Here is a 52,330-nt window from a genome sequence, read left to right on the forward strand (position 1 = left end):
GACGTAGGACGGTACGGCCGGAGGGGGCGGGCGCCGCGGCGCCCGCCCCCTCCGGCCGTACGCGCGTGCCCGGTGCCTGCCGGCCCTCCTGCGGGCCGCCGGGGGCCCGGGACGGGCGGAAAACGTGCGGGGGGCCCGGCCGGTGGCCGGGCCCCCGCACGTGGGTGACGCTGGTGGGTGACGTCAGCTCAGATCTCGCCGCGCAGCTTGGCGAGCGCCTCGGCGAGGATCGCCTCGCCGTCGGCGTCGGTCCGCCGCTCGCGGACGTACGCGAGGTGGGTCTTGTACGGCTCGTTGCGCGACGGGGCCGGCGGGTTGTGCTCGTCCTGGCCGGCCGGGAAGCCGCAGCGCGGGCAGTCCCAGGTGTCCGGGATGACGGCCTCGGCGGCGAAGCTCGGGCGCGTCTCGTGCTTGTTGGCGCACCAGAAGGAGATCCGGTTGCGGGGCGCGGACTCGCCGCGCTCCGCCTCGCCCATCGGGCCGGCGCCGACTCTGCTGCCACGGATGGCGTTGCCACTTGCCACGGTCTGACTCCCTGCGTGCTGATGCGATGCGATCTCAGCCGACACCCTGGGACAGGGAGACCCTGGCCCCTCGCGGGGTGCGGGTCGCGGCCAGTATCCACTGCCGGCCGGCTGCGGCCTGCGGGCGGTGGCGAAGTTGTCCCAGTGTAAGCAGCCGATAAGGATCTGTCCGCACCGCCTCCGGGAATGCGCCCTCGACGGGCACTCCCTCAGGATAGGCGGGCGGACGACGCCCCGTCAGATATGCGGCAAAAAGGCTGTTCGCGCAGAAAACATCAGCTCTTGTACTTGAGCACCAGGCCGAGAACCATGATGCAGGCGAACCAGCCGACCCCGACGATGATCGTGATGCGGTCGAGGTTGCGCTCGGCCACGGCCGAACCGCCGCCGGCGGACATCGCGCCGCCACCGAACATGTCGGACAGGCCGCCGCCCTTGCCCTTGTGCAGCAGTACCAGCAGCACCATCAGCAGGCTGAAGATGATCAGGGCGATGGAGAACCCGAGAACCAACACAGCGGACCAACTCTCTCGTTCATCGGCAAGGGGCCGGGCCGCTCCGAGCGGCCCGGCCCCAAAGCCTACGTTGCTGCAGTGGCGTTAGCCTACTGCCTGCTCACGGTAACGCACGATCCTGACGAACTCGTCGGCGTCCAGGGAGGCACCGCCGATCAGGGCGCCGTCCACGTCGGGCTTGGCCATCAGGCCGGCCGCACTGGAGGCCTTCACCGAACCGCCGTAGAGCACCCGGACCTTCGCGGCCAGCTCGCCGTCGTACAGCTCGGCCAGCCGGACGCGGATCGCCGCGCAGACCTCCTGGGCGTCCTCGGGGGTCGCCACCTCGCCGGTGCCGATGGCCCACACCGGCTCGTACGCCACGACGATGCTCTCGGCGTCCGAGGCGGGCACGCCGTCCAGGGCGCCGTCCAGCTGGGCCAGCGTGTGGGCGACGTGGGTGCCCGCCTTGCGGACCTCCAGCGGCTCGCCGACGCACAGGATCGGCGTGATGCCGCTGCGGTAGGCCGCCTTCACCTTGGCGTTGACGATCTCCTCGTTCTCGCCGTGGTACTGGCGGCGCTCCGAGTGGCCGATGGCCGCGTAGGTGCACTTCAGCTTGGCGAGCATCGGGCCGGAGACCTCGCCGGTGTAGGCACCGGAGTCGTGGGCCGAGATGTCCTGCGAGCCGTACTTGATCTTCAGCTTGTCGCCGTCGACCAGGGTCTGGACCGAGCGCAGGTCGGTGAACGGCGTGAGCACCGCGACCTCGACCGCCTCGTAGTCCTTGTCGGCCAGCGCGAAGGCCAGCTTCTGGGTGTGCTGGATGGCCTCAAGGTGGTTGAGGTTCATCTTCCAGTTGCCCGCCATCAGCGGGAGACGCTCGGTCATTGATCAGCCTTCCAGGGCGGCGAGACCGGGAAGGGTCTTGCCCTCCAGGTATTCGAGGCTCGCGCCCCCGCCGGTCGAGATGTGCCCGAACTTCGTCTCGTCGAAGCCCAGGATGCGGACGGCGGCGGCGGAGTCCCCGCCACCGACGACGGTGAACGCGTCACTGTCGAGCAGTGCCTGCGCGACGGCCTTGGTGCCCTCGGCGAAGGCCGGGTGCTCGAAGACGCCGACCGGGCCGTTCCAGAACACCGTCCTGGCGTCGGCCAGCTTGGCGGCGAACAGCTCGCGCGACTTCGGGCCGATGTCCAGGCCCTCCTTGTCGGCGGGGATCTTGTCCGCGTCGACGACGTCGAAGTCGGCGACCGGGGCCAGCGTCTTCAGGTCGGGGAAGCTCCCCGAGACCGCGACGTCCACCGGCAGCACGAACTCGACGCCGTTCGCCTTGCCCCGCTCCAGGTACTCCAGGACGGTGGGGATCTGGTCCTTCTGCAGCAGCGAGATGCCCACCTCGTGGCCCAGGGCCGCGAGGAAGGTGTACGCCATGCCGCCGCCGATCAGGATCCGGTCGGCCTTGCCCAGCAGGTTGTCGATCACGCCGACCTTGTCGGAGACCTTGGAGCCGCCGAGCACGACGACGTACGGGCGCTCGACCTCCTCGGTGAGGCGCTTGAGCACGCCGACCTCGGTGGCGATCAGGTCGCCGACGGCGTGCGGCAGGCGGGCCGGCAGGTCGTAGACCGAGGCGTGCTTGCGGTGCACGGCACCGAAGCCGTCGCCGACGTAGAGGTCGGCGAGGCCGGCCAGGGCGTCCGCGAAGGCACCGCGCTCGGCGTCGTCCTTGGCGGTCTCCCCGGCGTTGAAGCGCAGGTTCTCGAGCAGCGTGACCTCGCCGTCGGCCAGGGCGGCGACGGTGGCCTTCGCGCTCTCGCCCACGGTGTCGGTCGCGAACGAGACCGGCGCGGCGAGGATCTCGCCGAGGCGCACGGCCACCGGGGCGAGGGAGAACTGCGGGTCGGGCTCGCCCTTGGGGCGGCCCAGGTGGGACGCGACGATCACCTTGGCGCCGGCCTGCAGCAGCTTGGCGATGGTCGGCGCGACGGCACGGATCCGGCCGTCGTCGGTGATGCTCCCGTTCGAGAGCGGGACGTTGAGGTCGGCGCGGACGAACACGCGCTTGCCGGCGACGTCGAGGTCTTCGATGGTCTTCACGGTCTTCGAGTCTCCTGGGGAGAGATGGAGCGAGGCGACGGCACGACGCCGGGCCGCCGGATCCGAGAAGCGAGGGTGCCGGGTGGGGCGGGCGCGCGCAGCACGCCAAGGAACAAGGCCCGGACGGCCACGCACGGCCGTCCGGGCCCTGATCCTCACCTCACGTCAGCTCCCGCTGCGTCAGAGCTGGCCGCCGACGAGGGTGGTCAGGTTGACGAGGCGGTTGGAGTAGCCCCACTCGTTGTCGTACCAGCCGAAGATCTTGACCTGGTTGCCCTGGGCCATGGTCATCAGCGAGTCGAAGATCGTGGAGAACGGCGAGTTCACGATGTCGGAGGAGACGATCGGGTCCTCGGTGTACTGCAGGATGCCCTTGAGGGAGCCCTCGGACGCCTTCTGGAAGGCGGCGTTGACCTCCTCGACGGTGACCTCGCGCTCCAGGGTCACGACCAGGTCGGTGATCGAGCCGGTCGGGACCGGGACGCGCAGCGAGGTGCCGTCCAGCTTGCCCTTGAGCTCCGGCAGGACCAGCGCGGTGGCCTTGGCGGCACCGGTCGAGGTCGGGATGATGTTGATGGAGGCGGCGCGGGCGCGACGCAGGTCCTTGTGCGGGAAGTCCAGCGTGACCTGGTCGTTGGTGAACGCGTGCACCGTGGTCATCAGACCCTTGACGATGCCGAAGTTCTCCTGGAGGACCTTGGCCATCGGCGCCACGCAGTTCGTGGTGCAGGAGGCGTTGGAGATGACGGTGTGGTTCGCCGCGTCGTACTTGTCGTCGTTGACGCCCATCACGATGGTGACGTCTTCGTCGGTGGCGGGCGCCGAGATGATGACCTTCTTGGCGCCGGCGGTGACGTGCTTCTTCGCAGCGTCGGCCTTGGTGAAGATGCCGGTCGACTCGATCACGATGTCCACGCCCAGCTCGCCCCAGGGCAGGTTGGCCGGGTCGCGCTCGGCGATGACCTTGAAGGTCTTGCCGTCGACGGTGATGCTGTCGGCGGTGTGGCTGACCTCGGCCTGGAGGGTGCCCAGGATCGAGTCGTACTTCAGCAGGTGCGCCAGGGTCTTGGTGTCGGTCAGGTCGTTGACACCGACGATCTCGATGTCCGCGGCCTGGGCCCGAACCGCGCGGAAGAAGTTGCGGCCAATGCGGCCGAATCCGTTGATGCCTACCCGGATCGTCACGAACCGATCTCCTTGTTAGGTACGCCGGAACTATGCCGACGGGGTGGAAATGGGATGTCCCCGACCACCCATGACCCTACCTCTCCGAGACCGGCGAGGGCACATCGCCCTGGGCCGACACCCTTGGCGTGGCGCGTCAAGGGCGTCCGAGCAGGGCATGTGTCACAGGCCTGCGCGGAGCCGGTCGCCGGACACCGAAAGGCACTTGGGGCGGAGCGGCCGGACAGTTCGGACGCGAAACGGCTGGTGTCCACGATGTGGGACACCAGCCGTTCAGCAACTGAGACCGGATCGCCGGGTCAGCTGAGCGCCATCTCGTCGGTCAGGTTCGCCTCGGTGCTCGGCAGCCCCAGCTCGGAGGCCCGCTTGTCGGCCATCGCCAGCAGCCGGCGGATCCGACCGGCCACCGCGTCCTTGGTCAGCGGCGGGTCGGCGAGCGCGCCCAGCTCCTCCAGCGAGGCCTGCTTGTGCTGCATCCGCAGCTGGCCGGCGGCCGCCAGGTGCTCGGGCACCTCGTCGCCGAGGATCTCCAGCGCGCGCTGCACCCGGGCGCCCGCGGCGACCGCCGCGCGCGCCGAGCGGCGCAGGTTGGCGTCGTCGAAGTTGGCCAGCCGGTTGGCGGTGGCCCGCACCTCACGGCGCATCCGGCGCTCCTCCCAGGCCAGCACCGACTCGTGCGCGCCCAGCCTGGTCAGCAGCGCGCCGATCGCGTCGCCGTCCCGGATGACCACCCGGTCCACCCCGCGCACCTCACGGGCCTTGGCCGGGATGCCGAGCCGCCGGGCCGCGCCGACCAGGGCCAGCGCCGCCTCCGAGCCCGGGCAGGTGATCTCCAGCGAGGAGGACCTCCCCGGCTCGGTCAGCGAGCCGTGCGCCAGGAAGGCCCCGCGCCAGGCCGCCTCCGCGTCGCAGGTCGCGCCGGAGACCACCGCCGGGGGCAGGCCCCTGATCGGGCGCCCCCTGCCGTCCACCAGCCCGGTCTGCCGCGCGAGCAGCTCACCGTCCTTGACCACCCGCACCACGTACCGGCTGCCGCGTCGCAGGCCGCCGGGGGCCATCACCACCAGATCGGAGGAGTGTCCGAAGATCTCCAGCAGATCCTTGCGCAGTCGCCGCGCCGCCACGCCGGTGTCCAGCTCAGCCTCGATCACGATCCGGCCGCTCACAATGTGCAAGCCGCCGGCGAACCTGAGGATCGCCGAAACCTCCGCCTTGCGGCAGCAGGCCCGGGTGACGGGGAGCCGGCTGATTTCGTCCTTCACCGCTGCCGTCATCGCCATGGGCCGATCCTTCCATGTGTCCGGAAAATCCGGTCGTACGCCGCGGCCAGAAGCTCCCGGTCGTGTCGCGGCGTACCGTCCGCCGCGGCCACCCGGTCGAGCACCAGCGCCGCTCCCATCCGCTCCGCCGCCTTCTCCAGGCCGGCCAGGTCGGCGACCCCGAAGGCGCCGCCGGTGACCGCCCGCTCGTCCACCAGGATCGCATCCACGGCGAGGTCCGGGGCGTGGTCGGCTATCACCTCCAGGTGGCGCTGCGGGGTGAAGCCCTCGGTCTCGCCGGGCTGGGGGGCCAGGTTCAGGGTGAGGAGGCGCCTGGCCCGGGTCCCGGTGAGCGCCTCGGCGAGGTCCGGGACGAGCAGGTGCGGCAGCACGCTGGTGAACCAGGAGCCGGGCCCCAGCACCACCCAGTCGGCCTCCCGGACGGCCGCGACGGCCTCCGGGACGGCCGGCGGCGCGTCCGGCAGCAGCCGGATGGACTGCACCGTGCCGGGGGTGACCGCGACGTTCGCCTGGCCGCGCACGGCGGACAGCTCACCGGGCCGGGCCGGGTCGTGGCCCCGGACGACCGCCTCGATGTCCAGCGGGACGGCGGACATCGGCAGCACCCGACCCTGCACGTTGAGCAGCCGGCCGACCCAGTCCAGCGCGGCCACCGGGTCGCCGAGCTTCTCCCAGAGCGCAACGATCAGCAGGTTGCCGACCGCGTGCCCGCCCAGTTCGCCGGTGCCGCTGAAGCGCTGCTGGATCACCTCGGACCAGGTCCGGCCCCAGTCGTCGTCGCCGCAGAGCGCCGCCAGCGCCTTGCGCAGGTCGCCCGGCGGCAGGACCCCGAGCTCGGTGCGCAGCCGGCCGCTGGAGCCGCCGTCGTCCGCCACGGTCACCACCGCGGTGAGGTTGGTGGTCAGCCGGCGCAGCGCCGACAGCGAGGCCGACAGGCCCTGCCCGCCGCCCAGCGCCGCGATTCTCGGAGCGTTGGCGCGGGGTTTGCCCGTCATCCAGCGCAAGGGGAGCGCCGACCGGTCGGCGGCCTTGTTCTGGAGCTGCCGCCCGGGCACGTATCCCGCCACAACCACCTCGCGTTCCTCTGCCTGCCGCCGCCGGCTGCCTGGCGGCAGGGCGTCGCGGCTACTCCCGTCCCATGTCCCGGTGGACGAGCACCGTCTCCACCCCGTCGGCGATGAGACGCTTCGTCAGCCGCTCGGACATGGCCACGCTGCGGTGCTTGCCACCGGTGCAGCCTACGGCAAGCGTCATGTACCGCTTTCCTTCCCGGCGGTACCCCTCGGTGACGATACGCAGCAGGTCCGTGTAGCCGTCAAGGAATTCGTTCGCCCCGGGCTGCTGGAACACGTAGTCGGCGACGTCACTGTCGGTGCCGGTGCGGGCACGCAGCTCCGGGACCCAGTGCGGATTGGGCAGGAACCGGCAGTCCACCACGAGGTCCGCGTCGACCGGCAGGCCGTACTTGAACCCGAAGGACATCACCGTCGCGCGCAGCTCGGGCTCGTCGTGGTCGGCGAACTGGGCGTCGAGCTTGGCCCGCAGCTGGTGGACGTTGAGGTTGGAGGTGTCGATCACCAGGTCGGCCTCGCCGCGCAGCTCGCGCAGCAGGTCCCGCTCCTGGGCGATGCCGTCCACGATCCGGCCATCGGCCTGCAGCGGGTGCGGGCGGCGGACGCTCTCGAACCGGCGGACCAGTGCGTCGTCGGAGGACTCCAGGAAGACCACGCGCAGCCGCACGCCGCGCTTCTCCAGCTCGTCCAGCGAGGTCAGCAGGTCGTCGAAGAACTTCCGGCCGCGGACGTCCACCACGACGCCGATCCGGGCGACGGCACCCTGGGAGCGCGCGCCGAGGTCGACCATGGTGGGGATGAGCGCCGGCGGCAGGTTGTCCACGACGAACCAGCCCAGGTCCTCCAGGCACTTGGCCGCCGTGGAGCGGCCGGCCCCGGACATGCCGGAGATGATCACCAGCTCCGGGGTGGTCTCCGCCCCGGGCTGCGGCCGGGCGGTACCCCCATCGTCTGTCACGGTCACTTCGCTTCCCCGCTCTCGGTGGTTCTGCTGAGGAGAACGCCCGGGGCGGCGCCGCGCTTCCCCAGGTCACCCTGGGGAGTGAACGCGGGCCGCGCGGACTGACGGGCGGCGCCGGCCGTCATGGCGTCTCCGGTTGCGTTGCGGTCGGTGGCACTGCGGCCGGCGGCATCGGCGCCGCCGGCCCTGCGGGCGGCGCTGCCCCGGCGGGCACCGCGGCGCCGCCGTCGGCGGCGCCCCCGGTCACGGCGCCCTCGTCGGCGCCGTCGTCAAGGATCTCTCCGGTGGCGGTGTTCACCGCGAATGCCGCGGGTGTACGGGAGGCCAACGCTGCCGCAACAGTCTCGGCGGTGCGCCGGCCGATCCCCGGGACCGCGCAGAGCTCGTCCACGGTGGCCGCCCTGAGCTTCTTCAGCGAACCGAAGTGCTTGAGCAGTGCCTGGCGGCGAGTCTCGCCCAGGCCGGGTACGGAGTCCAGCTCCCCGGCGGTGAGTCGCTTGGAACGCTTGCTGCGCTGGTAGGAGATCGCGAAGCGGTGGGCCTCGTCGCGGACCCGCTGCAGCAGGTACAGGCCCTCGCTGCTGCGCGGCAGCACCACCGGGTCGTCCTCGCCGGGCAGCCAGACCTCCTCCAGGCGCTTGGCCAGGCCGCAGAGGGCGACGTCGTCGATGCCCAGCTCGTCCAGCGCCCGGCGGGCGGCGGCGACCTGCGGCTGGCCGCCGTCGACCACCAGCAGCTGCGGCGGGTAGGCGAACCGGCGCGGCCGGCCGGTCTCGGGGTCGATCGGCCCGGCCGGCGGCCCTGCCGCGCCGTCGGTGGCGGGTTCGGCCGGCTGCTGCCCCGGGTCGTCGGCCTCCGGCACGGCCCATTCGCCGGTCTGCTCGCGCTCCTGGAGGTAGCGGCGGAACCGCCGGCTGATCACCTCGTGCATCGAGCGGACGTCGTCCTGGCCCTCGAAGCCCTTGATCTGGAACCGCCGGTACTCGCTCTTGCGGGCCAGCCCGTCCTCGAAGACCACCATCGACGCGACCACGTCCTCGCCCTGGAGGTGCGAGATGTCGAAGCACTCGATGCGCAGCGGCACCGAGTCCAGTTCCAGCGCGTCGGCGATCTCCTGGAGGGCCCGGCTGCGGGTGGTGAGGTCGGAGGCGCGCTTGGTCTTGTGCAGGGCCAGCGACTGCTGGGCGTTGCGCTCGACGGTGGCCATCAGGTCCTTCTTGTCGCCGCGCTGCGGCACCCGCAGGTCGACCTGGGAGCCGCGCAGGCCGCTCAGCCACTCCCGTACCGGCCCGGCCGGCTCGGGCAGCGCGGGCACCAGCACCTCGCGCGGGACGCTCTCCGCGCCGCCGCCGTACAGCTGTTGGAGGGCGTGCTCGACCAGCGCCGCGGTGTCCACGTCCTCGACCTTGTCGGTGACCCAGCCGCGCTGCCCGCGCACCCGGCCGCCACGGACGTGGAAGATCTGGACGGCGGCCTCCAGTTCGTCCTCGGCGAGGGCCAGCAGGTCGGCGTCGGTACCGTCGGCGAGGACGACCGCGTTCTTCTCCATCGCCCGCTTGAGGGCGCCGATGTCGTCCCGCAGCCGGGCCGCCTTCTCGTACTCCATGTCGGCGGCGGCGTCCCGCATCTGCTCTTCCAGCCGGCGCAGGTAGTTGCCGGTCCGTCCGGCCATGAAGTCGCAGAACTCCTCGGCCAGCTCGACGTGTTCGGCCTGCGAGATCTTGCCGACGCAGGGCGCGGCGCACTTGCCGATGTACCCGAGCAGGCAGGGCCGGCCGACCTGGGCGGCCCGCTTGAAGACGCCGTTGGAGCAGGTGCGGACGGGGAAGACCCGCAGCAGCAGGTCGACCGTCTCGCGGATCGCCCAGGCGTGCCCGTACGGACCGAAGTAGCGCACGCCCTTCTTGTGCGCCCCGCGCATCACCTGGACCCTCGGGAACTCCTCGTTGAGGGTCACCGCGAGCTCCGGATAGCTCTTGTCGTCCCGGTACTTGACGTTGAACCGGGGATCGAACTCCTTGATCCAGGAGTACTCCAGCTGCAGGGCCTCGACCTCGGTGCCGACCACCGTCCACTCGACCGAGGCGGCCGTGGTGACCATCGTCGCGGTGCGGGGGTGCAGGCCGGCGATGTCCTGGAAGTAGGAGGACAGCCGGGGGCGCAGGCTCTTGGCCTTGCCGACGTAGATGACCCGCCCGTGAGCGTCGCGGAACCGGTAGACACCGGGTGAGGTCGGGATCGCGCCCGGGGCGGGGCGGTAGGTGGACGGGTCAGCCATGGGTCTACCGTACCGAGTCGGCCGGACATCCCGGGGCCCGGTTCACCGTTCGGGCGGCGGGTCCGGCCGCCGCTCCGCCGGCCGGTCCGTCCGCAGGTCATGCGGCGGGTCGGGGGCCGGGTCGAGGAGCGGGCCGGCCGGGGTGCCGGACGCCTGGCCGGGCGCCGGCGCGGGCCGGGCGTTCAGCGGCCGCCGCCGAGGTCGAGCAGGTCCGCGCCGAGCGGGGTGAGCGAGTGGAGCACCGCGCCGCCGCGCCGGCGGGTGGTGATCAGGTTGGCCTCCCGCAGGACCCCCGCGTGCTGGCTGGCCGCCGCCGGGGAGACGCCGAGCCGGCGGGCCAGCTCACCGGTGCTGCAGCCGCCGGCGACGGCGTCCAGCGCCGCGGCCCGGGTACGGCCCAGCAGGGCGCCCAACGGATTCCGTCCCGGCTCGCGGTCGTCCCAGAAGGCGGCCGCCACCAGCGGATCGCGCAACGCCGGGACGCCCAGCACCGGTGGCGCCGCCTCGTCCCGGAGATCGGTCAGCAGCTCCGCCCGCCCGGCCAGGAACACCGACGGCGCCAGGACGAGTCCGCGGCCGTTCAGCCGGATCTCGGCGTCCCGGGGGAAGCGCACCTCCAGCACCGGGCTGCGCCAGCGCACCAGGGCCGGACAGAGCGTCTCCAGCAGCCGTTCGACGCCGCCGTCCAGGACAGTGCGGGCGTAGTCGGCGCGGACGGCGTCGAGGTGCCCGCGGATCCGGTGCCAGTGCGGCTCGACCAGCGTCCGGTAGCAGGCGTCCAAGGAGCCGGCCAGCTGCCTCCGGGCCTCCTGGTCGCCGTCGGTCAGCGCCCGCAGCCAGCCCGGTTCGGCCCTGGGCAGCGGGAGGTGCTCCAGCTCCAGCCGCACCACCGTGTCCGGGACGCTCAGCAGGTGCTCGACGCCCGCCTCGATGGCCGGCGCGGACCCGGCCAGCGCCCTCAGGTCGAGCCCCCCGCCCGAGCCGGGCACCAGGGACATCATCGGCCGCAGCGGCTCGCGGGGCCCGCCGCCGCGACCGGGCCGCCCGGCGGTTCCGAGCCTGCCGAGCAGCTCCCGGCGCCACGGCCGGAAACCCACCGGGACGTCCCGGCAGAGCAGTTGGTCGAGGGCGTGGCCGGTCTCGGCGGCCGCGCCCACGGTGCCGCTCACCCTCGTCCTGGCCAGGTCGTCCGCCGTGAAGTGGATCCGCAGCATCGGTCGCCCCTCCCCCTGGAGGCCCCCGCCCCCACACCGCCTGCAGTCTCGCGGGTCGGACGCACGCCGTCCAGCAGGGCCTTTAAGGCTCCGCCGAAAGGCCTGCCGGCCTTCGACTCCCGGGCCGCAAGCTGGAGTTGTCCGGCCGCGCGGGGAGGCCGGCCGGCGCCCCCGACGGGGGTGGGGGCGCCGGCCGGGCGACCGTCCCCCGCGTCCAGGGGCGATCACCGTTCACCTCGAAGAAGGAGCCCACCTCATGAGCAAGATCTCCACCGTCGTCGCCGGCACGGCCGTGGCCGCGCTCGCCGCCCTGCTGCCGTCCACCGCGCAGGCCGCGCCGTCGCAGCTCTCGGCGGACGGCAACCTGCACGCCTACCTGGGCGCCTACCGGACCTCGCAGTGCGCCCAGTGGGAGGGCAACTCCTCGGACTGGGGGTCCTGCGCCAACGTGACCCACTCGCTCTGGAACAACGGCGTGGACGACGGCATGGGTGATGTCCTGGTCTACTGGGGCACCGGCTGGACCGGCGCCTACCGCTGCATCAACACCGGCACGGTGATCGACGACCTGTCCACGGTGACCTTCAACCGCGGGAGCGGCGGCGGGCGCGGCCAGACCCTGGAGAACAACATCGCCTCCCACCGGTGGGTCCCGTCCGGCACCTGCTGAGGCCACGGTCGCCGCGGACAGGCCCCAGGGACCGGCCGCGTCGGCCCCTGCCGCTCAGGGAGCGGCAGGGGCCGGTCGGGCGCGTGCGGGGCGGCCGTCACCCCGGCCCGGTCAGGCCTGCGTCACCTTGAGGGTGCCGCCCTCCACCGCCACCTGGTACGAGGGCAGCGGGCTGGGCGCCGGGCCGGTGCCCTGCACCGAACCGTCGGTGATGCTGAACCGGCTGCCGTGGCAGGGGCAGAGGATCTCGTTGTTCTTGACCTGGTCGACGATGCAGCCGGCGTGCGTGCACTTGGCGCTGAACGCCTTGTACTGGCCCTCGGTCGGCTGGGTGACGACGATCTTCTTCTCGCGGAACACCTTGCCGCCGCCCACCGGCACCTCGCTCGCCGGGCCGACCTCGACCGGGCCGGCCGCGGCCTCGGCGGAGCCGCCCGAGCCGGTGGAACCGCAGCCGGAGACGGCGAGCGCGCCGCCGCCGGCGAGCACGGCGGCCGCCCCGCAGAGCAGGGTGCGGCGGGTGGTGGCGGGGATCGGCTGGGCCTCGGACATCGGTGGCGGCTCCTGCTCGTGCGGTCGGATCTGCTGCGGACGGCCGGGCGGTCCCGGTGCCACCGGCGTGCCGGTGCCGGCCCGCCGGACTCCTGCCCGGTGCCGGGCCCGCCGGTCGCGTCCGCACCTGGCGGTCGCGTCCGGCGTCGGCGTCCGCCGGTTTCGGTGGCGTCCGCCCGAATTGTATGGCGCGAGACCGTGCCGCCCGCCCCGGGTGGGCCGGGGGCGGACGGCACGGGGCCTGGGGCTACTTCTTGGCGGCGGCGCGCTTGCGGGGCGCCTTGGCCGGTGCGGGCGCGTCACTGACGTCGGGCAGGATGTCGCGCAGGAACTTGCCGGTGTGGCTGGCGGGCACCGCCGCGACCTCCTCCGGAGTGCCTTCGGCGACGATGGTGCCACCGCCGGAGCCGCCCTCGGGGCCCATGTCGACCACCCAGTCCGCGGTCTTGATCACATCGAGGTTGTGCTCGATGACGACGACCGTGTTGCCCTTCTCCACCAGCCCGTCGAGCACCTTGATCAGCTTGCTGATGTCCTCGAAGTGCAGGCCGGTGGTGGGCTCGTCCAGCACGTAGACCGTCCGGCCGGTGGAACGCTTCTGCAGCTCGGAGGCGAGCTTGACGCGCTGCGCCTCGCCGCCGGAGAGGGTCGGCGCGGACTGGCCCAGCCGGACGTAGCCGAGGCCCACGTCGTTGAGGGTGCGCAGGTGCCGGGCGATGGCCGGGACGGCCTCGAAGAAGGCCAGGCCCTCCTCGATCGGCATGTCCAGGACCTCGGAGATGGACTTGCCCTTGTAGTGGACCTCCAGCGTCTCCCGGTTGTAGCGGGCGCCGTGGCAGACCTCGCACGGGACGTAGACGTCCGGCAGGAAGTTCATCTCGATCTTGATGGTGCCGTCGCCCGAGCAGTTCTCGCAGCGGCCGCCCTTGACGTTGAAGGAGAAGCGGCCCGGCAGGTAGCCGCGCACCTTCGCCTCCTGGGTCTCCGCGAACAGCCGCCGGACGTGGTCGAAGACGCCGGTGTAGGTGGCCGGGTTGGACCGCGGGGTGCGGCCGATCGGCGACTGGTCGACGTGCACGACCTTGTCCACCAGGTCGGTGCCGGTGACCCGGGTGTGCCGGCCGGGCACGCTGCGGGCGCCGTTCAGCTCCCGGGCGAGGTGGGTGTAGAGGATGTCGTTGACCAGGGTGGACTTGCCGGAGCCGGAGACGCCCGTGATCGCCGTGAACGTCCCGAGCGGGAAGGCCACGGTGACGTCCTTGAGGTTGTGCTCACGGGCGCCGTGCACCACCAGCTGGCGCTTCTTGTCGCGCGGCCGCCGGGCGGCCGGGATCGGGATGGACCGCTTGCCGGAGAGGTACTGCCCGGTCAGCGACTCCTTGTTGGTCAGCAGTTGCTTCAGCGCACCGGAGTGCACCACCCTGCCGCCGTGCTCGCCGGCGCCGGGGCCGATGTCGACCACCCAGTCGGCCATCTTGATGGTGTCCTCGTCGTGCTCCACGACGATCAGGGTGTTGCCGATGTCCCGCAGCCGGACCAGCGTCTCGATCAGGCGGTGGTTGTCGCGCTGGTGCAGGCCGATGGACGGCTCGTCCAGCACGTAGAGCACGCCGACCAGGCCGGAGCCGATCTGGGTGGCGAGGCGGATCCGCTGGGCCTCGCCGCCGGACAGGGTGCCGGCCGCCCGGTTGAGCGAGAGGTAGTCCAGGCCGACGTCGACCAGGAACCGCAGCCGCTCGTTGACCTCCTTCAGCACCCGCTCGGCGATCTGCTTGTCGCGGGCGTCGAGCTTCATCGCACCGAGGAAGTCGGAGCAGTCGCTGATCGACATCGCCGAGACGTCCGCGATCGACCGGCCCTGCACGGTGACCGCCAGCACCACCGGCTTGAGCCGGGTGCCCTCGCAGGTCGGGCAGGGCACCTCGCGCATGTAGCCCTCGAAGCGCTCGCGGCTGCTGTCGCTCTCCGCCTCGGTGTGCCGGCGCTGGATGAACGGCACCGCGCCCTCGAAGCCGGTGGTGTAGGAGCGGTCGCGCCCGTAGCGGTTGCGGTAGCGGACCTCGACCTGGTGCTTGTGGCCGTACAGCAGCGCCTTCTTGGCGCGGGCGGGCAGCCCGGCCCAGGGGATGTCGGTGCGGAAGCCCAGCTCGCCCGAGAGCGCGTCGATCAGGCGCTGGAAGTACTCCTTGGTGTGGCCGCCGGACCACGGGTGGATCGCGCCCTCGTCGAGGGACTTCTCCTCGTCCGGGATGACCAGCTCGGGGTCGACCTCCATCCGGTTGCCGAGGCCCGAGCAGTCCGGGCAGGCGCCGAACGGGGAGTTGAAGGAGAAGGAGCGCGGCTCCAGCTCCTCGAAGGACACGTCGTCGTACGGGCAGTAGAGGTGCTCGGAGAACATCCGCTCACGCTCGGGGTCGTCGTCCGGCAGGTCGACGAAGTCGAGCACCACCATGCCGCCGGCCAGCTTGAGTGCCGTCTCGACCGAGTCGGTCAGCCGGCGCTTGGCGCTGTCCTTGACGGTGAGGCGGTCGATGACCACCTCGACGGTGTGCTTCTCCTGCTTCTTGAGCTTGGGCGGCTCTGCCAGCTGGATGGTCTCGCCGTCCACCCGGGCACGGGCGTAGCCCTTGGACTGGAGGTCGGCGAACAGGTCGACGAACTCGCCCTTGCGCTCCCGGACGACCGGGCTGAGCACCTGGAAGCGGGTGCCCTCGGCCAGCTCCAGCACGCGGTCGACGATGGCCTGCGGGGACTGCTTGGCGATCGGCCGCGCGCAGTGCGGACAGTGCGGCTTGCCGATCCGGGCGAACAGCAGCCGGAGGTAGTCGTACACCTCGGTGATGGTGCCGACGGTCGAGCGGGGGTTGCGGTTGGTGGACTTCTGGTCGATGGAGACGGCCGGGGAGAGGCCCTCGATGAAGTCGACGTCGGGCTTGTCCATCTGCCCGAGGAACTGCCGGGCGTACGAGGACAGCGACTCGACGTAGCGCCGCTGGCCCTCCGCGAAGATCGTGTCGAAGGCCAGCGAGGACTTGCCCGAGCCGGAGAGGCCGGTGAAGACGATCAGCGAGTCGCGCGGGAGGTCGAGGGAGACGTTCTTGAGGTTGTGCTCGCGAGCACCGCGGACGATGAGGCGGTCGGCCACTGCTTCTGGCGCCTTTCTCCGGTGGGCTTCTCACTCAGGGGTTTGGCTGAGGACTCTCACCCAGATGCCAACGAGCTCGGAGGGCCCGTTCTTCCGGTGTTCCAGTCTCGCAGCTTGGGACGGCCAGCCTACTAGCTCAGGCGTTCGATTATCGAGCCTGTCCAGTGGAGACCACCCGAACGGGTGACGGCGGCCCGGTGCGGCTCCGCCCCGCGGGGCCCCGCAACCCGGACAACCCCCCAGGTGAACCGGCCAATCCCGGCCTTCCCGCCGGATATCCGCCCCACCGCAAGGCGGATCGGCGATAGCGTCGTACCTCTCAACGAGCGGCCGCCCCGGCGGGCACGCGACGGGGGGCGGCACCCAGCGATCCACGCGTCACCGGACAGCGCACGACAGACCCGGGCGGGTTCGGACCGGCCGGGCGACACCTTCGGAGGGGTACACCATGACCGACACCGACAGCCCGGCACCCGGCGCGCCCGAGGTCGCGGCCCGGGCCGCGGCGACCAGCCTGGCCCTGCTCGCCGCCGGCACCGACCGGCTGCTGCGGACCGTCGCCGCACTCGACCCGGAGGCCCTGGCCGGCCCCTCGGCCCTGCCCGGCTGGACCCGCGGCCACGTCCTCGCGCACATCGCCCGCAACGCCGACTCGCTGGTCAACCTGCTCGACGGCGCCCGCACCGGCACCGACATCCCGCAGTACGCCACCGCCGAGACCCGCGACCGGGACATCGAGACCGGCGCACCGCGGCCGCTGGACGTCCAGCTCGCCGACATCCGGGACACCGCCGTGCGCTTCACCGCCGCCGCCGCGGAACTCGACGAGAAGGCCTGGACGGCGGAGGTCCGCCACCGCTCCGGCATCACCTTCGAGGCGTCGGAGATCCCCTGGAAGCGCCTGATGGAGGTCGAGTACCACCACGTCGACCTGGCCGCCGGCCACACCCCCGCGCACTGGCCGGAGGAGTTCGCCACCGCCGAGTTCCGCCGGCTGGCGGCCCGGCTGGACGGCGCGCCCGGGCTGCCCGCCGTCCTGCTGGTCGCGGACGACACCGGGGAGCGGGTCCGGACCGGCGCCCCGGACGGCGGTCCCGCGCTGACCGCCGAGGGCCCGGTGCGGGCGCTCACCGCCTGGCTGTCCGGCCGCTCGGCCGGCGACGGCCTCCAGGTCCACCAGGACGGCCGGCAGCTCGCCGACGCCCGTGCCGCGCTGCCGGAGCTTCCGCCGCTCGGCTGACCGCGCCACGATGGGAACACCGGGACTCGCGGCGCGGGCGGGGACCACGCGATGATCACTGCAGAGCCAGGAGTCCTGCCCTTCGGCAGCACCCGAGACCAACGAGGAGCGCCCCGATGACGTACCACGGAGCGGTGAAGGTCGGCGGCCCGCCGGACGTGCGCGAGCTGGCCCACCTGATCATCAGCAAGGTGGCCGTCGGCCCGTACGACAACAACGCCTACCTGCTGCGCTGCCGGGCCACCGACGAGCAGCTGCTGATCGACGCGGCCGCGGACGCGCCGGTGCTGCTGGAGACCGTCGGCGACCGGCTGGCCACCGTCGTCACCACCCACCGCCACCACGACCACTGGGGCGCGCTGGCCGAGGTGGTGGCGGCGACCGGCGCCCGGACGGCGGCCGGCCGGATCGACGCCGAGGCGGTGGACGTCCCCACCGACCTGCTGCTGGACGACGGCGACGTGCTCCGGGTCGGCCAGGTCGAACTGACCGTCCGCCAGCTGGTCGGGCACACCCCGGGGGCGATCGTGCTGGTCTACGACGACCCGCAGGGCCACCAGCACGTCTTCACCGGCGACTGCCTGTTCCCCGGCGGGATCGGCAACACCTGGGGCGACCCGGCCGCCTTCGAGAGCCTCTTCCGGGACGTCAACGAGAAGATCTTCGACGTGCTGCCGGACGAGGCCTGGGTCTACCCCGGCCACGGCGCCGACACCACGCTCGGGGCCGAGCGCCCGAAGCTCGGCGAGTGGCGCGAGCGCGGCTGGTGACCCGGCGGCGGGACCGCCCCTGACCGGGTGCGCCCCGGCCCCGGCGGGGCCGGGGCGCACCCGGTCAGGCCTGTGCGCCCGGGGCCCCGGAAGCGTACGGGGGCTTAGAAGTCCCCGTAGTTGACCTGGAAGGTCGGCAGGCCCAGCCGTCGCCAGAGCGCCACCACCCGGTCCCGGTCGTCGAGGCTGACCCGCACGGCGAACCGGTGGCGGACGTGGGCGTCGAAGAGGTCCAGCTTCACCGCGTCGTCCCGGCGGGTGTCCCCCGCCGCGCGCATCCACAGCTCGTCGTACGGCACGCCGTGGGTGGCCAGCCAGGCCTCGGTCTGCGGCCGGTACTGCTCGCTGCGGCCGGACAGCACCACGATCCGGTGGCCTGCCTCCCGGTACAGCCGGACGGTGTCCGAGACCGCCGTGTTGAGGGCGTCCTCGTCGCAGTGCTCGAAGTCGTACGGCCCGCGGGAGACGTTCAGCGCGAGCGTCCCGTCGATGTCGACCATCACCGCCGACGGCAGTCCCTCGGCGGGCACGTACGGCTCCACCGGGATCGTCTCGGCCATCCACTCGGCGGTGAGCCGCCAGCCGCTGCGCCGGGCCGACCGGTGCCGCTGGTCGAGCCGGCGGATCGCCTCCTCGCCGACCGGGTTGGCGCGGGCGGCGTCGCGGGCCAGGCACTCCTCCAGCGGGACGTCGGTGAAGTCGTGGACGACGAAGGTGATGTCGTCCGCCTGGGCCAGCACGGCCTTCAGCCGGCCGGCCATCCCCGAGGTCATGTGGGTGTTGTCGACCACCACGTCGAAGCCGTCCCGGACGGCGGCCAGGATCGCGGCCTCCTGGACGGCCATCGCGGTCTTCTCGTGCTTGTGGCTCCAGGCCCGCTCGCCGCCGTGCTCGTCCAGCATCGCGCGGATGTCGTCCATGTTGACCCGGCGCATGGTGCCCCGGGAGTCCGCCAGGAGTTGCAGGGCCCGGGTGGTCTTCCCGGAGGCGGGCAGGCCGGTGGTGAGGTGCACGGTGGGCATGGTTCAGCCTTCGTCGTCGGTCTTGAACGGCGCGTCGCCGCGGGGTTTCACGGCCCTCCAGGCCATGTCGAGGACGTCCCGCCCGTCGTACAGGCGGAACATCGCGGCGGCCATCCGGGACTTCTTGGCCTCGGCCGCGAAGGACTTGCGGTCCAGGCCGGCCGGGATCAGGGCGAATTCCGCCTCGGCCCGGGCCACGAACTCGGCGGCCTGGGCCCGCTGGCGGTCGGCGATCTGCTCCACCCAGTCCCGGAACTCGTCCGGGACCCGGTCGAACAGCGTCCCCGGGTCGCGGCCGGCGGCCAGCGCCTCCCAGACCGTCTTCTCGTTGGTGCCGGTGTAGAGCCGGTGCAGCGCGAGGTAGGCGGTCAGCTTGAGCTTGGCCCGGACGCCGGAGGCGAACCGGATGACGTAGCCCTCCTCCTCCGTCCCGCCGACCTGGCCGCCGTCCATGCCGGTGTCCGTCGCGACGCGCTTCTCCAGCTCCGCGACGTCGGAACCGGGCCCCCAGGACCGGACGGCCGGGCCGATCGGCGCCCAGTGCTCGGCGGCGGCCGCCAGCGGCTCCTCGGTGCCGTCGGCGGGCCGGTACGCGGCGAGCAGCACCAGCTCCTGGCGGGCGCCGTAGTCGACGACGATCCGGTTGCCGGGGTAGATCGCCTCGGCCAGGTAGGTGAGGCCCTCGTCCAGGCCGCCGGTGTCGGAGCGGTCCAGGACCTGCTGCGCCCAGCGGGCCTGCTCGGAGATGAACGAGCCCTTGGACGCGGCGTGCCAGCGGCCGGCGTGGTGGAAGACGATGGCCAGGCTGCCGTCGGCCTTCTCGAAGACCTCGAAGGGCTCGGCGGGCAGAGCGGGCGCGAAGTCGTGCAGGCCGTGCATCGCCGTCACGAAGATCTTCGGGAACGGCAGGGCGACCACCTCGCCGCTCGCGTCGTCGGCGATCAGGCCCCGGCAGCGCATGGTGACCGGGGTCCAGATGTGCCCGTACTGACAGACCGGCGTGTAGGTGTAGATCGAGATCGGCAGCGTCGGGTGCGGCTTGCGGGTGACGTGTCCGGCCTCGATCGCGGCCGCGAGATCGGCGGCGCCGAAGAGGTCGTCGAGGGTCGGACGGGTCGTTACGGGGGTCACGGGAGCCTGCTTTCGGTGGTCTGCCCGCGATTGTGTCCCAGATGGCGGTACGACTGCCCGGAAATATTACGTTCGGCGCCCGACCGGGACGACGGCCGGGGAGGGCCCCGGCAGAGCCCCGGCAGAGGCTCCGGCGGGCGCACCCGCGGGCCGACGGCGAAGGCCCCGCGGACCGGCGTTCCGGTCCGCGGGGCCTTCCCGCCCGCCAGGGGGCGTCAGACGTCGATCTTCTCCTGCTGCTCGCCCTCCGCGGCCTCCAGCCGCTTCGAGGCGATCAGGCTGGCCACCGTGGTGACGGTCAGCACCACCACGATGAAGCCGAGGGAGAGCGGGATGCCGATCTCCGGCACGTGCAGTCCGCTCTCGTGCAGGGCGTGCAGCACCAGCTTCACGCCGATGAAGCCGAGGATCACCGACAGGCCGTACGACAGGTAGATCAGCTTCTTCAGCAGACCGCCGATCAGGAAGTACAGCTGACGCAGGCCCATCAGGGCGAAGGCGTTGGCGGTGAAGACGATGTACGGGTCCTGGGTCAGGCCGAAGATCGCGGGGATCGAGTCGAGCGCGAACAGGACGTCGGTGGTGCCGATCGCGATCATCACGATCAGCATCGGCGTCATCAGCCGGCGGCCGTTCTCCCGGATGAAGAGCTTGGTGCCGTGGTAGACGCTGGTCGACGGGAAGCGCCGCTCGATCGTCTTGAGCAGGCGGTTCTCCTCGAACTCCTCCTCCTCGCCGGCCCGGGCGTCCGCGATCAGCTTCCAGGCCGTCCAGATCAGGAAGGCGCCGAAGATGTAGAAGACCCACGAGAACTGCGTCACCAGGGCGGCGCCGCCGGCGATGAAGACCGCGCGCAGGACCAGCGCGATGATCACACCGAACATCAGCACGCGCTGCTGGTAGATCCTGGGCACCGCGAACTTGCCCATGATCAGGATGAACACGAACAGGTTGTCGACACTCAGCGACTTCTCGGTGATGTACCCGGCGAAGAACTCCGTGGCGGGCTGCGAGCCCGAGTGCCACCAGAGGAATCCGCCGAAGATCAGGGCCAGCACGATCCAGACGGCCGTCCAGATTCCGGCCTCCTTGATCGAGACCTCATGGGGCTTTCGGCCGCCGATGAAGAAATCGGCCACGATCAGGGCGATCAACACCCCGATGGTGCCGACCCACATGGATACGGAAACGTCCACTTCTGCTGCTCCTCCGGCAGGTAGGCGAGACAGTCATCGTCACTGCCGGAGGTCTCTTCCGCCCGTCGGCCCCGTATTCCGGGGCAGACGGACCAGCGCCCCGGGAAACCTGGAACAGGCGTCCGTGATGACGGGAACACTGCGGGGGAATACTCCCCTCCGCTGCGCCCAACACTAACAGGAAGCCCAAGAAAAGGTAAAGAAGGTAAAAACCCGGTCCGCGCCGGCCCGCCGGCCGGGCCGTCGGACGACCGCGTCAGGCCGACGGCCGGATCAGACGGGCGGGCGGATCAGGCGGATCAGGCGGCCGGGCTCAGAGGAACGGGTCGATCGCGGGCAGCATGTCCTGGAAGGTCCGGGCCCGGGCGGGCGCGCCGATCGCCTGCATGCCCCAGCCGCCGGACTCCTCCCGGAACACCTTGGCCATGATCTGGCCGGTGTGCGGGCCGCCGCCCGCCAGCTCGTAGCGGGCCAGCTCCTGGCCGGTGCTCTCGTCCACCAGCCGGCAGTGCGCGTTCTGCACCTCGGCGAAGGTCTGCCCGGTGTACGAGCTGACCGTGAAGACCACCTGGGTGATGTGCACCGGCACGTGCGACAGGTCGACCAGGATCGACTCGTCGTCGTCCCCCGCCCCCGAGCCGCCGACCAGGTTGTCGCCGGTGTGCCGCACCGAGCCGTCGTTGCTCTCCAGGTGCTGGAAGAAGACCACGTCGGAGGGGGTCTTCTCGGCGTACAGCAGCGCCGAGGCGTCCAGGTCGATCTGGCGGGTGCGGCTGCCGAACAGGCCGCGCTTGGGGGCGGCCCGCCAGCCCAGCCCCATCCGGACGACGGTCAGGGACTCGCCCGAACTCTTCTGCAGACTGACCGACTGTCCCTTGGCCAGGTTCACCGACACGGTGCTGTCCTCTCTCCTCGGCCGCACGGGTCGGTACCCCGTGCCGGCTCCACGGCGGAACACCCCGTTGCCGTCCCCCGGCTGAGGCCCCCTGGTGCCGGGCCGCGGCCCGCCCCCGGCCGCCGGCCGGCCGGCGGCACGCTGCCGACACCCGCGGGCAAGCCTATGGCCTGCGGGTGTCGCCGCCGTGCAGGACGGACCGTTTGTACCGGTCCCGGGACACGCCCGGGCTTGACCGCGCCCATCGGCCGGGTCAGGCCATCCCCGCCTCGCGCATCTGGCGCAGCTCCTTCTTGAGCTCCTTCACCTCGTCCCGGATCCGGGCCGCGACCTCGAACTGGAGGTCGGTGGCGGCCGCGTGCATGCGCTCGGTCAGCTGCTGGATCAGGTCGGCCAGCTCGGTGGCCGGCAGGTTCTTGGCGGGCTTGCGGTCGGCGCCCAGGGCGGGCACCGGGGCCTTGCCCTTGCCGCTGCCCCGGTAGCCGGTGGAGAGCAGCTCCTCGGTGTCGATCTCCTCGCGGCTGAGGGTGTCGAGGATGTCGCCGATCTTCTTGCGCAGCGGCTGCGGGTCGATGCCGTGCTTCGCGTTGTAGGCCTGCTGGACCTCGCGGCGGCGGTTGGTCTCCTCGATGGCCTTCTCCATCGCCGGGGTGATCCGGTCCGCGTACATGTGGACCTGGCCGGAGACGTTACGGGCGGCGCGGCCGATGGTCTGGATCAGCGAGGTGCCGGAGCGCAGGAAGCCCTCCTTGTCGGCGTCCAGGATCGCGACCAGCGAGACCTCGGGCAGGTCGAGGCCCTCGCGGAGCAGGTTGATGCCGACCAGGACGTCGTACTCGCCGGCCCGCAGCTCGCGCAGCAGCTCGACCCGGCGCAGCGTGTCGATGTCGCTGTGCAGGTACCGGACCCGGATGTCGAGGCCGAGCATGTAGTCGGTGAGGTCCTCGGACATCTTCTTGGTCAGGGTGGTGACCAGGACGCGCTCGTTGCGCTCGACCCGCTTGCGCACCTCGTGCACCAGGTCGTCGATCTGGCCCTCGGTCGGCTTGACCACGATCTCGGGGTCGATCAGGCCGGTCGGGCGGATGATCTGCTCGACCACGCCGTCGCCGCGGGACAGCTCGTACTTGCCCGGGGTCGCGGAGAGGTAGACCGTCTGCCCGGTGCGCTCCAGGAACTCCTCCCACTTCAGCGGGCGGTTGTCCATGGCGGAGGGCAGCCGGAACCCGTGCTCGACCAGGGTGCGCTTGCGGGAGGCGTCGCCCTCGTACATCGCGCCGATCTGCGGGACGGTGACGTGCGACTCGTCGATGACCAGGAGGAAGTCCTCCGGGAAGTAGTCGAGCAGGGTGTTGGGGGCGGTGCCGGGCGCGCGGCCGTCGAAGTGCATCGAGTAGTTCTCGACGCCGGAGCAGGTGCCGATCTGGCGCAGCATCTCGATGTCGTAGGTGGTCCGCATCCGCAGCCGCTGGGCCTCCAGCAGCTTGCCCTGCTTCTCCATCCGGGCGAGCGTCTGCTCCAGCTCCTGCTCGATGTCGTTGACGGCCCGCTCCATCCGCTCCGGGCCGGCCACGTAGTGCGAGGCGGGGAAGATGTGGACGGACTCGTCCTGGCTGATGATCTCGCCGGTGAGCGGGTGCAGGGTGTACAGCGCCTCGATCTCGTCGCCGAACATCTCGATCCGGACGGCCAGCTCCTCGTAGACCGGGAAGATCTCGATGGTGTCGCCGCGGACCCGGAAGGTGCCCCGGGTGAACGCGAGGTCGTTGCGGGAGTACTGGATGTCGACGAAGCGGCGCAGCAGGACGTCCCGGTCGATCTCCTCGCCGATCTTGAGCTGCACCATCCGGTCGACGTACTCCTGCGGGGTGCCGAGGCCGTAGATGCAGGAGACCGAGGCGACCACGATCACGTCGCGGCGGGTGAGCAGCGAGTTGGTCGCGGAGTGCCGCAGGCGTTCGACCTCCTCGTTGATCGAGGAGTCCTTCTCGATGTAGGTGTCCGTCTGCGGGACGTACGCCTCGGGCTGGTAGTAGTCGTAGTACGAGACGAAGTACTCGACGGCGTTGTTGGGGAGCAGCTCGCGGAACTCGTTGGCGAGCTGGGCCGCCAGCGTCTTGTTGGGCGCCATCACCAGGGTGGGCCGCTGGAGCTTCTCGATCATCCAGGCGGTGGTGGCCGACTTGCCGGTGCCGGTGGCGCCGAGCAGGACGACGTCCTGTTCGCCGGCGCGGATGCGGCGCTCCAGGTCGGCGATGGCCGCGGGCTGGTCGCCGTTGGGCTGGTAGGGGCTGACGACCTCGAAGGGCGCCACTGTCCGCTCAATGCTCGTGATGGGTCGCACGCCTCCACCGTACGGCCCGGCACCGACAATCCGTCGGGGTTCCGCGGGCGCGGGCGTCCGGGGGCGCCGGCGGCCTCTTCAAGCGGACCGGGAAACGTGTCATCATTTGATGACATCAGCTGATGACATCGTTTGACGACAAGGAGCACGCCGTGCCCCCCGGCTCCCCCGGCGCACCGGTCCTGGCCGACCCGCGGACCGTACGCGGCCGTGCCCTGGTCCCCGTCCTGGTCTTCCTCGGCATGGTCGTCGCCGTGGTCAGCAGCCTCGGCGCACCGCTGGTGCCGACCGTCGCCGCCGACTACGGCGTCTCGCTGGGCGGCGCGCAGTGGTCCCTCACCATCACGCTGCTGGCCGGCGCGGTGGCCACGCCCGTGCTCAGCCGGCTCAGCGACGGGCCGCACCGGCGCCGGGTCGTCCTCGGCGCGCTGGCGCTGATCGTCACCGGCTGCGTGCTCGCCGCCCTGCCCGCCGGGTTCCCGCTGCTGCTGGCCGGCCGGGCGCTGCAGGGCATCGGCCTCGGCCTGACCCCGCTGGCGATGGGCGTCGCCCGCGACCACCTGCCCGGCCCGCGGGCCCGCTCCGCCGTCGCGACCCTCTCGGTCACCACCGTCGCGGGCGTCGGGCTCGGCTACCCGCTGACCGGCCTGATCGCCCAGCACCTGGGCTTCCACGCCGCCTTCTGGGTCGCCGCCGGGGCCGGCGCCGCCGTCCTGGCCGCCGCGGCGTTCGTGCTGCCGGCCAGCACCCACCGCCCGCACCGCCCGCTGGACGCCCCGGGCGCCGTCCTGCTGGGCCTCGGCCTCGCCGCCCTGCTGGTCGCGCTGAGCGAGGGCGGGCAGTGGGGCTGGACCTCGGCCCGGCTGCTGGCGGTCGCCGCCGTCGCCCCGCTGGCGCTCGGCGCCTGGGTCCGGCACGAGCTGCGCACGGAACACCCGCTGGTGGCGCTGCGGCTGCTGCGCAACCGGGCGGTGCTGGCCGCCGACGTCACCGGGCTGGTCGCCGGCGTCGGCATGTACTTCCTGATGTCGCTGGTCATCCGCTACGTGCAGACCCCGGTCTCGGCCGGGTACGGGCTCGGCAGGTCCGTGGTGGTCGCCGCCCTCACCCTGCTGCCGTTCTCGGTGGCCAGCGTCGGGGCCAGCCGGGTGGCCCCGCTGATCGGCCGGCGGTTCGGCGCCCGGGCGGTGATGCCGGCCGGGTCGCTGGCCTTCGTGGTGGCGATGCTGGTCTTCTGCTTCGCCCGCTCCGGCCTCTGGGAGATCTTCCTGCTGATGGGGATCGCCGGCCTGGGGGTGGGCTGCACCTTCGCGGCGATGCCCGCGTTCATCGTCAGCGCCGTGCCGCCGGGCGAGACCGGCAGCGCCCTGGGGGTCAACCAGGTGCTGCGGGTGATCGGCGGGTCGATCGGCAGCGCGCTCAGCGCCGGCATCCTGACCGCCCACACCACCCCGCCGGCCCGGCTGCCCGCCGAGAGCGGCTACACCGTGGCGACCCTGGTCGGGATCGGCGTCTGGGTCTTCGCCGGGCTGGCCGGCCTGCTGCTCCCGGCCCGCCGCCCGGCCGGGCCGGGCACCGCCGGGGACACCTCGGCCGACGCCGCCGGGAGCACCGCCGGCACCGCCGGCCGGGACGGGGACGGCGGCCGTACGGCCGGGCCCGTCGCCGCCGTCGCGAGCACCGCCGCCCGGAACGGCGCGGACGACACCGGCGCCGCCGCCGGTAAGGTCGCCGCCGGGGCCACCGGCAGCGGGCCGGACGGCGGCGAGGGGCACGGCCAGGGCGGGAGCCGGCCCGGGCGCGCCCCCGCGGACCATCGGGAGGGCCGATGACGGAGACCAACCCAGCGGCGGCGGCCACGCCCCGCCGCCGGGACGCCGAGGGCAGCCGCCGGGCACTGCTGGAGGCCGCGCGGACGCTGTTCGGCGAGCGCGGGTACGAGCGGACGACCGTCCGGGAGATCGGCGAGCAGGCCGGGGTGGACCCGGCCCTGATCGCGCGCTACTTCGGCAGCAAGGCGGCCCTCTACGTGGCCGCGCTGCACAGCGAGCAGGACCACGAGGCGCCGGCCGCCGACCTCCTCGCCCCCGGCCGGCTGGACGAGGTGCTCGCCAAGATCGACCGGGTCGGGCCCGGCCCGGTGCTGCAGGCGGCCGTCCGTCCGCACGACGACCAGGTGGTCCAGCGGGCCGCCCGGGCGGCGCTGGCGGCCCGGCTCACCGGCCCGCTGGAACAACGGCTGGAGCGCTCCGGGGCCGACCGGGCCCGGCTGCGGGCCGAACTCGCGGTCGCCGCGGTCGCCGGCATCGCGCTGGCCAGGTCGGCCGGCGCCTTCGACGCCCTCGGCGCGGCACCGCACGCCGAGGTGGCCGCGCTGACCGCGAGGATGCTCGAAGCCCTCGCGGAGTAGGGCCCCGGCCCCAGGGCCGGGCGCGCACCGGGACCCGTCCGGCCCGGCCGGCCCGGACTCGCCCTACCCCACCTTGGCGCTGTCGCGGGCCAGCGCGACCAGGCGGGAGACCGCGCGCAGGTACTTCTTGCGGTAGCCGCCGCGCAGCATCTCCTCGGAGAACACCTGGTCGAACGGGACGCCGGAGGCGGTGACCGGCAGCTCGCGGTCGTACATCCGGTCCGCGAGGACGACCAGCCGCAGCGCGGTGGACTGGTCCTCGACCGGCTTCACGCCGCGCAGGAAGACCGCCCCGACGTCGTCCAGCAGCGCGCCGTACCGGCTGGGGTGGACCACCGAGAGGTGCTTCAGCAGGTCGTCGAAGCTGTCCAGCGAGGCGCCCGGCGTCCGGCCGGCGGCCGCCACGACGGCCTCGTCGGTGTACGGCGGCGGGGCCTCGGGCAGGCCGCGGTGGCGGTAGTCCTGGCCGTCGATCCGCAGCGGGCGGAAGTGCGCCGCCAGGCCCTGGATCTCGCGCAGGAAGTCGGTGGCCGCGAACCGGCCCTCGCCCAGCTTGTCGGGCAAGGTGTTGGAGGTCGCGGCGAGCTTGACGCCGTTCTCGACCAGCCGCCCGAGCAGGGTGGAGACCAGCACGGTGTCGCCCGGGTCGTCCAGCTCGAACTCGTCGATGCAGAGCAGCCGGTGCCCGGAGAGCGTCCGGACGGCCTGCTGGAAGCCGAGCGCGCCGACCAGGTTGGTGAGCTCGACGAAGGTGCCGAAGGCCTTGGGGCCGGGGGTGGCGTGCCAGAGCGAGGCCAGCAGGTGGGTCTTGCCGACGCCGTAGCCACCGTCGAGGTAGACCCCGGACGGGCCGGCCGGCGCCGGGGCGGTGCGGCGGAACCAGCTGCGCTTCGGCGCGGTGCTCGCGTGGTTGAGGCCGGCCGCGAACTCCTCCAGGACCTGCACGGCCTCGTACTGGCTGGGCTGGGTCCGGTCCGGCAGGTAGCTGCCGAAGCTGACGTCGGAGAAGCGCGGCGGCGGGACCATCTCGGCGACCAGCCGCTCGGCGGGCACCACCGGGCGGCGGTCGGTCAGCGCGAACGGGGTCACGGCGGTCACGGCGCGGTCGCCGGCCGGGTCCGGGACCAGGTCCGGGGTCGCTATGGCGTCGGGGCGGGAGGCTGCGGGCACGTTAGTAGAGGGTACGCCTGGTGGAAGACTGGCTCTCATGCAGCAGCTGATCTCTCCCCTGCCCCAGCCCGAGCCGGGCGCCGCGCCGCTCGATCCGGCGTCGCTGGAGTCGCTCGCGGCCGTCTACGCGTACCCCGACCAGGTGAATCACGGCCGGCCGTGGCTGCGCGCCAACATGGTCGCCGGACTGGACGGCGGCGCCCGCCTGGAGGGGCTCTCCGAGGGCCTGTCGGGGGACGCCGACAAGCGGATCTTCGGGGTGCTGCGGGCGCTCTCGGACGTGGTCCTGGTGGGCGCGCAGACCGTCCGGGCCGAGGGCTACCGGCCGGCCCGGGCGCGGGCCGAGTTCGCGGCCGCACGACGGGCGGCGGGGCAGCCGCCGGCCCCGGTGATCGCGATCGTCAGCCGCTCCCTGGAGCTGGACCTGGCGGCGCCGCTGTTCACCGAGCCGCTGGTCAATACGGTGGTGGTCACCACCGAGGACGCGCCGGCCGAAGCCCGGGCGGCGGTCGCCGAGGTGGCCGACCTGGTGCTCGCGGGCCGGGGCTCGGTGGACCTGCCGGCGGCCGTCGCGGCGCTGGCCGCCCGGGGCTGGACCAGGCTGCTGACCGAGGGCGGCCCGCGGCTGCTGGGGCAGCTGGCGGCGGACGGCCTGCTGGACGAGCTGTGCCTGTCGGTGGCGCCGCTGATCACCGGCGGCGACGCGCCGCGCATAGTCCACGGTGCGCAAATGCCGGACGTGCAGCGGATGCGGCTGGTGTCATTGATCGAGCAGAAAGGTTTCCTCTTCACCCGCTACCTGCGTCCGCAGGCCCGGTGATCCAGCACCCCTGTGGCAGCTGTGCCGTGTGTGCAGCGTGAGGAAAGCTTCCTCCGGGCAGTATGGGACTGGACGCCGGACCCGGGGGCCTGCCACTGGAAGGGACTCACGTGTTCAAAACCGTACTGATGATCGAGAAGGCACTCTCCGATGCCGATGTGGAACTCGTCACCACGCTCCACAGCGAGGAGAAGGTCTCCTTCATCGTCCTGATGCAGCCACGCGGCAAGCAGGACGAGCTGCTCCGCGCGCTCGACGACGTGGCCCTGGGACACCTGGACAAGGTGGTGCACGAGCACGACGAGTCGACCACCACCCCCACCCTCGCCAGCGAATCCCTGGAACACAGCCTGCGCCACCTGCGCGAGGCGGGCGCCGACGCCACCGGCGAACTCGTCGAGGACAATCCCCTGGACCGGCTGCGCTCGGTGGTCGAGGAGAACACCGCGGACGAGGTGGTGGTCCTGACCTCCCCGCACTTCGTCGAGGAGTTCTTCCACCGCGACTGGGCCTCCCAGGCCCGGCACAAGGTGGGCGTCCCGGTCCTGCGCCTGTTCGCCAGCGACTCCTGACCCACTCCCCCGGTGGTGCAGAATCGTCCTTGCGGCCGGTCCACGCGACCGGTCCGCGAGGACGATCCGCCCCGTGGTCCCCCTGCCGCCCCAGCCCGTACGGAGCCCCGCCTTGAACGACGCCGCGCACGACCTGCACGCCCCGCACTTCATCGGCATCGGCGGGGCCGGCATGTCCGGACTGGCGAAGATCCTCGCCGTCCGTGGCGCCCAGGTCTCCGGCAGCGACTCCAAGGAGTCCGAGACCGTCCTCGCCCTGCGCGCCCTCGGCGCCGAGGTGCACGTCGGCCACGCCGCCGAGAACGTCCCCGCCGGCGTCAGCAGCGTCGTCGTCTCCAGCGCCATCCGCGAGGACAACCCCGAGCTGGCCGTCGCCCGCGAACGGGGCGTCCCGGTGGTGCACCGCTCCGACGCCCTCGCCGCACTGATGGGCGGCCGCCGCGCGCTCGCCGTCGCCGGCACCCACGGCAAGACCACCACCACCAGCATGCTCGCCGTCAGCCTCGCCGAGCTGGGCCTCGACCCCTCGTACGCCATCGGCGGGGACCTCGACGCCCCCGGCAGCAACGCCCACCACGGCACCGGCGAGATCTTCGTCGCCGAGGCCGACGAGAGCGACCGCAGCTTCCACAAGTACGCCCCCGAGGTCGCCATCGTCCTCAACGTGGAGCTCGACCACCACGCGAACTACGCCTCGATCGAAGAGATCTACGAGTCCTTCGAGACCTTCGCCGGGCGGATCACCGCCGGCGGCACCCTGGTGATCTCCGCCGACCACGCCGGCGCCCGCGAACTCACCTCCCGGCTGGCCGGCCGCGACGGCCTGCACATCGTCACCGTCGGCGCCGCCGAGGACGCCACCGTCCGGGTGCTCTCGGTCGCCGCCCGGGGCATGACCAGCGAGGTCACCGTCCTGCTCGACGGTGCCGAGCTCACCTTCACGGTGTCCGTGCCCGGCCGCCACTACGCCCACAACGCCGTCGCCGCACTGGCCGCCGGCGTGGCCCTCGGCGTCCCCGCCACCGACCTCGCCAAGGCACTCGGCGCCTACACCGGCGTCCGCCGCCGCCTCCAGCTCAAGGGCGAGGCCGCCGGCGTCCAGGTGATCGACTCCTACGCCCACCACCCGACCGAGATGACGGCCGACCTCGAAGCCGTCCGGGAGGGCCTGGAGGGCCAGGGCCGGGTGCTGGTGGTCTTCCAGCCGCACCTGTTCAGCCGGACCCAGCAGCTGGCCGAGGAGATGGGCCAGGCCCTCGCGCTCGCCGACGCCTCCGTCGTCCTCGACATCTACCCCGCCCGCGAGGACCCGATCCCCGGCGTCACCAGCGAGCTGATCATCGACGCCGCCCGCCGCGCCGACGCCCGGGTCAGCGCCGAGCACGCCTTCGACGCCGCCCCCGCCGTGCTCGCCGGCCTCGCCCGGCCCGGCGACCTGGTGCTCACCATGGGCGCCGGCGACGTCACCAACCTCGGCCCGGAAATCTTGAAGCACCTCGCGAACGTTGCAACCAACGCCTGACGTCGCCATCCATGCCCGACGTCCGACCGACCGGGAGCACGCCGTGAGCTACAAGATCGAGAAGACCGACGCCGAGTGGCGCGAGCAGCTCAGCCCCGCGGAGTACCACGTGCTCCGCGAGGCCGGGACGGAGCGCCCCTTCGTCGGCGAGTACACCGACACCAAGACCGTCGGCGTCTACGGCTGCCGCGCCTGCGGCGCCGAACTCTTCAGCTCGGAGACCAAGTTCGACAGCCACTGCGGATGGCCGTCGTACTACGCCCCGCTCGCCGAGGACCGGGTCCAGTACATCGAGGACACCACCCTCGGCATGCGGCGCGTCGAGGTCCGCTGCGCCGCCTGCGGCGGCCACCTCGGCCACGTCTTCGAGGGCGAGGGCTACGGGACGCCGACCGACCAGCGCTACTGCATCAACAGCATCTCGCTGACGCTGAAGCCCGCCGACAGCTGACGGCGGCGCACAGGGCCCCCGGACGACACCGCCAGGTGTCCCGGGGGCTCCGTGCTGTCCGCCCCGGCGGGACGGGAGCGGTCGGTCACCCATCCGGCAGAAGGACTGACACATGGCCAGGACCGAGTACTACGACGATCCCCACGCACCGGTGCCGAACCGGCTGGTGGTCGCCGCTTCGGCGGTGGTGACGGACGACGCGGGACGGATCCTGCTCCAACGTCGCTCGGACAACGGCCGCTACGCGCTGCCGGGCGGGACCATGGATCTCGGTGAATCCCTGCCGGCCACGGCCGTGCGGGAAGTACGTGAGGAGACCGGCCTCGACGTCGAGATCACCGGGCTGGTCGGCACCTACACCGACCCCCGCCACGTGATCGCGTACGCGGACGGGGAGGTCCGGCAGCAGTTCAACGTCTGCTTCACGGCGCGGGTGACCGGGGGCACTCTGAAGATCTCCGACGAGTCGACCGATCTGCGGTTCGTCGCGCCGGAGGACATCGACGCCCTGCCGGTGCACCACACCCAGCGGCTCCGGCTGAGGCATTTCCTGGACCGCCGGACCGCCCCCCACCTGGGCTAGTCCGGTTCGGTGCCGTCGGCCCCGGCCGACGGATCGGGGTCGGACCCGGGCCCGGCCCCCGGGCTCCGCCGGACGACGTGGCCGTCGTCCGGTTCGCCGATCGCCGGTCCGTCGGGGAAGGGCGGTGCCGTCGGGCCCGCCGGGCCGCGGGACGGCCCCCGGGTGCCGCGGCCGCCGGGGCGGCTCGGCCCCTGCGCCCCCGGCGGTGGTGTCCGGCTCATCGATGTGCCTCCCTGCTGGCGCGGCCTGTCCGGCCATCCTGGCCCATCAGGCGGCCGCGGCGGGCGTGCCGGGGCGTTGGCGGGCGGTTGGCGGCCCGTTGGAGCCCTGTTGGCGGGGGCCTGGAGGATCGTCCCGTCAGTTACCGAGGAAAGGTACGCGGAGATGATGAAGAAGTTCGTGACCCGGCTGGGGCTCACGGCGGGGGTGGCCGCACTGGCGCTCGGCGGGGTGAGCGGCACCGCGCAGGCGACGCCGGGCGCCGCCTACGTCGGCCCGGGCTACCCCAACAACCCGCACGCGGTGTGGTGCGTGCAGCACCTGATGAACGACGTGTCCCGGCAGTACGGCCAGCCCACGGTCGACGAGGACGGCGTCTGGGGCCCGAAGACCTTCGCCGCGGTGAAGACGTTCCAGAACCGGTTCTGGGCCACCTCCTCGAACGGGGCCGACGGCATCGTGGGCCCGACCACCGGTGAGTACCTGCTCTCCTACGGCGACGCCTACTACGGTCGCGGCAACTACTGCTTCTGGTACCTCCCCTCGCCGGACGCGACCTTCCTGCCGGTGGCGGGCACCCGCCTCGACTGACGCCGGCCGCCACTTCGCGGGGAGTGGCGGGCGGCCGTGCCGGGGGTGATCCCCGGACGGTGAACCCGGACGTCGGGGCAGCCCGACGGGACAGCAGCCGCAGGCCCATGCCTGCGGCTGCTGTCGTACCCGGGCCGCCCGAGGTGCCGTCAGAACCGGACGGTGTCCCCCGCCCGGACCCGGCCGGGCCGCAGCACCTGGGCGTACACCCCGGCGCAGGGCTCCGGCGGCCGCCCCGGCAGGGCCGGGACGCGGTTGTGCACGGCCGGCGTCCGCAGGGCGTCAGCGTCCCGGGGCAGGTCGCCGTGCGCGAGGGTGGGGACCGCGCAGCGGGGGGTGGAGGCCATCACCCGCAGCACGAGCCGGTCGCCGATCCGCAGGTCACGGCCGACCCACCGGTGCTCGACGAATCCCGTCCCGGGGGTGTCGATCACCAGGTTGGGGCGGTAGCGCTCCACCTCGGCGACGCCGCGCGGGCCGAGGGCCGCCAGCCGCCCCAGGGTGGAGGTGGTCAGCAGGTGGACGGGGGCGAAGTCGAAGAACGTCCCCGGCGGGGCCGCCGAGCCGAACCGGACGACGTCGGCCGCCACCTCGGCCGCCGGGCCCTGTACCAGGACCTCTTCGGGCCGGGAGCGGTCCAGCTCGGCCCCCTCCGGCGGCCGGTCGATGAGGGTGACGGGCCGGCCGAGGATCGCGGAGAGCGCGTCGTCGACGCCGGCCCCGGTGCTGAGCAGGGTCTGGCCGGCCGGGCCGGTGATCCGCGTGGCCGGGCCGTCCAGGACGGCCGCGCAGGTGAGCAGGGAGCGCCAGAGGCGGGGGTTCTTGGCGCTGGCGACCATGCCGGTCTCCCGGTCCAGCAGGGCGAGGCGGCGGTCACCGGCGAGCCCGCGGCCGGTGACCTCGGCGGCGGGGATCCGCTCACCGAGCATCGACTTGACGGGGTAGCGCCACAGCGCGCCGACCGTGCCGACCGGGGCGGCCGGCGTCGGGGCGGCCGGCGTCGGGGCGGCCGCCACCGGTCAGGCCCCGCGCCGGTGGAGGGCGTCCAGCAGGGCCAGGTCGTCCGCGGTCAGGCGCAGGGCGCCGGCGGCGACGTTGGCGGCCAGGTGGTCCGGGTTGCCGGTGCCGGGGATGGCCAGCACGTGCGGGCCCCGGTGCAGCGTCCAGGCCAGCCGGATCTGGGCGGGCGTCGCGTCGTGGGCGCGGGCGACGGCCAGCACCTCCTCGGCCTCGGCGCCGGTGGCGCCGCCCTCCCGGCCGGCCGCGGCGATCGAGTAGAACGGCACGAAGGCCACGCCCTGCTCGCCGCAGGTGCGCAGGAACTCGTCGTGCTCGGGGCGCATCCCGATGCCGTAGAGGTTCTGCACGCACACCACGGGAGCGATGGCCCGGGCCTCCGCCAGATGCCCGGGCTGGATGTTGGAGAGGCCCAGGTGGCGGATGAGTCCGGCGTCGCGCAGGTCGGCGAGGGCACCGAAGCGCTCGGCGATCGAGTCGGTGCCGAGGATCCGCAGGTTGACCACGTCGAGGTGGTCGCGGCCGAGCTGGCGCAGGTTCTCCTCGACCTGGGCGCGCAGCTCCGCCGGGGTGGCGGCGTGCCGGCTCCAGTCGCCCGCGGGCCCGCGGGCCGGGCCGACCTTGGTGGTGATCACCAGGTCGTCCGGGTAGGGGCCGCCCAGGGCGCTGTTGATCAGCTCGTTGGCGGAGCGCAGCGACGAGAAGTAGAAGGCGGCGGTGTCGATGTGGTTGACGCCCAGCTCGACGGCGCGGCGCAGCACGCCGACGGCCCGGCCGCGGTCGCTGGGGGTGGCGCCGGGGGCGAAGGCCGCGCCGGTCTGGGTCAGGCGCATCGCGCCGAAGCCGATCCGGTTGACCGTCAGGTCACCGAGTTTCCAGGTGCCCGAGGCGGCCGCGGTGATGGTCTCGTTCGTCATGCGGAGCATCATCATCGGGACGCGGCCCGGCCGCCATGGAATAAGGTCCGGCGGACCGCCGGACCGACGGGGAGGAGCAGGGGCGACAGGATTCGAACCTGCGACATGCGGTTTTGGAGACCGCCGCTCTGGCCAACTGAGCTACGCCCCTCGGTGGGTGGCCCCAGCCTGCCGTACCGCGCCGGGCGGGCGCAACGCCATTTGCGGCGCCCCGCCCGCCCGGCGGGCGTCAGGCCGTCAGCTGCTTGACGAACTTCCGCTCGCTCGCGCAGCGTCGGTAGCCGAGCCGCTCGTTGATCGCGAGCATCGGGGCGTTGGTGGCGTCGTTGTTGGTGAAGGCCTCGGTCAGGCCGGCGGCCCGGGCCAGGTGCAGGGAGCGGACCTTGGCCAGGGTGGCCAGGCCGCGGCCGCGGAACTCCCGGCGGCAGGCGGTGAAGGCCGACCAGTAGCGGGTTTCCCGGTCGGTGTGCGCGGCGCTGAAGGCGGCCGGGGTGCCGTCGACGAGGGCCACCACGGTGAGGTCGCGGTCCAGGTCGGGGCGGGACCAGACGCCGTCCAGCCAGTCCTGGTAGTCGGCCCGGTCGATGTCGACCTCGCCGGGTTCGTCCCGCCCGGCGTCCGCGTCGACGACGAACAGCGGGTACGGGTCGTCCCGGTAGTCGGCGGCCGTCCGCAGCTCGACGCCGGCCGGGACATCCGGCACGGGCGGCAGCGGGGCGGTGAGGTCGCGGCGGGCGAAGTGCGCGACCCGGCCCTCGCGGTAGCCGCGCCCGGCGGCGAAGGCGCGGGCCTCGGGCACGTCGTCGACCCAGCTGTGCACCTCGGTCGCGCCGTGCTCGGCGAGGTGCCGCTCGGCGGCGGCCAGCAGCGCGGTGAAGGCGCCCCGGCGGCGGAACCCGGGGAGCACGCTGCCGTTGGCGTACGCGATGCCCTCGGCGCTGGTGTCGGTCACCCGCGCGCAGCGGACGCTGCCGACCACCCGGCCGTCGATCTCGGCCACGAAGGTGCGGTAGTGCTGGGCGGCCGGCAGGTGCTCCGGCAGCCAGGCGAAGACCTCGGCGGTGAGGACGAGGTGCGGGCGGCCCGCGCGGTGGGCGGCGGCGGCCGCCTCGGCGTCGGCTGGGGTGAAGTCACGGATCGTCAGAGTCATAGGCATGTCAGGTTAGCCGGGCGGCCGTCCGTACGCCTCCCGGTTTTTCCGCCGTGCCCATGGCGTTCTCGCAGGTCAGACGGGCGGGGCACCCGTCGGGCCCGGCGGCGGCGCAGCCATATGCTCAAGTAATGCTCTGAGAATCCCGGTCGAGGCTTGGCAGCGGCCCCGGCCGGGGACATCCTCAGCAGCAGGCGGGGCCGAAGCCCCGCGGAACCTGCTCCCCACCGGCCCGACGGCCGCCCGGCGACGAAGCCCGCGACCCGTCCGGCACCCTTTCCGCAAGCCCTCCGAAGGGGGCGCACCCATGACCACCCCTGCAACGACCCTGCCCCGGCTCGGTGTCGGCCTCGGCTGGCGCACCGAGATCGACACCGTCGTGGAACGGCTGCCCGGCCTGGACTGGGTCGAGGTGGTCGCCGAGAACCTCTGCGCCGGCCACCTGCCCGAGTCGCTGCGGCTGCTGCGCGAACGCGGCGTCACCGTCGTCCCGCACGGCGTCTCGCTCGGCCTCGGCGGCGCCGGCCTGCCCGAGCCGGCCCGGCTCGCCCGGCTCGCCGAGGCGGCCCGGGCGCTGGGATCGCCGCTGGTCACCGAGCACCTGGCGTTCGTCCGGGCCGGCGGCCTGGAGGCCGGCCACCTGCTGCCGGTGCCGCGCTCGCGGGACTCGCTGCGGGTGATCGCCGAGAACGTCCGGATCGCCCAGGACCAGCTGCCGGTGCCGCTGGCGCTGGAGAACATCGCGGCCCAGCTGGCCTGGCCCGAGGACGAGCTGACCGAGGGGCAGTTCCTGGCCGAACTGGTCGAGCGGACGGGCGTGCGGCTGCTGATCGACGTCGCCAACCTGCACACCAACCGGGTCAACCTCGGGGTCGACCCGGCCGCCGAGCTGGACCGGCTGCCGCTGGAGGCGATCGCCTACGTGCACGTGGCGGGCGGGCGGCTGGTCGACGGGATCTGGCACGACACCCACGCCCACCCCGTCACCGGGCCGGTGCTGGAGGTGCTCGCCGAGCTGTGCTCCCGGGTGTCGCCGCCCGGGGTGCTGCTGGAGCGGGACGGCAACTTCCCGTCGCCCGCCGAACTGGGCGGCGAACTGGACGCGATCCGCCGGGTGCTGGAGGGGGTGCCGCAGCATGTCTGAGGGACTGGAGTACCTGGCCCGCGGCGCGGACGCGGAGCTGGTGCTGGCGCGGGCCGCACTGGCCCGGCGGCAGGGCGCGCTGCTGGCGGCCCTGGTCGCCGGCGGCCCGCCGCCACCGGGCTTCGACCCGGAGCAGGTCCGCGCCCAGGCGACCGGGCTGGCCGCCAAGCGGCGCGACACCGTCGCGAAGGTGGTGCCGGAGCTGCCGCAGCTCCTCGGGCCGGCCTTCGGCCCGCTGTTCCTGCGGTACGCGCGGCAGCGGCCGCAGGACGGCGGCTACCGGGCCGACGGGAACGCCTTCGCCCGGTGGGCCCTCGCGGACGAGGCCGGCGACCCGCTCGGCCCCGAGCACCGCCGGGCCCTCGAAGGCTGGCTCGCGCCGGCGGGGACGCGGGTGCCCGCGCAGCGCTCCGGTCCGCTGGACCGGCTGCGCCGGGCGCTGCGCCCGCAGCAGGACTGACCGAACCACTCACCACCCGGGGGAACCGCCCATGTGGCACACCACGCACCTCACCGTCCTCACCGTGCTGCTGATCGCCGCCGGCCTGTCCACCGTCGTGACCTTCGTCGCGGCCCGGCGCCGGTCCGACCCGGCCGACCTGCCCGGCACCGGGATCCCGCTGCTGGACGCCGCCTTCCTGGCCGGCGGGCCCGGCCGGGTGGTCGACACCGTGCTGGTCCGGATGCACCAGGAGGGCCGGGTGATCGTCTCGCGCGGCGGGCTGGTCACCGTCACGTCCAACACCGCGTACGACGAGGTGGAGGCCGCGCTACTGGTGGCGGCCGGCGACCTGCGCCAGCGCGACCTGCCCGGCCTGCGCCGGGCGGTGATGACCTCCGACGCCGTCCAGCGGATCGGCGACCGGCTCGCCGCGCACGGGCTGATGCTCGACCCGGCCCTGCTGCGCCGGGCCCGCTCGGCCCGCCGGCTGCTCTGGCTGGTGGTGCTGGCGATCCCGGTCAGCACGGTCGTCGGCTCGATCCTGGCGGCCGGCCGGCCGGCCGCCGAACGGCCGCTGCTGGGCGGGGCGACGGCGCTGCTGTTCGCCGGCGTCGTGCTGCTGGTGACCACCCGGCCCGGCCGGGGCCGGATCACCCGGGCGGGCCGGCGCCAGCTCGGGCAGCTGACCGGCACCGGGTGGCGGCCCCGGCACGGCGTGGGCGTCGCGAGCGGCGCGCTGCTCGGCGTGGTCGCCCTGGAGGGGGTGAACGCCGGCCTGCCGGACGAGGAGCTGCAGGCGGCGATGCTGGCCGCGGCGCGGCCCGTCCCCGTCCCCGGCCCGTCGTCCTCGTCCGGGTCCAGCTGCAGCTCCGGGCCGGCCAATTGGTGCGGCTCCTCGGACCCGGGCTCCTCCGGCGGCTCGTCGAGCTGCGGGTCGTCCAGTTGCGGCTCCTCCTCCGGCTGCGGGTCCTCCTCGTCGAGCTGCGGCTCGTCGTCCAGCAGCTGCGGGTCCAGCTCCAGCAGCTGCGGTTCCTCCTCCAGCTGCGGCGGCGGGTCGAGCTGCGGCTCCTGAGGCCCGACGGGAGAGCCGGGCGCGGCGGGCTCACCGCCCGCTCACCCGCCTCACATGCGGCCCTCATGACGTGTTCCTACCCTCGGCGGCATGGGACACGATCATGAGGGCCGACGCGTCAGCCGCCGCACCGCGCTGGCGGGCATCAGCAGCATCGGCCTGGGCGCGCTGCTCGCGGCCTGCGGCCAGGGCGGCGGGAGCCGGGCGGCCACCACCACCGGCGCGAGCGCGGACGTCTCGCCGCAGTCCGTCACCACCGAGGACCTGACCTCGCTGTTCGCGGCCTCCGGCACCTGCACGCTGACCGCCTCGACCACCCAGGGGCCGTACTACTTCGACGCGGACAAGATCCGCAGCGACATCCGCGAGGACCGCGCCGGCACCCGCCTGCGGCTGGCCGTCCGGGTCCAGGACAGCGAGAGCTGCGCGGCGGTCCCGAACGCGGTGGTGGAGATCTGGCACTGCGACGCGGCGGGCCTGTACTCCGGCGCCGAGAGCCTCTCCTCGGGCGGCGGCGGGGCCCCCGGCGGGGCCCCCGGCGGCGCGGGCGGCACGCCCCCGTCCGGGGCACCCTCGGGTGCGCCGGGCGGCGGCCCGAACGGCACACCGCCCACCGGGATGCCGAGCGGCGCACCGCCCTCGGGCGGCCCGGGCGCGGGCGGCGCCCCGGCCGGCGGCACCGGCGGCGCGGCCGACCTGACCCCCACCGACGACAAGCGCTACCTGCGGGGCGCCCAGGTCACCGACGCCGACGGCATCGTGCAGTTCACCACCGTCTGGCCCGGCTGGTACGCCGGCCGCACCGTGCACATCCACGCGATGGTGCACGTGAACGACGAACGCGCCCTCACCACCCAGCTAATGATGGACGAGAAGCTCAACAGTGCGGTTTTCGCCAAGGATCCGTACGCCGGGCACACCGGCCGCGACACCTTCAACGACGGCGACTCCATCTACCGGCCGGGCATGCTGCTGACGGTCAGCGAGGACGGGGACGGCTACCTGGGCGTCATCACCCTTGCGGCGGACCCGGATCACAACGGCAAGTAACCGGCGCCGCCGGCGGTCACAGTTCGGTATCGCGCACCTGGAACGGTTCCGTGATGGCCGGATCCGGTTTACAACAGCCCCATGTGGCTGCTCCTGCTGATCCCCGCCTGCGTCGCCGCCGTGCTCTCCTGCATGCGGCTGGTCCGGATCGCGGCCACCGCCGACGCGCTCGCCGGGGCGGACGCCCCGCGCCCGGCGGAGGCGGTCGGGATAGGCCTGTACGAGACGGCCTACCTGGCCGGCGGCCCGGCCCGGGTGGTCGACCTCGCCCTGGTGCTGATGGCCTCGCGCGGCCGGCTGCACCTGGCGCACACCGGGTGGACCAGCGTGGTGGACCCGCAGGGGCGCAGCCGCCTGGAGCGGGCGCTGATCGCCGCCGTCGGCCCGGAGGGCCAGTGCCGCACCGGCGAGCTGCGGCAGGCGATGGCCTCCCACCCGACGGTGATGGAGGTCGGCGCCCGGCTGTCGCTGGCCGGCCTGGCCACCCCGGCGGCGGTCCGGCAGAGCACCGCGACGGCGGTCCGGCACGTCCGCCAGGCGCTGCTGCTGGCGCTGGTGCTGCTCGGCACCGCGATCATCCTGGGCGCCCCCGCCGGCGAGGACCCGGCGGCGGCCTTCGCCTGGTTCGCGCTGCCGGTGATCCTCACCTCGGGCACCCTGCTGATGGCCCGGGTCGACGTCTACCCGTACACCCGCTGGGCCTCCCCGGCCGGGCAGGAGGTCCTGCGGGTGGTCCGGCTGCCGCGCCAGGAGGCCGCCGACCGGGAGCAGGAGCTGCTGACCGCGGTGGCGATGGCCGGCCCGGCCGCCGTCCAGGACGCCCGGCTGCGGGCGGCGCTGCGGCACTGAACCACGCGCCCGGGGCGGCACCCCGGGAACGACGGAGGGTGCCGCCCCGGCCGGGGCGGCACCCTCCGTCGTTCGACCGGACGGCGTCAGGTCACGCCAGGCCGTTCAGCAGCTCGGCGACCGGCTTGCGGCGCCCGGTGAAGAACGGCACCTCCTCGCGCACGTGCAGGCGGGCCCGCGACGGGCGCAGGTCGCGCATCAGGTCGACGATCCGGTGCAGCTCGTCCGCCTCGAAGGCGAGCAGCCACTCGTAGTCGCCGAGCGCGAACGAGGCCACCGTGTTGGCCCGCACGTCGGGGTAGCCGCGCGCCATCTTGCCGTGCTCGGCGAGCATCGCGCGACGCTCGGCGTCCGGCAGCAGGTACCACTCGTAGGAGCGGACGAAGGGGTACACGCAGATGTAGTCGCGGGGGGCCTCGTCGGCGAGGAACGCCGGGATGTGCGACTTGTTGAACTCCGCCGGGCGGTGCAGCGCCATGTTGGACCAGACCGGCTCCAGCCGGCGGCCGAGACCGGTGCGGCGGAAGCGGTTGTACGCCTCCTGGAGGTCGTCGGAGTCCTCGGCGTGCCACCAGATCATGACGTCGGCGTCGGCCCGCAGCCCCGACACGTCGTAGGTGCCGCGCACCGTGACGTCCTTGGCGGCCAGCTGCGCGAACAGCTCGTCGACCTCGGCCGCGAGGGCGGCGCGGTCGTCGGGCAGGTTGTCCTTGAGCTTGAACACCGACCACAAGGTGTACCGGATCACCTGGTTGAGGTCGCGGGCCTTCTTCTTCTCGGGCTGCTGCGCGGCTGCCTGCTCGGCGGCCGCCTGCGGCTCAGTGCTGTCAGTCATGCGGACATTGTCCCTTCTGTGACGGCCGCCCCGGCGGCCGGGGTCAACACCTTGTCGACGGCCGCACGGGCGCTCGCGACGCAGGCCGGGATGCCCACCCCGTCGTACGCGGCGCCGCACAGGGCCAGCCCGCCGAGCCGCTCGGCGCCGGCCCGGATCCGGGCCACCCGGTCGAGGTGGCCGACCGGGTACTGCGGCAGGCCGGCCCGCCAGCGGGTGACCGCCGTGTCGTACGGCTTCGCGGTCAGGCCGACGGCCTCGCCGAGGTCGGCCAGCGAACGGGCGACCAGCTCCTCGTCGGGGAGGTCCAGGGCCTGCTCCTCGCGGTGGCGGCCGAGCGAGGTGCGCAGCAGGAAGCTGTCGGGCGCCGAGCGCTCCAGCCAGCCCCACTTGTTCGAGGAGAAGGTGGACGCCTTGATCTGCCGGCCGTCGACCGGCGGTACCAGGAACCCGCTGCCGGCCGGCGGCCCGGGCAGGTCTGCGCGCCGGAAGGCCATCGTGACCAGGGCCATCCCCGCGTACTCGACGGCGGCCAGCTCGGCGGCCGCGCCGGGCGCCTCGGCCCGCAGCAGCCGGGCCGCCTCGGGCGCGGGCACGGCGAGCACCACCGCGTCCGCCCGCAGCACCTCGCCGCCGACGACCAGGCGCCAGCCCTCGGGGGTGCGGCGCAGCTCGTCCACCGGGCTGCCGGTCCGCAGGTCGGCGCCGGCCGCGCGGCAGGCGGCGGCGACGGCGACGGGCAGGGTGCCGAGGCCGCCCTCCAGGCCCTGGAAGACCGGGCCGCCGCCGCTCTGCGGGCGGGTCGCCAGCTCGTGCACGCCGTCGAGCAGCGGACCTCCGGTACGGGCCAGGGCGAGCAGCTGGGGGACGGCCGCGCGCAGCGAGATCTCGTCCGCGTGGCCGGCGTAGACGCCGCCGAGCAGCGGCTCGACCAGCCGGTCGACCACCTCCCGGCCGAGCCGCGCGGCCACGTACGCGCCGATGGCGATGTCGTCGCCGACCGCCGGGGTGCTCTCCTCCCGGCCGGCCCGGGCCAGGCCCTCGGGGGTGAGCACGCCGGAGGCGGCCAGCGCGTCGAGGTCGCCGGGGACGCCCATCACCTGGCCGCCGGGCAGCGGGCGCAGCGCGTCCCTGGTCCAGATCGCGGCCTTGGCGGTGCCGGGCGGCTGAAGGGCGTCGGCCAGGCCGACCGAGCGGGCCAGGGCGACCGCCTCCGGGCGGCGGGCGAGCATCGACTCGGCGCCGAGGTCGACCTGCACCCCGCCGACCTCGCCGCCGCGGAGCTTCCCGCCGAGGCGCTCCGAGGCCTCCAGGAGGGTGACCGCGGCTCTCCCGCCACCGCCGTCCGCACCGCTGAGGAAGGCGGCCGCGGCCAGGCCCGCGATACCGCCGCCGATCACGACGACATGAGGTTGCGACATGCTTCGCAGTCTTGCAGAGAGCCGGGCGAAGGCCTCAATCCGTCCTCAATCCGTCCGCTTCCGGGCGGGCAGCAGTGCGTCCAGGTCGATGGCGACCGGGAACGGGACGGGGCGCTCCAGCCTGCCGCGGAAGATCCCGGCGGGCGCGTAGGCGGTGGTGGGGGCGTCGAGCTCGTAGACGTGGACGACGGGCGCGCCCGCCTCCTCCTCGATCAGCCAGTAGTGCACGATGCCCGCCTCGGCGTACTTGCGGACCTTGACGGTGCGGTCGCGGTGGGCCGTCTCGGGGGAGACGACCTCGACGACCAGGGAGACCGTGGCGGGGGAGAACCACGTCCGGTCCGGGTCGTACTCGGTCTCAGCCACCACCAGATCGGGCTCGGGACGGTTTCTGCCGTCGAGCCGGATGGTCATCTCACGTTCCACCACAGTGCCGGCGGGAGCCTGGTCCTCCAGGGCGACGGTCAGAGCCGTGACGATCCGGCCGTGCCAGGAGCGCTGCGGGGACATCATGAAGACGAGCGCGCCGTCGATCAGTTCGGTGTGCCGGGGCGCTTCGGTCAGCCGGTCGAGGTCATCGGCGAACCACCCCTCGTCGCGGGGCGGTCGCATCCAGTCGGGCAGCGCGCTCATGGATCCAGACTAGCCAGTGCGGGGCTCCGCCGGGGGCCGTCGGCGCGCGGTCAGCCCGAAGCCGACGGCGCACAGGAGCACGACGGCGGCGGACACCAGCAGCGGGAGCTGCGGGCGGTGGCCGGCGGTGAGCATCCAGGCCCCGAGCAGGCCGCCGAGGAACATCGCCACCACCCCGGCGGCCCGCAGCGCGGCCGAGCCGGTGCCGCCGCCCCGGGCGGGATCGTGTCCGACGGCCGGGGCCAGCCCGCTGATCACGGAGGTGAGCGCGCGGGTGGTGAGCGTGGTGGGCAGTTCGGCGACCCGGGCCCGGAGGCTGGTGACGCTGCGCAGGCCCATCGCCAGCGCCGTCAGGGCGATCACCAGGTAGAGGTGGCCGGTCAGTGGCTCGTCGAGGCGGCCGATCCCGCCCGCGGCCAGGCCGGCGCCGCCGAGCAGCAGGGCCTCCGCCACCAGTCCGGCGACGAACCAGCGGTGGCGGCGGGCCTCGACCCTGGTCTCCAGCAGGGCGCCGGTCAGGTTGCCGACGGCGAAGGCCCCCAGGGAGACGGCGGAGGCCGTGGGGGACAGCCCCGGGCCGCCGGCCAGTCCGAAGGCGAGGAAGAGCATGTTGCCCGTCATCAGCGCGGTGAAGACGTGGCCGAGCGCGAGCAGGCTGACGGCCTCGATCACCCCCGTGGTCAGGGTCAGCACGATCAGCACGGCGTCGAGCGCGGCACTGCGCCTCAGGGTCAAGGCCGGTTCCCTCCCTCGGACGACGGACCACCCACTCTCGCGTTCCGCCGCGGACCGGCCCGGCATTGGGCCATGTGTGGGGGCGGTGGGGGCCGGGCCGCGGGTGGCGGTTCCGGCCCGGGGGCATCGGTAGGCCCTGCTGGCGGCGGGCGCGGACGGCCCGTCAGGTGGCGTAATGCGGTGGCAACGAAAAACCCGCCGGTACGCCCCTAGGGTTCTGCCAGAACCAACCGCCCGGCAGCGCCGCCCGGCGGACCGCAATCGGCCCCCAGCACCGGAGCAGTCGCGATGAGCACCGAGAACCCGCCCCGGCCGGCCGGGGCCTGCCAGCCCCGCCGGCCCCGTGCGGACCGGGCCCGGCAGGTCGCCGACGTGCTGCGCCAGCAGGTGCTGAGCGAGGTGTACGGGCCCCGTCCGCTGCCGCACGAGGAGGTGCTGGCCGAGGAGTTCGGGGAGTCCAGGAACACCATCCGGGAGGCCCTGGACCTGCTCCGGACGGAGGGCCTGGTCCGCCGGGTGCCCGGGTCGGGGACGCTGGTGGTGGCGGAGAAGGTGCCGCACGGGCTGAACCGCCTGATGGGGCTGGCCGAGACCCTGCACGAACACGGCGAGGTCACCAACGAGGTCCGCTCGTTCGGCCCGGTCCGGGCCCCCGGCCCGGTGGCCCGCCGGCTGCGGCTGCCGGACGGCGCGGACGTGGTGTACGTCGAGCGGGTGCGGCGGCTGAACGGGCTGCCGCTGTCGCTGGACCTCACCTACCTCGCCCCGGACATCGGCGCCGCCCTGGACGCCGAGGACCTGGTCCACCAGGACGTCTTCCAGCTGATCGAGGAGGTCGCCGGGCAGCCGCTCGGTTCGGCCGACATCACCCTGGAGGCGGTGAACGCCGACGCGCACTCGGCCACCGTGCTGGAGGTCCCGCGCGGCGGGGCGCTGCTGATGCTGGAGCGGCTGACCACGCTGGCCGACGGCCGCCCGGTGGACCTGGAGTACGTCCGGTTCCGCGGCGACCGGATCACCATGCAGGGCCGGCTGCTGCGCTCCGCGCTCTGACCAGCGGCCTCCCCCGACCCCCGACCCGGGACCCGGACCGGCCTCCCCTCCCCGCAGCAACCCCCAGCAGCAGCCTGCCCGCGGTCGCCCTCCCGCCGCCGCGTTCCTTCCCGTAGCCGATTCCCGGAGACCCCCATGGCACTCGCCGACCACCGCTCCGACGTGCCCGTCACCATCGACGGCTCGCTCTGCATCGACGGCTGCACGCTCTGCGTGGAGATGTGCCCGCTCGACTCGCTGGCCATCGACCCGGACACCAACAAGGCCTTCATGCACGTCGACGAGTGCTGGTACTGCGGCCCGTGCGCCGCCCGCTGTCCCACCGGTGCGGTCACCGTCAACATGCCCTATCTGCTGCGCTGAGGAGCGTTCCCCGATGTCACGCCGTCCGCTGTTCCCCCGCCCGACGTCCCGCCCGCTCGGAGCGGCGTCGGCCCGGGACACCTCGTCGTCCCCGGGCCCGTCCGCGTCCCGGCGCCCGCGGCCGGCCGGCCCGCTGCCGCTCGCCCTGCTGGCCGCCGCCGTGCTGACCGGACTCACCGGCTGCTCGTCCGCCGGCGCCTCCGCCGGCGGCAGCGTCGAGGTGGTGGTCGGCTACCAGTCCAAGACCATCAACACCGTCACCGCCGGCACCCTGCTCCGGGCCCGGGGGTACTTCGAGCAGCAGCTCGCCGCCGAGGGCAAGAAGAACGGCCGCACGTACAAGGTCAGCTGGCAGGACTACGACTCCGGCGCGCCGATCACCGCGCAGATGCTGGCCGACAAGACCGACATCGGCTCGATGGGCGACTACCCGCTGCTGATCAACGGATCGCGGGCCCAGGAGGCCGGCGGGGCCGGCACCCGGATGATCTCGGTGACCGGCTACAACGAACTGGGCGCGCTCAACAGCGTGGTGGTGCCGAACGGTTCGCCCGCGCACACGCTCGCCGACCTGAAGGGCAAGAAGGTCTCCACCTCGGTCGGCTCGGCCGCCGACGGCACCCTCGTCCAGGCGCTGCGCAAGGCCGGCGTGCAGGACACCGAGATCTCCAAGCAGAACCAGCAGCCGGCCATCGGCGCCTCGGCGTTGAAGGCCGGCGGCGTGGACGCGCTGGCCCAGTTCGTGGCCTGGCCGGGCCAGGTGGTGTTCGGCGGCGACGCCCGGCTGCTCTACGACGGCGCGGCGCTGGCCCGCCCCACCCTGCACGGCGTGGTGGTCCGGCAGAAGTACGCCACCGAGCACCCCGAGGTGATCGAGGCCTTCCTGCGCGCCCAGGCGGACGCCACCCGCTACCTCAACGAGCAGCCGCTGGCCGCCTCCCAGGAGGTCGCCGCGGCGACCGGCCTGGCGCCCGAGGTGGTCCACCTCTACAACGGCCCGAACGGCATCGCCACCTTCGGGCTGCCGCTGCGGCCCGAACTGCTGGCCGCGCTGCGCGAGGACGTCCCGTTCCTGAAGTCGGTCGGCGTGCTGAAGGCGCTGGACGTGGACGCCTTCGTCGACCCGTCCTACCTCGCGAAGGCCGCCCTGCCGGAGATCGCGCCGGCCCGGATCACCGGCACCGACGCGGTCTGCGGGCAGCCGGTCACCGACCCGGCGAAGGCCGGCGAGATCTGGTTCGACGGCGAGGACGCCACCCGGCCCGCCGCCACCCCGGCCTGCCTGCTGAAGGCGGTCAAGGCGGCCGCCGGCAAGAAGGTCCGGGCGGCCTACGTGCCCGACGCGACCACCGGCACCCGTTGGTTCGCCGACAAGGACCACTGGGCGCAGGACGGCGCCGACCTGCTGCCCTTCACCACCGAGGACGGCCTCAAGGCCTACCTGGCGGCACACCCGGGCGCGAAGCAGATCGGCTACGAGCAAGCCCTGGCGGCGTCGTGACCGCCGCCCTCCGGCAGGCCCCGGCACCCGCCGGGGCCGCCGGACCCGGCCGGCGGGACCGGGCGGCCGCGCGGCGCCCGGCGGCCTGGCGCCGCCGGACCCTGCGGGCGCTCTCGCTGCTGGCCTTCGCCGGGCTCTGGCAGCTGCTCACCGCCGCCAAGGTGCAGTTCTGGGTGCGCTTCGACCACCTGCCGACCGCCGTCCAGGTCTGGCAGGCCTTCGGCCGGCAACTGGCCACCGACCAGTACTGGCAGGACCTCGCGGACAGCCTGCGCCGGATCGGCAGCGGCTTCCTGCTGGCGGCCGTGCTCGGGGTGGCCGCCGGGGTGGCGACGGCCCGCTCGCGGTGGGCCTCCGACCTGCTCGGACCGGTGCTGGAGGTGATCCGGCCGGTGCCGGCGATCGCGCTCGTCCCGGTGGCGATCATGCTCTTCCCGGACAACGAGCAGGGCATCGTCTTCATCACCTTCGCGGCCGCGTTCTTCCCGGTCACCGTCTCCACCCGGCACGCCGTACGGGCCGTCCCGCCGCTCTGGGAGGAGGCCGTCCGCACCATGGGCGGCGGCCGGTGGCGGGTGCTGTGGAGCGTGGTGCTGCCGGGCGCGCTGCCCGGGGTGGTCGGCGGACTGTCGGTCGGCATCGGGGTGTCCTGGATCTGCGTGATCTCCGCCGAGATGGTCTCCGGACAGTTCGGCGTCGGGTACCGCACCTGGCAGTCGTACACCGTGCTCGACTACCCCGGCGTCTTCGTCGGGATGGCCACCATCGGCCTGCTCGGGTGGCTGACCTCGGGCGCCGTCGAACTCCTCGGCCGCCGCGTCACCCGCTGGCTGCCGACCCGACCCGGGAGCGCACGATGAGCACCGCGACCGCCACCGCCGCCGCCACCGCGACCACCGGCCTGCGGCTGACCGCCCGGGGCCTGGCGCTCGGGCACGCCGGGCACCCCGTCCTGGACGGCCTCGACCTGGACGTCGCGCCGGGCGAGGTGCTGACCGTGGTCGGCGCGTCCGGCTGCGGCAAGTCCACCCTGCTGCGGGCGCTGGCCGGCCTGCTGGCGCCCACCGCCGGCGAACTCCTCGCCGACGGCGAGCCGCTCGCCGGACCGCACGCCGACCGGGCGCTGGTCTTCCAGGAGGACGGCCTGCTGCCCTGGCGCAGCGTCCGCCGCAACGTCGAACTCCCGCTCGCCATCCGGCGGGTGCCCCGGGCCGAGCGCGCCCGGCCGGTCGCCGAGTGGCTGGCCCTGGTCGGCCTGGACGGCCACCAGGACCGGCTGCCGAGGCAGTTGTCCGGCGGCCAGCGCCAGCGCGTCCAGCTGGCCCGGGCCCTGGTCGGCTCGCCGCGGGCCGTCCTGATGGACGAGCCCTTCGGCGCGCTCGACGCCCAGAACCGGGCCGCCATGCAGCAGTTGCTGCTCACCGTACGGGAGCGGCTGCGCTGCACCGTGGTCTTCGTCACCCATGACGTGGACGAGGCGCTGCTGCTCGGCGACCGGGTCGCGGTGCTCGGCGGCGGCAAGGTCGCCGCCCTGCACGACGTCCCCCGCCCGCGCGAGGCCGCCGCCCGCACCGACCCCGCCGTACTGCGCCTGCGCGAGGCCGTCCTCGCCGGGCTGTCCTGAAAGGCCGCTCACCATGCCGACCACCGAAGCCCTGCGGATCCCCGACCTGGCCGAGGCCCGCCACCTGACCTGCGACGTCCTGGTGATCGGCGGCGGCACGGCCGGCTCGATGGCCGCGCTCAGCGCCGCCGAGCAGGGCGCGGACGTGCTGCTGCTGGAGAAGGCGCACGTCCGGCACTCCGGCGCGCTCGCGATGGGCATGGACGGCGTCAACAACGCCGTCGTGCCCGGCCGGGCCGAGCCGGACGACTACGTCGCCGAGATCACCCGCGCCAACGACGGCATCGTCGACCAGCGGACCGTCCGGCAGACCGCCACCCGCGGCTTCGCGATGGTGCAGCGGCTGGAGCGGTACGGCGTGAAGTTCGAGAAGGACGAGTACGGCGAGTACCAGGTCCGCCAGGTGCACCGGTCCGGCAGCTACGTGCTGCCGATGCCGGAGGGCAAGGACGTCAAGAAGGTGCTGTACCGGGTGCTGCGCCGGCGCGAGATGCGCGAGCGGATCACCATCGAGAACCGGGTGATGCCGGTGCGGGTGCTCACCTCGGGCGGCCGGGCCGTCGGCGCGGCCGGGTTCGACACCCGCAGCGGCGAGTTCGTCACCGTCTCGGCCGGCGCGGTGATCCTCGCCACCGGCCCGTGCGGCCGGCTCGGCCTGCCCGCCAGCGGCTACCTGTACGGCACCTACGAGAACCCCACCAACGCCGGGGACGGCTACGCGATGGCGTACCACGCGGGCGCCGAGCTGAGCGGCATCGAGTGCTTCCAGATCAACCCGCTGATGAAGGACTACAACGGGCCCGCCTGCGCGTACGTGGCCAACCCCTTCGGCAGCTACCAGGTGAACCGGCACGGCGAGCGGTTCGTCGACTCCGACTACTGGTCGGGGCAGATGATGGCCGAGTTCGCCGCCGAACTGGAGTCCGACCGGGGGCCGGTGTACCTGCGCACCACCCACCTGCCGGAGGAGTCCGTGCAGGCGCTGGAGTCCATCCTGCACACCACCGAGCGCCCCAGCCGGGGCACCTTCCACGCCGGGCGGGGGCACGACTACCGCACCCACGACGTGGAGATGCACATCTCCGAGATCGGCCTCTGCGGCGGGCACTCCGCCTCCGGTGTCTGGGTGGACGAGAACGCCGCCACCACCGTGCCCGGCCTGTACGCGGCCGGCGACCTCGCCTGCGTCCCGCACAACTACATGATCGGCGCCTTCGTCTTCGGCGACCTGGCCGGCACCCACGCCACCGCCCACCTGCCCGCCGAGCGGGCCGAACTCCCGGCGGACCAGGTCGAGGAGGCGCACGAGCTGGTCTACCGCCCGCTGCGCAACCCGGACGGACCGCCGCAGCCGCAGGTCGAGTACAAGCTGCGCCGCTTCGTGAACGACTACGTCGCCCCGCCGAAGACCGGCTCGCGGCTCTCCGTCGCGCTGGAGCACTTCGAGCGGATGCGCGGCGAGATCGCCGGCATGGGCGCCCGGACCCCGCACGAGCTGATGCGCGCGGTGGAGGTCGACTTCATCCGGGACTGCGCCGAACTCGCCGCCCGCTCCTCGCTCGCCCGCACCGAGAGCCGCTGGGGCCTCTACCACGAGCGGATCGACCACCCCGGCAAGGACGACGAGAGCTGGTTCAGCCACCTCAACGTCCGCAAGCACCCCTCCGGGGCGATGGAGTTCCTCACCCGGCCGGTGGCGCCCTACCTCGTCCCGGTGGAGGGCCTGGAGCCGCCCGGCGGCGAGGTCACCGTGCTCGGCGAGGTGCACGCGATGCCGGTCGGACGGACCGGCACGACCGCCGCCCCGGCCGGGGCGGCCGCCGGCGCGGGCGAGGAGCCGCAGGCCGGCGCCCCGGCCGCCCCGCGCCTGCTCGACCTGCTCCGGCTGGCCGAGGAGCAGCCGACGCTGGCCCAGCTGCTCCCCTATCTCGACGACCCGGCGGCGGACGTCCGCCGCACCACGGTGAGCGTCCTCACCGAAGCCGCGCCGGAGGGCACCGGCACCGTACTCGCCCGCGCCCTGGCCGACCCGGACGGCTCCGTCCGGGCGGCGGCGGTCGCCGGACTGCGCGAGCTGGTCGAGGTGCTGGACGCGGCCGCGCTGGCCGAACCGCTGCGGGCCGCCGCCGGCTCCGCCGACCCGGCCGTCCGGGCCGGCGCGCTGGACGTCGCGCGCTCGCTGCGGACGGGCAGCGCCGGAGGCTTCGCCGCCGCGCTGGCCGACCCCGAGGTCCCGGTCCGGCTGCAGGCCGTGCACGGCCTGGTCTCGCTGGACGCGGCCGGCCCGCTGGCCCGGGCCGCCGAGGACGCCGCCCGCGAGGTGCGGGTGGCCGTCGGCGAGGGCCTGGGCACCATCGGCGACCCGTCGGCCGCGTCGGTGCTCGTCCGGCTGGCCGGCGACCCGGACCCGCTGGTGCGGGCCGCCGCGCTGCAGGGCGCCGCCGGGATCGGCTGCCCGGCGCCGCTGGACGCGCTGGCGGCCGTACCGGACGAGGCCTGGCAGGTCCGCAGGGCGGCGGCCGGTGCCCTCGGCCGGACGGGGCCGGCGGGCCTGCCGCCCCTGCTGGCCCTGCTCACCGACGAGCACATGGACGTCCGCAAGGCCGCGGTCCGGGCACTGGCGCCGGCCGCCGGCACCCCGGCCGTGGCCGAGGCCCTGCGGGCCCGGCTGGCCGACTCCGACGCCGACGTCCGGGCGTACGCCAGGATCGCCCTGCGCCCGGCCGGCTGAGCGGCGGGCCGGGACCGGGCCGCCCGGCTCCGGCCGGCGACGGGCGACCGGCGACAGGCGACAGGCGACAGGCGAAGGACGACGGGTGGCGGGCCCCGACCACGGGTGGCGGGGCGCGCCACCGGGCATTTGTGGGCACGCCGGCCCATAAGGCCCGGCCGAGTCCGGGCCGCCGCCGACCCGTGACCGAGTTGCGATCTCCCGGGCGGATCCCGACCGGCCGTCAGCCCGTCGAATGGTTCGGAGCACCCGGACGGGGCTCGGAGCGAGGACGGGGAGGGCTTTGACCATGGGAGCAGCAGGACGCAGACCGGGGGTGCTCGCAGCGGCGGTGCTGGCGGTCGCGGTGCTGATCGGCGGGTGCTCCGCCGAGTCGGGCGGCAGGTCCTCGGCGGACTCGGCGAAGGCGCCGGCCCAGGCGCCGCAGGCGGCCGACGCCGCGGGGAAGGCCGCCGGCGCCGCGCCCGCCGCCCCCGCCACCGGGGGCGCGGCCGGTGCGGAGCCGGCCCCGGCGGTGACCGCCGACAACCGCCTGATCGCCTACACCGCGCAACTGACGCTGGTGGCCAAGGACCTCGACCAGACGATGGCCCAGGCCCGCGGCCTGGCGGCCGGCGCCGGCGGCTACGTCGGCAAGGAGACGGTCAGCGGTTCGGCCGGCTCCGGCGCCCCCGGCGGTGAGCGCGACAGCGGCCCGCTGGGCGGCCAGCTCGTGCTGAAGGTGCCCTCGGCCTCCTACCAGAAGACGCTGGACCAGCTGGCCGCGCTGGGCAAGGTGGTCTCGCGCAACAGCCAGGCGGACGACCTCACCCAGCAGGTGGTCGACGTCGCCAGCCGGGTGCAGAGCCAGCAGGCCAGCGTGGAACGGGTCCGGGCGCTGATGGCACAGGCGAAGTCGCTCGCCGACGTGGTGTCGCTGGAGGCCGAGCTGAGCCGTCGGCAGGCGGACCTGGAGTCGCTGCAGAAGCAGCAGACGGAGCTGACGGCGAAGACCTCGCTCTCCACCATCACCCTGGAGCTCCGCCGGGAGACGGCCGCGCCGCCGCCGGCCGAACCGGCCAAGAAGAAGGACGGCCTCTGGGCCTCGGTGGGCTCGGCGCTGGCCGGCGGCTGGCACGTGCTGTCGGCGATCGTCAAGGGCCTGCTGATCGCCCTGGCGGCGGTCGCGCCGTTCCTGCTGGTGCTGGGGCCGCTGGGCTGGCTGCTCTGGTACGCCGGCCGGCGGCGGAAGGCCGCCCGCCCGGCCGGTGCGCCGCCGGCGCCGCGGCACGACCCCTGGTCGGCGCCCGGGGACGGCCCCGACGACCCGCACTGACGAAACGCACTGACGAAACGCACTGACGAAACGGCGGCGGCCGGCGGGCCGGACGGGTCCGCCTGG

Annotated in this window: 46 protein-coding genes, 1 tRNA gene and 1 pseudogene; 22 read left to right on the forward strand and 26 right to left on the reverse strand. The window is 73.7% G+C overall.

Annotated features, from left to right (window positions below; all coding sequences use genetic code 11):
- Positions 1–188: 188 nt before the first annotated feature.
- The 10 genes from IE329_RS33555 to IE329_RS33595 form a co-directional block, all read right to left on the reverse strand.
- On the reverse strand, positions 189–524 hold the full coding sequence (locus IE329_RS33555; protein WP_035841977.1) for an RNA polymerase-binding protein RbpA: 336 nt from the start codon (positions 522–524) through the stop codon (positions 189–191).
- Positions 525–799: 275 nt separating this feature from the next.
- Entirely contained in the window at positions 800–1,036 is a 237-nt protein-coding gene (gene secG / locus IE329_RS33560) for a preprotein translocase subunit SecG (protein ID WP_073929032.1), read from the reverse strand.
- An 87-nt stretch (positions 1,037–1,123) separates the two neighbouring features.
- The gene (tpiA, locus tag IE329_RS41075; protein WP_073928885.1) at positions 1,124–1,909 is read right to left on the reverse strand and encodes a triose-phosphate isomerase; all 786 of its coding nucleotides are present in this window, start codon (positions 1,907–1,909) and stop codon (positions 1,124–1,126) included.
- A gap of 3 nt (positions 1,910–1,912) precedes the next feature.
- A complete protein-coding gene (locus IE329_RS41080; protein ID WP_229927973.1) occupies positions 1,913–3,118 on the reverse strand; it encodes a phosphoglycerate kinase in 1,206 nt (401 codons plus the stop codon).
- Positions 3,119–3,298: 180 nt separating this feature from the next.
- On the reverse strand, positions 3,299–4,303 hold the full coding sequence (gene gap, locus IE329_RS33570) for a type I glyceraldehyde-3-phosphate dehydrogenase (RefSeq protein ID WP_190214819.1): 1,005 nt from the start codon (positions 4,301–4,303) through the stop codon (positions 3,299–3,301).
- Positions 4,304–4,602: 299 nt separating this feature from the next.
- Complete coding sequence (whiA, locus tag IE329_RS33575; protein ID WP_073928888.1) at positions 4,603–5,583, reverse strand: DNA-binding protein WhiA; 981 nt, start codon at positions 5,581–5,583, stop codon at positions 4,603–4,605.
- On the reverse strand, positions 5,574–6,578 hold the full coding sequence (locus IE329_RS33580) for a gluconeogenesis factor YvcK family protein (RefSeq protein ID WP_190214852.1): 1,005 nt from the start codon (positions 6,576–6,578) through the stop codon (positions 5,574–5,576). Before IE329_RS33580 ends, whiA begins: the two co-directional genes overlap by 10 nt.
- Before the next feature lie 130 nt (positions 6,579–6,708).
- Positions 6,709–7,614, reverse strand: a complete 906-nt coding sequence (gene rapZ / locus IE329_RS33585; protein ID WP_268255689.1) for an RNase adapter RapZ — start codon at positions 7,612–7,614, stop codon at positions 6,709–6,711.
- Positions 7,615–7,738: 124 nt separating this feature from the next.
- Positions 7,739–9,895: an excinuclease ABC subunit UvrC gene (gene uvrC, locus IE329_RS33590; RefSeq protein ID WP_229927974.1), complete on the reverse strand. Its 2,157-nt coding sequence runs from the start codon at positions 9,893–9,895 to the stop codon at positions 7,739–7,741.
- Positions 9,896–10,077: 182 nt separating this feature from the next.
- Complete coding sequence (locus tag IE329_RS33595) at positions 10,078–11,109, reverse strand: winged helix-turn-helix domain-containing protein (RefSeq protein WP_190214820.1); 1,032 nt, start codon at positions 11,107–11,109, stop codon at positions 10,078–10,080.
- Between the two features lie 256 nt (positions 11,110–11,365).
- Between IE329_RS33595 and IE329_RS33600 the strand changes: the two genes are divergently transcribed.
- Positions 11,366–11,779 carry a hypothetical protein gene (locus tag IE329_RS33600; RefSeq protein ID WP_190214821.1) on the forward strand — a complete coding sequence of 138 codons (414 nt, stop codon included), beginning with the start codon at positions 11,366–11,368 and terminating at the stop codon, positions 11,777–11,779.
- Positions 11,780–11,890: 111 nt separating this feature from the next.
- On the opposite strand, the gene IE329_RS33605 is transcribed toward IE329_RS33600, so the two are convergent.
- Positions 11,891–12,331, reverse strand: coding sequence for a Rieske (2Fe-2S) protein (locus tag IE329_RS33605; protein WP_190214822.1), 441 nt, complete (start codon positions 12,329–12,331; stop codon positions 11,891–11,893).
- Positions 12,332–12,578: 247 nt separating this feature from the next.
- The gene (uvrA, locus tag IE329_RS33610) at positions 12,579–15,476 is read right to left on the reverse strand and encodes an excinuclease ABC subunit UvrA (protein WP_190214823.1); all 2,898 of its coding nucleotides are present in this window, start codon (positions 15,474–15,476) and stop codon (positions 12,579–12,581) included.
- A 448-nt stretch (positions 15,477–15,924) separates the two neighbouring features.
- Between uvrA and IE329_RS33615 the strand changes: the two genes are divergently transcribed.
- Together IE329_RS33615 and IE329_RS33620 are read left to right on the forward strand one after the other, a co-directional pair.
- Positions 15,925–16,716, forward strand: coding sequence for a maleylpyruvate isomerase family mycothiol-dependent enzyme (locus IE329_RS33615; protein ID WP_190214824.1), 792 nt, complete (start codon positions 15,925–15,927; stop codon positions 16,714–16,716).
- Between the two features lie 116 nt (positions 16,717–16,832).
- On the forward strand, positions 16,833–17,486 hold the full coding sequence (locus IE329_RS33620; protein ID WP_190214825.1) for an MBL fold metallo-hydrolase: 654 nt from the start codon (positions 16,833–16,835) through the stop codon (positions 17,484–17,486).
- 104 nt (positions 17,487–17,590) lie between these two features.
- Here the strand turns inward: IE329_RS33620 and IE329_RS33625 are convergent, their stop codons facing one another.
- From IE329_RS33625 to uvrB, 5 genes are all read right to left on the reverse strand, one after another.
- Positions 17,591–18,508 carry a phosphatase domain-containing protein gene (locus IE329_RS33625; RefSeq protein ID WP_190214826.1) on the reverse strand — a complete coding sequence of 306 codons (918 nt, stop codon included), beginning with the start codon at positions 18,506–18,508 and terminating at the stop codon, positions 17,591–17,593.
- 3 nt (positions 18,509–18,511) lie between these two features.
- The gene (locus IE329_RS33630; protein WP_190214827.1) at positions 18,512–19,639 is read right to left on the reverse strand and encodes an RNA ligase; all 1,128 of its coding nucleotides are present in this window, start codon (positions 19,637–19,639) and stop codon (positions 18,512–18,514) included.
- Positions 19,640–19,854: 215 nt separating this feature from the next.
- Positions 19,855–20,835, reverse strand: a complete 981-nt coding sequence (locus IE329_RS33635; RefSeq protein WP_190214828.1) for a TerC family protein — start codon at positions 20,833–20,835, stop codon at positions 19,855–19,857.
- Positions 20,836–21,148: 313 nt separating this feature from the next.
- Positions 21,149–21,730 (reverse strand): TerD family protein, encoded by a 582-nt coding sequence (locus IE329_RS33640; RefSeq protein ID WP_190214829.1) that lies wholly within the window; start codon positions 21,728–21,730, stop codon positions 21,149–21,151.
- Between the two features lie 253 nt (positions 21,731–21,983).
- A complete protein-coding gene (gene uvrB, locus IE329_RS33645; RefSeq protein ID WP_190214830.1) occupies positions 21,984–24,074 on the reverse strand; it encodes an excinuclease ABC subunit UvrB in 2,091 nt (696 codons plus the stop codon).
- 122 nt (positions 24,075–24,196) lie between these two features.
- On the opposite strand from uvrB, the gene IE329_RS33650 reads away from it, so the two are divergent.
- Together IE329_RS33650 and IE329_RS33655 are read left to right on the forward strand one after the other, a co-directional pair.
- Positions 24,197–25,906, forward strand: a complete 1,710-nt coding sequence (locus tag IE329_RS33650; protein WP_190214831.1) for an MFS transporter — start codon at positions 24,197–24,199, stop codon at positions 25,904–25,906.
- Positions 25,903–26,484, forward strand: a complete 582-nt coding sequence (locus IE329_RS33655) for a TetR/AcrR family transcriptional regulator (RefSeq protein WP_229927975.1) — start codon at positions 25,903–25,905, stop codon at positions 26,482–26,484. The genes IE329_RS33650 and IE329_RS33655 overlap by 4 nt, the downstream gene beginning before the upstream one ends.
- A 63-nt stretch (positions 26,485–26,547) precedes the next feature.
- Here IE329_RS33655 and zapE read toward each other — a convergent pair whose 3' ends face one another.
- Entirely contained in the window at positions 26,548–27,612 is a 1,065-nt protein-coding gene (gene zapE, locus IE329_RS33660) for a cell division protein ZapE (RefSeq protein WP_268257365.1), read from the reverse strand.
- Between the two features lie 79 nt (positions 27,613–27,691).
- Here zapE and IE329_RS33665 point away from each other — a divergent pair, with 79 nt between their 5' ends.
- The 6 genes from IE329_RS33665 to IE329_RS33690 all read left to right on the forward strand — a co-directional run bounded on the left by IE329_RS33665 (position 27,692) and on the right by IE329_RS33690 (position 32,412).
- A complete protein-coding gene (locus IE329_RS33665; protein ID WP_190214833.1) occupies positions 27,692–28,474 on the forward strand; it encodes a pyrimidine reductase family protein in 783 nt (260 codons plus the stop codon).
- A gap of 110 nt (positions 28,475–28,584) precedes the next feature.
- Positions 28,585–29,046, forward strand: a complete 462-nt coding sequence (locus IE329_RS33670; RefSeq protein WP_190214834.1) for an indole-3-glycerol phosphate synthase — start codon at positions 28,585–28,587, stop codon at positions 29,044–29,046.
- 133 nt (positions 29,047–29,179) lie between these two features.
- The gene (murC, locus tag IE329_RS33675) at positions 29,180–30,568 is read left to right on the forward strand and encodes a UDP-N-acetylmuramate--L-alanine ligase (RefSeq protein WP_190214854.1); all 1,389 of its coding nucleotides are present in this window, start codon (positions 29,180–29,182) and stop codon (positions 30,566–30,568) included.
- Positions 30,569–30,611: 43 nt separating this feature from the next.
- On the forward strand, positions 30,612–31,019 hold the full coding sequence (gene msrB / locus IE329_RS33680) for a peptide-methionine (R)-S-oxide reductase MsrB (RefSeq protein WP_190214835.1): 408 nt from the start codon (positions 30,612–30,614) through the stop codon (positions 31,017–31,019).
- A gap of 112 nt (positions 31,020–31,131) precedes the next feature.
- Positions 31,132–31,602 (forward strand): NUDIX domain-containing protein, encoded by a 471-nt coding sequence (locus tag IE329_RS33685; protein ID WP_190214836.1) that lies wholly within the window; start codon positions 31,132–31,134, stop codon positions 31,600–31,602.
- Positions 31,603–31,986: 384 nt separating this feature from the next.
- Positions 31,987–32,412, forward strand: a complete 426-nt coding sequence (locus IE329_RS33690) for a peptidoglycan-binding domain-containing protein (RefSeq protein WP_190214837.1) — start codon at positions 31,987–31,989, stop codon at positions 32,410–32,412.
- Between the two features lie 149 nt (positions 32,413–32,561).
- On the opposite strand, the gene IE329_RS33695 is transcribed toward IE329_RS33690, so the two are convergent.
- The 4 genes from IE329_RS33695 to IE329_RS33710 form a co-directional block, all read right to left on the reverse strand.
- A complete protein-coding gene (locus IE329_RS33695; RefSeq protein WP_229927976.1) occupies positions 32,562–33,428 on the reverse strand; it encodes an MOSC domain-containing protein in 867 nt (288 codons plus the stop codon).
- Positions 33,429–33,431: 3 nt separating this feature from the next.
- The gene (locus tag IE329_RS33700) at positions 33,432–34,346 is read right to left on the reverse strand and encodes an aldo/keto reductase (RefSeq protein WP_190214838.1); all 915 of its coding nucleotides are present in this window, start codon (positions 34,344–34,346) and stop codon (positions 33,432–33,434) included.
- Between the two features lie 77 nt (positions 34,347–34,423).
- Positions 34,424–34,497, reverse strand: a tRNA-Trp gene (locus IE329_RS33705).
- Positions 34,498–34,575: 78 nt separating this feature from the next.
- Positions 34,576–35,496 (reverse strand): GNAT family N-acetyltransferase, encoded by a 921-nt coding sequence (locus tag IE329_RS33710; RefSeq protein ID WP_190214839.1) that lies wholly within the window; start codon positions 35,494–35,496, stop codon positions 34,576–34,578.
- A gap of 307 nt (positions 35,497–35,803) precedes the next feature.
- Here IE329_RS33710 and IE329_RS33715 point away from each other — a divergent pair.
- The 4 genes and pseudogenes from IE329_RS33715 to IE329_RS33730 all read left to right on the forward strand — a co-directional run bounded on the left by IE329_RS33715 (position 35,804) and on the right by IE329_RS33730 (position 40,053).
- A pseudogene (locus tag IE329_RS33715) lies at positions 35,804–37,100 on the forward strand (MbnB/TglH/ChrH family RiPP precursor modification enzyme).
- 31 nt (positions 37,101–37,131) lie between these two features.
- Entirely contained in the window at positions 37,132–38,154 is a 1,023-nt protein-coding gene (locus IE329_RS33720; protein WP_190214840.1) for a TIGR04222 domain-containing membrane protein, read from the forward strand.
- Positions 38,155–38,244: 90 nt separating this feature from the next.
- Positions 38,245–39,204 (forward strand): peptidase associated/transthyretin-like domain-containing protein, encoded by a 960-nt coding sequence (locus tag IE329_RS33725; RefSeq protein ID WP_190214841.1) that lies wholly within the window; start codon positions 38,245–38,247, stop codon positions 39,202–39,204.
- An 81-nt stretch (positions 39,205–39,285) separates the two neighbouring features.
- Entirely contained in the window at positions 39,286–40,053 is a 768-nt protein-coding gene (locus IE329_RS33730; RefSeq protein ID WP_190214842.1) for a TIGR04222 domain-containing membrane protein, read from the forward strand.
- A 91-nt stretch (positions 40,054–40,144) separates the two neighbouring features.
- Here IE329_RS33730 and hemQ read toward each other — a convergent pair whose 3' ends face one another.
- The 4 genes from hemQ to IE329_RS33750 are packed head-to-tail and all read right to left on the reverse strand — an operon-like array spanning position 40,145 to position 43,677.
- The gene (hemQ, locus tag IE329_RS33735) at positions 40,145–40,888 is read right to left on the reverse strand and encodes a hydrogen peroxide-dependent heme synthase (protein WP_073928913.1); all 744 of its coding nucleotides are present in this window, start codon (positions 40,886–40,888) and stop codon (positions 40,145–40,147) included.
- A complete protein-coding gene (gene hemG, locus IE329_RS33740; protein WP_190214843.1) occupies positions 40,885–42,309 on the reverse strand; it encodes a protoporphyrinogen oxidase in 1,425 nt (474 codons plus the stop codon). Before hemG ends, hemQ begins: the two co-directional genes overlap by 4 nt.
- A 45-nt stretch (positions 42,310–42,354) precedes the next feature.
- Positions 42,355–42,942, reverse strand: coding sequence for a Uma2 family endonuclease (locus IE329_RS33745; protein ID WP_190214844.1), 588 nt, complete (start codon positions 42,940–42,942; stop codon positions 42,355–42,357).
- A 9-nt stretch (positions 42,943–42,951) separates the two neighbouring features.
- Positions 42,952–43,677 (reverse strand): YoaK family protein, encoded by a 726-nt coding sequence (locus IE329_RS33750; protein WP_229927977.1) that lies wholly within the window; start codon positions 43,675–43,677, stop codon positions 42,952–42,954.
- 288 nt (positions 43,678–43,965) lie between these two features.
- On the opposite strand from IE329_RS33750, the gene IE329_RS33755 reads away from it, so the two are divergent.
- The 7 genes from IE329_RS33755 (at position 43,966) to IE329_RS33785 (ending at position 52,264) form a co-directional block, all read left to right on the forward strand.
- Positions 43,966–44,730, forward strand: coding sequence for a GntR family transcriptional regulator (locus IE329_RS33755; RefSeq protein ID WP_190214846.1), 765 nt, complete (start codon positions 43,966–43,968; stop codon positions 44,728–44,730).
- A gap of 135 nt (positions 44,731–44,865) precedes the next feature.
- The gene (locus IE329_RS33760) at positions 44,866–45,093 is read left to right on the forward strand and encodes a 4Fe-4S dicluster domain-containing protein (RefSeq protein WP_073928917.1); all 228 of its coding nucleotides are present in this window, start codon (positions 44,866–44,868) and stop codon (positions 45,091–45,093) included.
- 13 nt (positions 45,094–45,106) lie between these two features.
- Positions 45,107–46,594, forward strand: coding sequence for an ABC transporter substrate-binding protein (locus IE329_RS33765; RefSeq protein WP_190214847.1), 1,488 nt, complete (start codon positions 45,107–45,109; stop codon positions 46,592–46,594).
- Positions 46,591–47,454: an ABC transporter permease gene (locus tag IE329_RS33770; RefSeq protein ID WP_190214848.1), complete on the forward strand. Its 864-nt coding sequence runs from the start codon at positions 46,591–46,593 to the stop codon at positions 47,452–47,454. The genes IE329_RS33765 and IE329_RS33770 overlap by 4 nt, the downstream gene beginning before the upstream one ends.
- Positions 47,451–48,218: an ABC transporter ATP-binding protein gene (locus IE329_RS33775; RefSeq protein ID WP_190214849.1), complete on the forward strand. Its 768-nt coding sequence runs from the start codon at positions 47,451–47,453 to the stop codon at positions 48,216–48,218. The genes IE329_RS33770 and IE329_RS33775 overlap by 4 nt, the downstream gene beginning before the upstream one ends.
- Positions 48,219–48,231: 13 nt before the next feature.
- Positions 48,232–50,949, forward strand: a complete 2,718-nt coding sequence (locus IE329_RS33780) for a fumarate reductase/succinate dehydrogenase flavoprotein subunit (RefSeq protein WP_190214850.1) — start codon at positions 48,232–48,234, stop codon at positions 50,947–50,949.
- 289 nt (positions 50,950–51,238) lie between these two features.
- Positions 51,239–52,264 carry a DUF4349 domain-containing protein gene (locus tag IE329_RS33785; RefSeq protein WP_190214851.1) on the forward strand — a complete coding sequence of 342 codons (1,026 nt, stop codon included), beginning with the start codon at positions 51,239–51,241 and terminating at the stop codon, positions 52,262–52,264.
- Positions 52,265–52,330: the final 66 nt, after the last annotated feature.

It is taken from the genome of Kitasatospora indigofera, assembly GCF_014655955.1.
GTDB classification, from domain to species: domain Bacteria; phylum Actinomycetota; class Actinomycetes; order Streptomycetales; family Streptomycetaceae; genus Kitasatospora; species Kitasatospora indigofera.

Bases quoted from the DNA above. Each gene is read 5' to 3' on its own strand.
- hemG (WP_190214843.1), bottom strand. From the start codon at position 42,309: ATGTCGCAACCTCATGTCGTCGTGATCGGCGGCGGTATCGCGGGCCTG.
- IE329_RS33780 (WP_190214850.1), top strand. From the start codon at position 48,232: ATGCCGACCACCGAAGCCCTGCGGATCCCCGACCTGGCCGAGGCCCGC.
- IE329_RS33730 (WP_190214842.1), top strand. From the start codon at position 39,286: ATGTGGCTGCTCCTGCTGATCCCCGCCTGCGTCGCCGCCGTGCTCTCC.
- IE329_RS33775 (WP_190214849.1), top strand. From the start codon at position 47,451: ATGAGCACCGCGACCGCCACCGCCGCCGCCACCGCGACCACCGGCCTG.
- IE329_RS33765 (WP_190214847.1), top strand. From the start codon at position 45,107: ATGTCACGCCGTCCGCTGTTCCCCCGCCCGACGTCCCGCCCGCTCGGA.
- IE329_RS33745 (WP_190214844.1), bottom strand. From the start codon at position 42,942: ATGAGCGCGCTGCCCGACTGGATGCGACCGCCCCGCGACGAGGGGTGG.
- IE329_RS33685 (WP_190214836.1), top strand. From the start codon at position 31,132: ATGGCCAGGACCGAGTACTACGACGATCCCCACGCACCGGTGCCGAAC.
- IE329_RS33700 (WP_190214838.1), bottom strand. From the start codon at position 34,346: ATGACGAACGAGACCATCACCGCGGCCGCCTCGGGCACCTGGAAACTC.
- IE329_RS33605 (WP_190214822.1), bottom strand. From the start codon at position 12,331: ATGTCCGAGGCCCAGCCGATCCCCGCCACCACCCGCCGCACCCTGCTC.
- IE329_RS33690 (WP_190214837.1), top strand. From the start codon at position 31,987: ATGATGAAGAAGTTCGTGACCCGGCTGGGGCTCACGGCGGGGGTGGCC.
- IE329_RS33595 (WP_190214820.1), bottom strand. From the start codon at position 11,109: ATGCTGCGGATCCACTTCACGGCGGACGACCTGGCCAGGACGAGGGTG.
- IE329_RS33625 (WP_190214826.1), bottom strand. From the start codon at position 18,508: ATGCCCACCGTGCACCTCACCACCGGCCTGCCCGCCTCCGGGAAGACC.
- IE329_RS33650 (WP_190214831.1), top strand. From the start codon at position 24,197: ATGACATCGTTTGACGACAAGGAGCACGCCGTGCCCCCCGGCTCCCCC.
- whiA (WP_073928888.1), bottom strand. From the start codon at position 5,583: ATGGCGATGACGGCAGCGGTGAAGGACGAAATCAGCCGGCTCCCCGTC.
- tpiA (WP_073928885.1), bottom strand. From the start codon at position 1,909: ATGACCGAGCGTCTCCCGCTGATGGCGGGCAACTGGAAGATGAACCTC.
- IE329_RS33600 (WP_190214821.1), top strand. From the start codon at position 11,366: ATGAGCAAGATCTCCACCGTCGTCGCCGGCACGGCCGTGGCCGCGCTC.
- IE329_RS33755 (WP_190214846.1), top strand. From the start codon at position 43,966: ATGAGCACCGAGAACCCGCCCCGGCCGGCCGGGGCCTGCCAGCCCCGC.
- IE329_RS33580 (WP_190214852.1), bottom strand. From the start codon at position 6,578: ATGACGGGCAAACCCCGCGCCAACGCTCCGAGAATCGCGGCGCTGGGC.
- IE329_RS33615 (WP_190214824.1), top strand. From the start codon at position 15,925: ATGACCGACACCGACAGCCCGGCACCCGGCGCGCCCGAGGTCGCGGCC.
- IE329_RS33725 (WP_190214841.1), top strand. From the start codon at position 38,245: ATGGGACACGATCATGAGGGCCGACGCGTCAGCCGCCGCACCGCGCTG.
- IE329_RS33710 (WP_190214839.1), bottom strand. From the start codon at position 35,496: ATGACTCTGACGATCCGTGACTTCACCCCAGCCGACGCCGAGGCGGCC.
- IE329_RS33665 (WP_190214833.1), top strand. From the start codon at position 27,692: ATGCAGCAGCTGATCTCTCCCCTGCCCCAGCCCGAGCCGGGCGCCGCG.
- hemQ (WP_073928913.1), bottom strand. From the start codon at position 40,888: ATGACTGACAGCACTGAGCCGCAGGCGGCCGCCGAGCAGGCAGCCGCG.
- IE329_RS33760 (WP_073928917.1), top strand. From the start codon at position 44,866: ATGGCACTCGCCGACCACCGCTCCGACGTGCCCGTCACCATCGACGGC.
- IE329_RS33620 (WP_190214825.1), top strand. From the start codon at position 16,833: ATGACGTACCACGGAGCGGTGAAGGTCGGCGGCCCGCCGGACGTGCGC.
- IE329_RS33785 (WP_190214851.1), top strand. From the start codon at position 51,239: ATGGGAGCAGCAGGACGCAGACCGGGGGTGCTCGCAGCGGCGGTGCTG.
- IE329_RS33720 (WP_190214840.1), top strand. From the start codon at position 37,132: ATGTGGCACACCACGCACCTCACCGTCCTCACCGTGCTGCTGATCGCC.
- uvrC (WP_229927974.1), bottom strand. From the start codon at position 9,895: ATGGCTGACCCGTCCACCTACCGCCCCGCCCCGGGCGCGATCCCGACC.
- IE329_RS33655 (WP_229927975.1), top strand. From the start codon at position 25,903: ATGACGGAGACCAACCCAGCGGCGGCGGCCACGCCCCGCCGCCGGGAC.